General features: G+C 38.7%; 49 protein-coding genes, 2 pseudogenes, 1 riboswitch and 2 other annotated features (1 of these 54 running past the window's edge). Of the genes and pseudogenes, 37 read left to right on the top strand and 14 right to left on the bottom strand.

Annotated features, from left to right (window positions below; translation table 11 throughout):
* Nucleotides 1-176: 176 nt before the first annotated feature.
* The 4 genes and pseudogenes from KFO35_RS06125 to KFO35_RS06140 form a co-directional block, all read left to right on the top strand.
* Nucleotides 177-2042, top strand: a complete 1866-nt coding sequence (locus KFO35_RS06125) for a beta-glucoside-specific PTS transporter subunit IIABC (RefSeq protein ID WP_070703795.1) — start codon at nucleotides 177-179, stop codon at nucleotides 2040-2042.
* A 13-nt stretch (nucleotides 2043-2055) separates the two neighbouring features.
* A complete protein-coding gene (locus tag KFO35_RS06130) occupies nucleotides 2056-3498 on the top strand; it encodes a glycoside hydrolase family 1 protein (protein ID WP_002338528.1) in 1443 nt (480 codons plus the stop codon).
* A gap of 107 nt (nucleotides 3499-3605) precedes the next feature.
* Nucleotides 3606-4307 (top strand): GntR family transcriptional regulator, encoded by a 702-nt coding sequence (locus tag KFO35_RS06135; RefSeq protein WP_070703768.1) that lies wholly within the window; start codon nucleotides 3606-3608, stop codon nucleotides 4305-4307.
* Between the two features lie 161 nt (nucleotides 4308-4468).
* Nucleotides 4469-4945: pseudogene (locus tag KFO35_RS06140) on the top strand (PTS fructose transporter subunit IIC); the annotation flags it as partial.
* A 397-nt stretch (nucleotides 4946-5342) separates the two neighbouring features.
* Here KFO35_RS06140 and KFO35_RS14390 read toward each other — a convergent pair.
* Nucleotides 5343-5552, bottom strand: a complete 210-nt coding sequence (locus KFO35_RS14390) for a hypothetical protein (RefSeq protein ID WP_083314189.1) — start codon at nucleotides 5550-5552, stop codon at nucleotides 5343-5345.
* 240 nt (nucleotides 5553-5792) lie between these two features.
* On the opposite strand from KFO35_RS14390, the gene KFO35_RS06145 reads away from it, so the two are divergent.
* From KFO35_RS06145 to KFO35_RS06155, 3 genes are read left to right on the top strand one after another with little or no spacing between them, the layout of a single operon-like run.
* Nucleotides 5793-6368: an LOG family protein gene (locus KFO35_RS06145; protein ID WP_002293608.1), complete on the top strand. Its 576-nt coding sequence runs from the start codon at nucleotides 5793-5795 to the stop codon at nucleotides 6366-6368.
* On the top strand, nucleotides 6368-6808 hold the full coding sequence (locus KFO35_RS06150; RefSeq protein ID WP_070703766.1) for a nucleoside 2-deoxyribosyltransferase: 441 nt from the start codon (nucleotides 6368-6370) through the stop codon (nucleotides 6806-6808). Before KFO35_RS06145 ends, KFO35_RS06150 begins: the two co-directional genes overlap by 1 nt.
* Before the next feature lie 15 nt (nucleotides 6809-6823).
* On the top strand, nucleotides 6824-7525 hold the full coding sequence (locus tag KFO35_RS06155) for a deoxynucleoside kinase (protein ID WP_070872901.1): 702 nt from the start codon (nucleotides 6824-6826) through the stop codon (nucleotides 7523-7525).
* A gap of 487 nt (nucleotides 7526-8012) precedes the next feature.
* Here the strand turns inward: KFO35_RS06155 and KFO35_RS06160 are convergent, their stop codons facing one another.
* The gene (locus tag KFO35_RS06160) at nucleotides 8013-8438 is read right to left on the bottom strand and encodes a hypothetical protein (protein WP_024634946.1); all 426 of its coding nucleotides are present in this window, start codon (nucleotides 8436-8438) and stop codon (nucleotides 8013-8015) included.
* 229 nt (nucleotides 8439-8667) lie between these two features.
* On the opposite strand from KFO35_RS06160, the gene KFO35_RS06165 reads away from it, so the two are divergent.
* The 7 genes and pseudogenes from KFO35_RS06165 to KFO35_RS06195 all read left to right on the top strand — a co-directional run bounded on the left by KFO35_RS06165 (nucleotide 8668) and on the right by KFO35_RS06195 (nucleotide 18962).
* Entirely contained in the window at nucleotides 8668-9993 is a 1326-nt protein-coding gene (locus KFO35_RS06165; RefSeq protein WP_070703762.1) for a PTS sugar transporter subunit IIC, read from the top strand.
* A 1-nt stretch (nucleotide 9994) separates the two neighbouring features.
* Nucleotides 9995-12295 (top strand): glycoside hydrolase family 3 C-terminal domain-containing protein, encoded by a 2301-nt coding sequence (locus KFO35_RS06170; RefSeq protein ID WP_070872899.1) that lies wholly within the window; start codon nucleotides 9995-9997, stop codon nucleotides 12293-12295.
* A 6-nt stretch (nucleotides 12296-12301) separates the two neighbouring features.
* Nucleotides 12302-13273 carry a LacI family DNA-binding transcriptional regulator gene (locus KFO35_RS06175; protein ID WP_070872897.1) on the top strand — a complete coding sequence of 324 codons (972 nt, stop codon included), beginning with the start codon at nucleotides 12302-12304 and terminating at the stop codon, nucleotides 13271-13273.
* A gap of 20 nt (nucleotides 13274-13293) precedes the next feature.
* A complete protein-coding gene (gene gmuD, locus KFO35_RS06180; protein ID WP_070703756.1) occupies nucleotides 13294-14691 on the top strand; it encodes a 6-phospho-beta-glucosidase GmuD in 1398 nt (465 codons plus the stop codon).
* A 155-nt stretch (nucleotides 14692-14846) separates the two neighbouring features.
* Nucleotides 14847-15470, top strand: a complete 624-nt coding sequence (locus tag KFO35_RS06185; protein ID WP_002346113.1) for a hypothetical protein — start codon at nucleotides 14847-14849, stop codon at nucleotides 15468-15470.
* A 314-nt stretch (nucleotides 15471-15784) separates the two neighbouring features.
* The gene (locus tag KFO35_RS06190) at nucleotides 15785-17878 is read left to right on the top strand and encodes an LTA synthase family protein (protein WP_024634950.1); all 2094 of its coding nucleotides are present in this window, start codon (nucleotides 15785-15787) and stop codon (nucleotides 17876-17878) included.
* A 218-nt stretch (nucleotides 17879-18096) separates the two neighbouring features.
* Nucleotides 18097-18962 (top strand): annotated as a pseudogene (locus KFO35_RS06195) (Rgg/GadR/MutR family transcriptional regulator).
* Nucleotides 18963-18983: 21 nt separating this feature from the next.
* Here the strand turns inward: KFO35_RS06195 and ndk are convergent.
* A complete protein-coding gene (ndk, locus tag KFO35_RS06200; RefSeq protein WP_024634952.1) occupies nucleotides 18984-19421 on the bottom strand; it encodes a nucleoside-diphosphate kinase in 438 nt (145 codons plus the stop codon).
* A 171-nt stretch (nucleotides 19422-19592) separates the two neighbouring features.
* Nucleotides 19593-19767: riboswitch (M-box (ykoK) riboswitch) on the top strand.
* Nucleotides 19768-20108: 341 nt separating this feature from the next.
* Between ndk and mgtA the strand changes: the two genes are divergently transcribed.
* The 7 genes from mgtA (at nucleotide 20109) to nhaC (ending at nucleotide 29854) form a co-directional block, all read left to right on the top strand.
* Entirely contained in the window at nucleotides 20109-22757 is a 2649-nt protein-coding gene (gene mgtA, locus KFO35_RS06205) for a magnesium-translocating P-type ATPase (RefSeq protein WP_070703754.1), read from the top strand.
* 87 nt (nucleotides 22758-22844) lie between these two features.
* Nucleotides 22845-23516, top strand: coding sequence for an HAD family hydrolase (locus KFO35_RS06210; RefSeq protein ID WP_070872895.1), 672 nt, complete (start codon nucleotides 22845-22847; stop codon nucleotides 23514-23516).
* A gap of 76 nt (nucleotides 23517-23592) precedes the next feature.
* Nucleotides 23593-23826 (top strand) — a binding site (T-box leader).
* A gap of 42 nt (nucleotides 23827-23868) precedes the next feature.
* Nucleotides 23869-24107, top strand: a binding site (T-box leader).
* 58 nt (nucleotides 24108-24165) lie between these two features.
* Nucleotides 24166-25239: a methionine ABC transporter ATP-binding protein gene (locus tag KFO35_RS06215; RefSeq protein WP_070703752.1), complete on the top strand. Its 1074-nt coding sequence runs from the start codon at nucleotides 24166-24168 to the stop codon at nucleotides 25237-25239.
* A gap of 1 nt (nucleotide 25240) precedes the next feature.
* On the top strand, nucleotides 25241-25921 hold the full coding sequence (locus KFO35_RS06220; protein WP_070703750.1) for a methionine ABC transporter permease: 681 nt from the start codon (nucleotides 25241-25243) through the stop codon (nucleotides 25919-25921).
* A 16-nt stretch (nucleotides 25922-25937) separates the two neighbouring features.
* Nucleotides 25938-26777, top strand: a complete 840-nt coding sequence (locus KFO35_RS06225) for a MetQ/NlpA family ABC transporter substrate-binding protein (RefSeq protein WP_070703748.1) — start codon at nucleotides 25938-25940, stop codon at nucleotides 26775-26777.
* 31 nt (nucleotides 26778-26808) lie between these two features.
* A complete protein-coding gene (locus tag KFO35_RS06230; protein ID WP_070703746.1) occupies nucleotides 26809-28032 on the top strand; it encodes a M20 family metallopeptidase in 1224 nt (407 codons plus the stop codon).
* Nucleotides 28033-28435: 403 nt separating this feature from the next.
* Nucleotides 28436-29854, top strand: a complete 1419-nt coding sequence (nhaC, locus tag KFO35_RS06235) for a Na+/H+ antiporter NhaC (RefSeq protein WP_070703744.1) — start codon at nucleotides 28436-28438, stop codon at nucleotides 29852-29854.
* A gap of 316 nt (nucleotides 29855-30170) precedes the next feature.
* Here the strand turns inward: nhaC and KFO35_RS06240 are convergent, their stop codons facing one another.
* Nucleotides 30171-30614 (bottom strand): DUF305 domain-containing protein, encoded by a 444-nt coding sequence (locus KFO35_RS06240; protein WP_070703742.1) that lies wholly within the window; start codon nucleotides 30612-30614, stop codon nucleotides 30171-30173.
* 376 nt (nucleotides 30615-30990) lie between these two features.
* Nucleotides 30991-32331 (bottom strand): amino acid permease, encoded by a 1341-nt coding sequence (locus tag KFO35_RS06245; RefSeq protein WP_070703740.1) that lies wholly within the window; start codon nucleotides 32329-32331, stop codon nucleotides 30991-30993.
* A gap of 268 nt (nucleotides 32332-32599) precedes the next feature.
* On the opposite strand from KFO35_RS06245, the gene KFO35_RS06250 reads away from it, so the two are divergent.
* Nucleotides 32600-33496, top strand: a complete 897-nt coding sequence (locus KFO35_RS06250) for a WaaS/CpsH family glycosyltransferase (protein WP_070703738.1) — start codon at nucleotides 32600-32602, stop codon at nucleotides 33494-33496.
* Nucleotides 33497-33638: 142 nt separating this feature from the next.
* Here KFO35_RS06250 and KFO35_RS06255 read toward each other — a convergent pair whose 3' ends face one another.
* Nucleotides 33639-34580 carry a 2-dehydropantoate 2-reductase gene (locus tag KFO35_RS06255; protein WP_065763711.1) on the bottom strand — a complete coding sequence of 314 codons (942 nt, stop codon included), beginning with the start codon at nucleotides 34578-34580 and terminating at the stop codon, nucleotides 33639-33641.
* Between the two features lie 125 nt (nucleotides 34581-34705).
* On the opposite strand from KFO35_RS06255, the gene KFO35_RS06260 reads away from it, so the two are divergent.
* The 7 genes from KFO35_RS06260 (at nucleotide 34706) to KFO35_RS06290 (ending at nucleotide 42859) form a co-directional block, all read left to right on the top strand.
* Complete coding sequence (locus KFO35_RS06260; protein WP_070703736.1) at nucleotides 34706-35827, top strand: glycerate kinase family protein; 1122 nt, start codon at nucleotides 34706-34708, stop codon at nucleotides 35825-35827.
* A gap of 258 nt (nucleotides 35828-36085) precedes the next feature.
* A complete protein-coding gene (gene eat(A), locus KFO35_RS06265; protein WP_070703734.1) occupies nucleotides 36086-37588 on the top strand; it encodes an ABC-F type ribosomal protection-like protein Eat(A) in 1503 nt (500 codons plus the stop codon).
* A gap of 66 nt (nucleotides 37589-37654) precedes the next feature.
* Nucleotides 37655-38182, top strand: coding sequence for a histidine phosphatase family protein (locus tag KFO35_RS06270; RefSeq protein WP_086285811.1), 528 nt, complete (start codon nucleotides 37655-37657; stop codon nucleotides 38180-38182).
* A gap of 211 nt (nucleotides 38183-38393) precedes the next feature.
* On the top strand, nucleotides 38394-39455 hold the full coding sequence (locus tag KFO35_RS06275) for a DUF871 domain-containing protein (RefSeq protein ID WP_024636213.1): 1062 nt from the start codon (nucleotides 38394-38396) through the stop codon (nucleotides 39453-39455).
* A 3-nt stretch (nucleotides 39456-39458) separates the two neighbouring features.
* Nucleotides 39459-40355: an N-acetylmuramic acid 6-phosphate etherase gene (gene murQ / locus KFO35_RS06280; RefSeq protein WP_002306098.1), complete on the top strand. Its 897-nt coding sequence runs from the start codon at nucleotides 39459-39461 to the stop codon at nucleotides 40353-40355.
* A 13-nt stretch (nucleotides 40356-40368) separates the two neighbouring features.
* On the top strand, nucleotides 40369-42351 hold the full coding sequence (locus tag KFO35_RS06285; RefSeq protein ID WP_086285812.1) for a glucose PTS transporter subunit IIA: 1983 nt from the start codon (nucleotides 40369-40371) through the stop codon (nucleotides 42349-42351).
* A 214-nt stretch (nucleotides 42352-42565) separates the two neighbouring features.
* Complete coding sequence (locus tag KFO35_RS06290) at nucleotides 42566-42859, top strand: hypothetical protein (RefSeq protein ID WP_070703728.1); 294 nt, start codon at nucleotides 42566-42568, stop codon at nucleotides 42857-42859.
* A gap of 304 nt (nucleotides 42860-43163) precedes the next feature.
* Here KFO35_RS06290 and nrdI read toward each other — a convergent pair whose 3' ends face one another.
* Nucleotides 43164-43610 carry a class Ib ribonucleoside-diphosphate reductase assembly flavoprotein NrdI gene (gene nrdI, locus KFO35_RS06295; RefSeq protein ID WP_070703726.1) on the bottom strand — a complete coding sequence of 149 codons (447 nt, stop codon included), beginning with the start codon at nucleotides 43608-43610 and terminating at the stop codon, nucleotides 43164-43166.
* Between the two features lie 209 nt (nucleotides 43611-43819).
* On the opposite strand from nrdI, the gene KFO35_RS06300 reads away from it, so the two are divergent.
* Nucleotides 43820-45244, top strand: a complete 1425-nt coding sequence (locus KFO35_RS06300) for a basic amino acid/polyamine antiporter (protein WP_002344501.1) — start codon at nucleotides 43820-43822, stop codon at nucleotides 45242-45244.
* 176 nt (nucleotides 45245-45420) lie between these two features.
* Here KFO35_RS06300 and KFO35_RS06305 read toward each other — a convergent pair whose 3' ends face one another.
* From KFO35_RS06305 to KFO35_RS06315, 3 genes are all read right to left on the bottom strand, one after another.
* On the bottom strand, nucleotides 45421-46194 hold the full coding sequence (locus KFO35_RS06305) for a DUF2705 family protein (protein WP_070703724.1): 774 nt from the start codon (nucleotides 46192-46194) through the stop codon (nucleotides 45421-45423).
* Nucleotides 46191-47096 carry an ABC transporter ATP-binding protein gene (locus KFO35_RS06310; RefSeq protein ID WP_070703722.1) on the bottom strand — a complete coding sequence of 302 codons (906 nt, stop codon included), beginning with the start codon at nucleotides 47094-47096 and terminating at the stop codon, nucleotides 46191-46193. The genes KFO35_RS06305 and KFO35_RS06310 overlap by 4 nt, the downstream gene beginning before the upstream one ends.
* 160 nt (nucleotides 47097-47256) lie before the next feature.
* Nucleotides 47257-47577, bottom strand: coding sequence for a DMT family transporter (locus KFO35_RS06315; RefSeq protein WP_002344499.1), 321 nt, complete (start codon nucleotides 47575-47577; stop codon nucleotides 47257-47259).
* 438 nt (nucleotides 47578-48015) lie between these two features.
* Here KFO35_RS06315 and KFO35_RS06320 point away from each other — a divergent pair, with 438 nt between their 5' ends.
* Nucleotides 48016-48702, top strand: coding sequence for a DUF969 domain-containing protein (locus tag KFO35_RS06320; RefSeq protein ID WP_002308360.1), 687 nt, complete (start codon nucleotides 48016-48018; stop codon nucleotides 48700-48702).
* 1 nt (nucleotide 48703) lies between these two features.
* The gene (locus tag KFO35_RS06325; protein WP_002308361.1) at nucleotides 48704-49648 is read left to right on the top strand and encodes a DUF979 domain-containing protein; all 945 of its coding nucleotides are present in this window, start codon (nucleotides 48704-48706) and stop codon (nucleotides 49646-49648) included.
* A gap of 178 nt (nucleotides 49649-49826) precedes the next feature.
* Here KFO35_RS06325 and KFO35_RS06330 read toward each other — a convergent pair whose 3' ends face one another.
* From KFO35_RS06330 to KFO35_RS06340, 3 genes are all read right to left on the bottom strand, one after another.
* Nucleotides 49827-50513 carry a putative bacteriocin export ABC transporter gene (locus KFO35_RS06330; protein WP_010732050.1) on the bottom strand — a complete coding sequence of 229 codons (687 nt, stop codon included), beginning with the start codon at nucleotides 50511-50513 and terminating at the stop codon, nucleotides 49827-49829.
* Nucleotides 50514-50520: 7 nt separating this feature from the next.
* A complete protein-coding gene (locus tag KFO35_RS06335) occupies nucleotides 50521-52566 on the bottom strand; it encodes a bacteriocin-associated protein (protein ID WP_070703718.1) in 2046 nt (681 codons plus the stop codon).
* Between the two features lie 88 nt (nucleotides 52567-52654).
* Nucleotides 52655-53047, bottom strand: a complete 393-nt coding sequence (locus KFO35_RS06340) for a hypothetical protein (RefSeq protein WP_070703716.1) — start codon at nucleotides 53045-53047, stop codon at nucleotides 52655-52657.
* A gap of 293 nt (nucleotides 53048-53340) precedes the next feature.
* Here KFO35_RS06340 and pcp point away from each other — a divergent pair, with 293 nt between their 5' ends.
* A complete protein-coding gene (gene pcp, locus KFO35_RS06345; RefSeq protein ID WP_002287081.1) occupies nucleotides 53341-53985 on the top strand; it encodes a pyroglutamyl-peptidase I in 645 nt (214 codons plus the stop codon).
* Between the two features lie 78 nt (nucleotides 53986-54063).
* Nucleotides 54064-55341, top strand: coding sequence for a hypothetical protein (locus tag KFO35_RS06350; protein WP_070703714.1), 1278 nt, complete (start codon nucleotides 54064-54066; stop codon nucleotides 55339-55341).
* Nucleotides 55342-55383: 42 nt separating this feature from the next.
* On the opposite strand, the gene pnuC is transcribed toward KFO35_RS06350, so the two are convergent.
* A complete protein-coding gene (gene pnuC / locus KFO35_RS06355; RefSeq protein ID WP_002287078.1) occupies nucleotides 55384-56133 on the bottom strand; it encodes a nicotinamide riboside transporter PnuC in 750 nt (249 codons plus the stop codon).
* 331 nt (nucleotides 56134-56464) lie between these two features.
* Here pnuC and gloA2 point away from each other — a divergent pair, with 331 nt between their 5' ends.
* From gloA2 to KFO35_RS06370, 3 genes are all read left to right on the top strand, one after another.
* Nucleotides 56465-56845 carry an SMU1112c/YaeR family gloxylase I-like metalloprotein gene (gene gloA2 / locus KFO35_RS06360; protein WP_002313429.1) on the top strand — a complete coding sequence of 127 codons (381 nt, stop codon included), beginning with the start codon at nucleotides 56465-56467 and terminating at the stop codon, nucleotides 56843-56845.
* A gap of 94 nt (nucleotides 56846-56939) precedes the next feature.
* Nucleotides 56940-57449, top strand: a complete 510-nt coding sequence (locus KFO35_RS06365) for a hypothetical protein (protein ID WP_002344491.1) — start codon at nucleotides 56940-56942, stop codon at nucleotides 57447-57449.
* A gap of 76 nt (nucleotides 57450-57525) precedes the next feature.
* On the top strand, nucleotides 57526-57671 hold the 5' portion of the coding sequence (locus KFO35_RS06370) for a hypothetical protein (RefSeq protein WP_002308376.1). 34 nt of this gene lie beyond the right edge of the window; 146 of the gene's 180 nt are visible here — the first part of the coding sequence; it begins with the start codon at nucleotides 57526-57528; its stop codon lies off the right edge, out of view.

Consider the following 57671-nt stretch of genomic DNA (forward strand, 5'->3'; position numbering starts at 1 on the left):
TGAAATAAGACTCTATTATTACAAGTTCATCCGTTGTAAGATGGGTATAGGTCATTTGTACTCACTCCTTATAATTCTTTGGTCGGAACTATTTTGAGTGTAGCACAAATGACTTTTTTAGTTGTCTAGCTTAATTTTACAATCGGCGAAATAAAAAAAGAAAGAAGGAAAAAACAATGGATAATCAAGCAGTTGGTCGTCGTGTATGGGAAGCGGTAGGAGGGCAAAAGAATGTCAAAAGTTTAGTACATTGTGCTACGCGTTTGCGGTTCAGATTAAAAGATGAATCCTTAGCAGATACGCAAAAGTTAAAAGAAGACCCAGACGTGATCCAAGTCGTCCAAAGTGGCGGTCAGTATCAAGTAGTGATTGGCAGTAATGTAGCAGATGTTTATCAATCGATCGTGGATGAGGAAGGTCTTGCAGTTTCGGAGGATGGAAAAGAAGAGTCCAAAAATATTTTGAATCGTCTAATTGATATCATTTCTAGCATATTTACACCTTTTCTAGGGGCGATGGCAGCCGCCGGGGTATTGAAAGGATTCTTGTCATTGGCAACGGTGATGGGCTGGCTGACAGCTGATAGCGGTACTTATCAAATATTGTTTGCTGCAGCAGATGGTGTCTTTACCTTCTTACCTGTCATGCTTGCTTTTACAGCAGCTAAAAAGTTCAAAGCCAACCAGTTTTTAGCAGTAGCAATTGCTATGGCACTTGTGTATCCAGCTATCACAGCAGTTGCTGGTGCGGGAGAAGCTATCAGTTTCTTTGGGATCCCAGTGATTCTTTCACCATCTGGTTATACTTCTTCTGTCATACCAATCATTCTAGCCGTATGGGTTCAAAGTAAATTAGAGCCATTCGTAAAAAAAGTGATTCCGCAATTTCTGCAAATGATTTTAGTTCCGCTTGTCGTTTTAGTAGTGATGGTTCCATTAACACTTCTTGCTTTAGGACCAATCGGGACGGTTGCCGGTAATGCTTTAGGCGGTCTCTTCAACTCGATTTATGGATTTAGTCCAATCGTAGCAGGTCTAATCATGGGAAGTTTATGGCAAGTATTCGTGATGTTCGGCATGCATTGGGGATTCGTACCGATCATGTTTTTGAATATCGAACAATATGGGTTTGATGTATTGATGCCAATGCTTCTTCCAGCCATCTTGGCACAAGGTGGGGCTGCTTTAGCTGTAGCATTGCGAACAAAAGATACGAAACTTCGAGCATTAGGGATTTCTTCTACAGTGACTTCGTTATTTGGAATCACTGAACCAACTGTGTATGGTGTGACATTACCTTTGAAGAAACCATTCATTGCCGCTTGTATTTCTGGAGGTATTGGTGGAGCTATTATCGGATTTTCCGGAGTAAAAGCTTTCTCCAGCAGTTTGGTCAGCTTATTGACGATTCCGACTTTCATTAGTACGGTGGATGGTGTAGAGTCAAATGCGACAGTAGCAGTAATAGCTACAGGAATTGCTTTTGTTCTTGCATTCGTAGGTACATTGATTTTAGGATTTGACGAACAAACACAAGACAATCAATTAGAAAACAAACATGCGAATGCAGGAGAACCGATTACTTCAGCACGGCATACCTTAAAAAGTCCTTTAACGGGTAAAGTACTGCCATTGAGTGAAGTACCAGACCAAGTTTTTTCTTCTGGCGTGATGGGAAAAGGTATCGCTATTGATCCAGAAGTAGGAGAACTAGTTGCACCTGCAGACGGAGAGATCACGACTATTTTTCCAACTGGACATGCTGTAGGGATCACAACGACTGACGGAGCGGAGATTTTGATTCATATCGGGATGGATACAGTAGAATTAAATGGGAATGGCTTTGAGATCTTAGTCAAACAAGGGGATCTCGTCAAAGCAGGAGATTTATTGATTCGTTTTGACATCGAAGCAATTAGAGCAGCTGGCTATAGCGTAATCACTCCAGTTGTCATTACGAATACTGATGCATTTGCCGATATACTTGAATTAGACCAAAAAGAGATTATTGCAAACGAAGATGTTCTGGCAATTGTAAAATAAGGAGGAAATCAGGATGCAATCACGTTTTTCAGAAAAATTTTTATGGGGTGGAGCAACTGCTGCCAATCAATTAGAAGGGGCTTATGATCGAGACGGAAAAGGGCTATCCGTTGCAGATGCTATGCCTGGAGGTAAGCAGCGCTTTGCGATTATCGGCAGTGAAGAATTTGACTGGACGATTGATCAAGAAAAATATATTTACCCGAATCATCGAGGAATCGATCATTACGATCGTTTCAAAGAAGATCTTGCCTTGTTTGCGGAAATGGGATTCAAATGTTATCGTTTTTCGATTGCCTGGACACGAATTTTTCCAAATGGAGACGAAGGTACTCCTAACGAAGCGGGATTAGAATTTTATGATCAGCTGATTGATGAGTGCTTAAAATATGATATTGAACCTGTGATCACGATTTCTCATTACGAAATGCCTCTTCATTTGGCAAAAGAATACGGTGGCTGGAAAAATCGAAAACTGATCGACTTCTATGAACGATTTGCTCAGACAGTATTAGAGAGATACAGCAGTAAAGTCAAATATTGGATGACTTTCAATGAAATCAATTCGGCCTTTCACTTTCCAGCTTTAAGTCAAGGATTAGTAAAAAGCAATGGAGCAGGAGAGTACCAAAATATTTTCCAAGCATGGCATAATCAATTCGTTGCAAGTAGCAAAGCCGTAAAAATCGGCCACGAATTGCGTTCGGATATCCAAATCGGCTGCATGATTATCTATGCAACAACTTACAGCATCGATGCCAATCCAGTCAATCAGGCAGCAACAATGATCCAAAACCAAGAATTCAATTTTTTCTGCACGGATGTCCAAGTACGTGGAGAATACCCTGCATACACAGCGCGTACCCATAAAAAATATGGAGTCGATCCGGAAAAATTAGAGCAAACGGAAAAAGACTTCCAGTTGCTAAAAGAATATCCAGTGGACTACATCGGATTTAGTTATTATATGTCTACGGCAATCAATGAGACTGATCCACAAGCAGCAACTTCAGAAGGGAACTTGCTGGGAGGAGTAAAAAATCCGTTTCTTGAGGCAAGTGAATGGGGCTGGCAGATCGATCCAGAAGGGCTGAGAATCGCATTGAATGAATTATACAATCGTTACCAGAAACCATTATTCATTGTTGAAAACGGTCTTGGAGCCATTGATCATATGGAAGAGGATGGCACGATTATTGATGATTATCGGATCGATTATTTACGTCGTCATATCGAAGCGATGGCTAATGCAGTAGCAGACGGTGTAGATTTGATGGGCTATACGCCTTGGGGATGTATCGATCTTGTCAGTGCATCAACAGGAGAAATGAGTAAACGTTACGGCTTTATCTATGTGGATCTAGACGATGAAGGAAATGGGACACTGAATCGATCAAAGAAAAAATCTTTTGATTGGTATAAAGAAGTAATTGCCTCAAATGGCGTAAACTTGTAATTAAAGCAGCTGAATGAAAAAGAACACACTTCTCACATGTGATTTGTGTTCTTTTTTTTTTTTTTATGTGCTATTCTTTTAGTAATAGTAAAGCAAAGGGTGACGTTATGAAAAGGACACGTGTACTATACTTGGAAGTCGCAGATAAAATTAAAGAAGATATTTTCTCAGGAAAATATCCAGTCGGTTCGATGTTGCCGACAGAAAGTGAATTAGAAGAACTGTTTCAAGTCAGCAAAATCACTGTCCGAAAGGCAATCGAACTGCTGGCATCAGATGAATATGTCGCAAAGAAAAGTGGTCGTGGGACGACGGTTCTAAGCAATCGTCCTTACAATCGATTATCCAAAGCGGCAAGCTTTACGCAAATCTTGGAGAACTTCCGATATGAAGTCCGGAAAGAAACGCTGGATTTGCAATTGGTCCATATAAAGAAGGAAGATCCTTTGTTTTCCTTTTTCGGTGAGCAAGCTGTTTGTTTTAAGCGCTTATATTATTTGAACAATCAGCCTTATATTTATTTTGTTCATTATCTTCCACAAGAAATGATGCAATTCAGCAGAGAAGAATTTGGCAAAGAATCTTTGTATCGTTTGCTGACGAAAAAAGGATATACTATTGACTCATTTTCTGATGATTTCTCGGCAGTATTTTTAACAGAAGAAGAACAAGGAATTCTGAAAACAGACGCACAGATCGGCATCAAACGGATACGGAAATCGTCTACGCAAATTGGGGAAATGATTGAATATTCGGAGGCGGTCTACCATACGGAGCTGCATCCTTACCATATTGATTATGAAACATAAATAAAAAAAGAGGTTGTGAAAAAGCTGCCCTGCATCAAGTAATAAGAACAGCCAAACAAAAATAGCTTCTCATATTTTTCGTTTGGTTAGGCTTATTACCGCAGATACACGGCTGTTTCTGGATTACCATTTATTCTGGATAAGGGGGTGTGGCACGATTTTCAGAAGGAATCTATGAACCAATCACTGTATTGATTTTAGCTTCGATGGTAACCCCATTCGGCTTGACGATCGCTTATTTCTTAGGGAAAATCATTCGTAAAAATATATTCAATCGTCAAGAAATCGATACATTGAAGACCGCTTTTCCTATGGGGATCTGTCAGATCACAGAGGGATGTTTCCCTATCGTATTGAACGACTTGGAACGCAATGTCATAGCAACGGGAGTCGGTGGGGCAGTAGGTGGCGGATTAAGCATGTTTTGGGGCGCAGATAGCCGTATTCCGGCATCGGGAATGTTTGCAGTCGCTACGATGACCAGACCATGGGCATTCATTGGTGCATTGTTAGCTGGTTCTTTTGTCACAGGAATAACCATTTTATTATTGAAAAAACCAGTAGATCCGAATGCAGAAATCATCCAAGAAGAAAAAGAGGAAGAAGACATATCTTGGGATGATTTGACAATTAGTTAGGAGAGGCAGAATGGATTACAAGAAAAAAGTACAATAGATGTACCTTGAGGCAGGAATGGTATGAAAGAATCAGAGTTAGAAAGAATCGAATATACAGATTTTGGTTTAGGAGCGATCGAAACTGTCCAGAGCATCGGCACCCTCCTTGAAATGACGATGAAGGAAAAATGAGAACCTTTCGTTGTCGAAAAGGTCTGGTACACCTTATGTCGAAGGAAAGGAAACAAAAAAACTTTCCTGTACTATTCCAAAAAGGAAAGAAAGTTATTATACAGTAAAAAAAGAAATTATTCTTCATGCTAGAGATCAGTACACGTTCGAGCCCAATATCAAACACTAGTTCCAGGCAGGCGCAACAGGTGCGGTTATCACTGAATTTTCTTCCAGCAGTGACGATTCAAGTGATATTTTTACAAATCCAGCTATTTATCGTTAACAAAAAGATTTTTAGGAGAAGCTGATGAACAAAAATGATCAAATTTTGATCGTTTAGTTCGTCGGCTTTTTCATTTAGAGAAACATCATTTATCAGTGAAACATAACACGAGAACAAAATGATTTTTTCGTTAATAAAAGAAACAAGTATTTGTTGTTTAAAATAATACACGTTATTGGCATATAGGACGAAATCCCAGTATCTTCTATAAGTAAGTCATTTCATATCGATGAAAACACGTTATTTATTTTTGTTTTATCTATAAAATAGCTGAAAAATGATTTTTTTCTAAATACTATATATAGTGGCGTCTATCCTGTATACCACTAAAAAACTACAAAATCTAGTCTTTTATTTTAAAAAAACACGTGTAGAATGAAGATAGACTTTTGAGTTAGGGAGTGTTTTTTTATGAAACTTACTGTTTTTTGCGGTTCCCGTTTTGGTAATAAAGAAAGTTACAAATTTATTGCGCAAACGTTAGGAAAATACATGGCACAAGAAGAAATCGAACTGGTTTACGGTGGTTCATACTCCGGGATTATGGGAGTGATTAGTAAAACAGTACTGGAAAATAACGGAAAAGTCACAGGTATCTATCCGAATGGGCTTTTTGAAACTGAATTGCCTGGAAAAGATGTTACTACATTCATTCCTACAGAAACGATCGATGAAAGAAAGGTATTATTATTTGAAAAGGGAGATGCTGTCCTCGTTTTCCCTGGAGGTCTAGGTACATTGGAGGAATTCTCACAACTTCTTTCTTGGATAGCAATCGGTCTGACGCCTGACAAGCCAATCGGAATATTGAATATTGGCGGTTATTACAGCGGCTTGCAACAATTATTAGAAACTTTTGCAAAAGAGGATTTTATGGATAAAAAATGGTTGGATCAAGTAATCTTTTCCAACAATCCATTGGAACTGGTCAATGAATTACGAGCAGTATCTATTAAAAATCAGTTATTATTGAAGGAGGCAAAATAATGAGTCAAATATATTTAGCAGGACCATTTTTTTCAGAGGAGCAAATCGATCGAGTAAGTCGTATCGAAAAAGCGTTGGAGGAAAACAAAACAGTCACAAGTTTCTACTCTCCACGTCATCACCAAGAAAGCAATTATGAACTATTCAGCGCTGGATGGGCGCAGGAAGTATACGAAAAAGATATGGAAGAACTGACAAATGCAGAATTTGTTGTTGCTATCCTTGACTTTGAGCATCAAATAATCGATCCAGGAACGGCTTACGAATTAGGTGTGGCAACTATGTTGAAAAAACCGATGATCATTGTACAAGAAGAGACGGTACCTACGAACTTGATGATTACACAAAGTCTTCACACGTATTTAAAATCAGACCAAGCTGTACGCGAATATGATTTTGAAAAATTGCCTGTTGAAACTTACGTAGGCGAGTACTTATAGAAGAGGAAGGGTTGTATGTCAGTGATTTTGATTTCAGGAACGATTGGTGCAGGTAAGAGCAGTTTGACGGCTATGCTTGCAAAAGAGATTGATTCTAAACCATTTTATGAAAATGTCGAAGATAACGAAGTATTGCCGCTTTTTTATTCAAATCCTGAGCAGTACGCATTTTTATTGCAAATCTTCTTTTTGAATAAGCGATTTTTAGCAATGAAAAATGCTTTAGTGAACGATGACAATGTGCTAGACCGCTCCATCTACGAAGATAGTCTGTTGTTCCATCTAAATGCTGATTTAGGTCGGGTAACGGATATCGAAGTACAGCAGTACGATAGCTTATTAGATACGATGCTAAACGAGTTAGATGATGTTGCTCCAAAAAAACGGCCTGATTTGATGGTCCATATCAAAGTTTCTTTGGACACGATGCTAGAACGTATCAAAAAACGCGGGCGTGACTATGAACAGCTAGAAAGCGATGAAACGTTATACACCTATTACGAAACATTGAACACCCGTTATAATCAATGGTATGAAGATTTCGATGTATGTCCTAAAATACAAGTGGATGGGGATACATTCGATTTTGTAGAAAATCCAGAAGATGCAAAAAAGGTGATTCGTCAGATCCAAGAAAAATTAGCTGAATTGGAAGGAAAGCCTGCTGGAAAATATTTTACAGATAATCAGCATGCGAAAGGTCAAGGATTAGGCTAAAAATAAAAAACCAAACGACGGGAAAGAAAAATTACTATGTGATGTAGAATAAGTCTTTCTATCGTTTGGTTATTTTATATTCAAAGATGTGAAATAAATAAAACGTTAATCTTTGATTTGTGAACTGAAATGACCCACTGTTTGTTTTACTGATGAAGCTTGATCAAAGGAAGAAGCTCAGTTTGAAGTTCATAAAAATCAGCCATAGTGAGTTTTGCTTGATTTTGCTTATCTTCTTTTGCTTTTTACATAATTTTTGACAGGATAAGATTCAAACGATTTAAAAGAATCTTTGACTAGTTTGTGGCAATTATCGCATATACTCAAACTTCCTTGATCATTAAATTCTGTATGGATATTTTTGTTGTTATTACATGTACAATAATCAGGACTATCGATCATCCATTTCGTCTCCTTTACAGTCATCTTGCTTCTTTACTATAGCAGAAAAGAAGGGGAGAAACAAAAGAAGATCCAACAGACGGCACTATAGACTGTAGATGTTGCCATCCTCATCCTTCAAACGGTAATTACCGATTTTGGTAAATGTGACTGTTGCTTCTTTTTTATTTTCTTTTCCTGAAATAATATATTCGTCATCTTTGGTAGTGATCTTGATATCTGTCAGCACTGTTTTTTCTTCAGATGATTCAGAAGAATCAGCTCCTTGTGTCTGATACGTGCGTGTCCATTCCATTTTTTTATCTGTAAATGTCAACTGTCCCGCGGATAAATCCATATCTTTACGTACTTTTAGCGTATATACACTGTTGGTGATATCTGCTTTTTCCGCTTTTAAGACAGAAGAATCGGTTGTTTCGTCCGAGGATTGGTCAGAGCCGCCAAACAAATCACAGCCAGTCAATGTCAAAAGTCCCGCAGACAAAATAAATAGTACGATTAATTTCTTCAAAATACTTCCCCCATTTGATAGGATAAAGAAATTATACCATTGGAGAGTAAAACTTCAAACGGATGGAAGAGAAAAAATTCACAAAATACCATTAAATGGAATAAATTTTCAAAAGTCATAAAAAATCCACCACCTTTAGAAAGCGTTTTAAAAGATGTGTTGCAATCTTTTAGAAAAGTGCTATATTAAAAATGAACCGGTTCAATTTTAGAATCTAGGAGATGAAATAATGAAAGTCGTAGACAGACTATCTGAAAAAATGCTACCAATCGTATCTAAGATGAGTAGCCAGCGACACTTGCTGGCCATTCGAGACAGTTTTATCGTTACTATGCCGTTAGTAATGGCTGCTTCTGTCATGGTTTTGCTGAATGCTCTGATTTTTTCAAATGCAACAGTCCAAAGAATACTTGATCTAAGTCCATTGGCTGAACTTGCTTCAATCGTGAATAATGGTACGATGAGTATTTTAGCTATTATCGTGTGTTACAATATCGGCTGGAATTCGGCAACCCACTATATCCAAACAGGCGTGATTGATGATCCATTATTTAGTCCTGTTCATGCAGGAATTCTAAGTACAGCCGTAATGTTTATTTTGATGCCTTTATCAAGTACAGTCACTTTGATGGACGGAAATACAGCAGAAGCTACAGGGGTTTTCTTACAAAGTCTGACTTCTTCGTCTGGCTTAGCAACGGCGATGATTGCTGCTCTTGTCAGTACAGAATTATTTATCAAATTAGCGAAAATGAAGAGTTTTAAAATTAGGATGCCAGAAGGAGTTCCACCGGCAGTAGCTACGTCATTTAATTCTTTAGTACCAGAAATAGTTGTCATTTTATTTTTTTCAGTTGTCGTTTTTACTTTAAACCATACGACTGGTTTGAATGTTCCGCAATTAATTGAATTAGCGATTCAGACACCATTGAAAGCTTTTGTTTTATCCGTCCCAGGCATCTTATTTTTACAGTTTTTCTCTGATTTCTTATGGGTGTTTGGTATGCATGGTTCGAGTATTTTGGCTCCTATACGGCAAGCACCTTTGTTACAGTCTATTCAGGAAAACATGGATGCTTTTTCAGTAGGAAAAGAAATTCCTAATATTATTACGGAGCCCTTTACCAATGCATTTGGATTGATCGGAGGTGGCGGGTGTATTTTACCGTTAGTTATTGCTATCTTGTGGGCTTCTAAACGTCAAGAACAGCGATCGATCGCTAAATTTGGTCTGACTACTTGTTTATTTAATATTACGGAACCAATTATGTTTGGATTACCAGTAGTCATGAATCCAATGTATATGGTTCCTTGCGCTATTATACCATTTATTAACTTGATTATTGCCTACGCAGCCACAAGTCTTGGAATCATCAGTAAAACAGTTGCTGCTGCACCTTGGATCACTCCGCCGGTTATACAATCTTTTATTGCTACAGGAGACGATATACGAGCAGCAGTCTTAACAGTAATACTTATCGTTCTAGATGTATTTTTATTCCTGCCATTTGTGTTAGCCGCTAATAAGGCAAAATTGGCAGAAGGAGGATATTAAGGTGTACGATTACCCGTATCAAAACCCAAAGTTGACCATCCGCCAAAGAGTAGAAGATTTACTTTCGCGGATGAATATTGCTGAAAAAGTAGGACAGGTAAACCAGCATTTGTATGGTTGGGAATGTTATGAAAAAAACGGAGACAAGAACGAATTAACAGAAAAGTTAAAAGAACATGTTAAATGGGGAGGCGGTCTGGGTGCCTTATACGGTCTGTTTCGCTCTGATCCGTGGTCTAAAACAGATTATAAGAATGGGATTCTTGCAAAAGAAAGCTGGAAGGTGGCTAACCTAGTCCAAGAATATGTACTAAAGCATTCGCGATGGAAAATTCCAGTTTTGCTTGTAGAAGAATGTCCACATGGTCATCAAGGTTTGGATGGGATTTCTTATCCAACGAATATCGGCCGTGGAAATACCTTCAATGTAGCGTTATTAGAACAAACTAGCCGATTGATGGCAAAAGAACTGGCTGCTAAAGGTGTTCATTTAGCGCTGGTGTCGACTTTGGATCTGGCAAAAGATCCTCGTTGGGGAAGGACAGAAGAGTGCTTTGGGGAAGATCCGATTCTCTCAGCTCGTTTTTCTGAAGCGGTCGTTCGAGGGTTCCAAGGAGAGATTATTTCAGAAAAAGTTTCTTTTCTTGATCAGACAGTAGAGGAAATCAATAAGAAGAAGGATCAGATCGGTGTTGTGTTAAAGCACTGTACCGCACAAGGAGAAGCTTTAGGCGGTCATAATTCAGGCACAGTGACGATTGGACGCAGAGAGTTCTCCGATATTTACGAGCCATTATTGAAGAGCACAAGAAATGCAGTAGGTGTCATGGCTGCTTATAATGATATCGACGGGGTACCTTGTCATATCAATCGAGCGCTTTTTGAGCAAACATTAAGAAAAGAGATCGGTTATCAAGGGATCGTTATGGCAGACGGTGTTGCTTTGGATCGTTTATCCGATGTTTTTACAGATAAAAAGACTGCTGCAGCATATGCATTAGCGGCAGGAATCGATCTCAGTTTGTGGGACGAGACCTATACCAAGATTGCAGAAGCCATTGATGATCAAGTCGTAGATGAAAAGCTACTAGATCAAGCAGTTCGCCGAGTTTTATCTGTCAAATTTTTATTAGGTTTGTTTGAACAACCATTTGCAAACGATCCAAAGGAGTATTGGGATCATCTCATGGAGGAATCAGAGCACTTAAATTTAGAGACAGCAAAAGAAAGTATCACTTTACTAAAAAATGACGGTATATTGCCGTTGGATCAACAAGTAAAAAACATTGCTGTTATAGGACCAAATGCTCACGATGTTTACCACTTGTTGGGAGACTACTCTGCACCACAAACAGAAGACCGTTTGAAAAAAACGATAGTACAAGAGATAAAAACAGAGTTTCCCCAATCAACGGTTTCTTATGCACAAGGATGTGAAGTAAGAAATCAGGAGGATCAGGAAGAAAAATTATTAGAAGCGGTGACCCTTGCTCAAAACTCAGATGTGATCATTGCAGTTCTAGGTGGATCAAGTGCGCGGAACTTTGATATGGAATTTCTTCGTAACGGGGCAGTTTCATCGAAAGGGATCAACATGGATTCTGGAGAAAATGTAGATGTTGCTTCTCTTTCTTTAGGTGGATACCAACAACAACTGATTGAACAATTGTATCAACTAGGCAAGCCAATCATCACGATACTTGTGCAAGGAAGACCCTACGATTTGATGAAAATCGAGTCATTTACGAATGCCATTGCAACAGCATGGTTTCCTGGACAGGAGGGTGGAAAAGCCATTGCGCAGATGATTTCTGGAAGAAATAACCCAAGCGGACGATTGAGTTTGTCTTATCCTAGAAATAGTCAGCAACTACCTGTTTATTACTATCAGCGTGCTGCTTCTAAACAAGAGAATTATTATGATTTAAGCGGCAGTCCATTTTATCCTTTTGGACATGGTCTAAGCTATACAACATTTGAATACAGTCAGATGGAAGTCAAAACGGATATTGACAAAGTAATAATATCAATTAAAGTTAAAAATACAGGAAGTGTTTCAGGTAAAACAAGTACTCTTGTCTATGTCCGATTAATTGACGGCGCTGTCATCCAAAGAACGAAATTATTGAAAGCTTTTCGTAAAGATGACTTGCAGTCTCAAGAGGAAAGACTGCTTGTTTTTGAACTCACTTCTGAAGACTTTAGTTATATGGACATTGATGACAAGCGGCATTATGCAAAGAAAGCGGTCATCACGGTCGAACAACAAGAAAAAGAAATCAAATGTAACTGGCAGGAGTGAAAATGTATGGCATCGATCCGTGACGTGGCTAAGATGGCTGGTGTTTCAGTGGGAACAGTTTCCCGCTATTTAAACGGTCAGCAGCTGAAGGAAAAGAATATGGAAAAAATAGCAGAAGCGATTTCAGCGTTGGACTATAAAGAAAACATCATTGCTAAAGGATTGAAGAATAATCGAAGTTTCTCTATTGGACTTTTGATAAACGGGATATCTAGCCGTTTTGGTTCGGAGGTTGTTTCAGGGATCGAAAGAGTAGCTGAAGAAAATGGGTATAGCTTATTATTAAGCGGGTTTGCCGATCAGCCAGAAAAAATCGATCAAAAAATCGAATACCTGATGAAGCATGCAATCGATGGGTTGATTGTCTTCTTATCAGAAGAAGAGTGGTCTGGATTTGAAATGCTCACAAAAATGAGTATCCCAGTTGTCGCATTGAATTGTCCGGATGGGCCAGCAGGTATTGATACAATAGTAGTGAATGATCGAGAAAGTGTAGCAAGAGTGATTGCTCATCATGGCGAACAAGGACATAAAACAATAGGATTTATTGCTGCCGCTCAAACAGATTACGTAGCAAGAGAACGTTTAGCTGGAGCCAAAGAAGCGGTACAAAAGGATCCGTCTATCCATTTAGAGATCTTTACAGGAGACTATTCTAGAAAAAGCGGCTATTACGGGGCAAAAGCATTATTAGAAAAAAGGGCAACTGCTATTTTTGTCAGCAATTACAATATGTCGATTGGTGCCATCGAATGTTTTAATCAAGAAGGTGTCAGAATCGGGAAGGATATTGCGTTCAGTCACTATGATTATTTAGATAAAAACGATCTGAGTATCCTTCCGAAAATCACGATCACGCCACCAACAGATAAAATCGGGGAACGAGCAGCAGAACAGCTGTTGAAACGAATCAAAAAAGAAGAAGAAGAAAATGAAAAAGTGATTGTGATGGAAAATATCATACATGGAATCAACTAAAAAAAAAAAGAGGTGCTTTGATGAAAAGATATCAATTTCCAGAAAATTTTTGGTGGGGCTCTGCAGCAAGTGGTCCACAAACAGAAGGAAGAATTTCAGGCGATGGAAAAGGAGAGAACATTTTTGATTATTGGTACAAAAACGAACCGCAAAAGTTCTTTGATCAAGTAGGACCTGAAAAAACCTCGCAAGTTTATACGAAGTATCAAGAGGATGTACAGTTGATGAAACAGACTGGGCATAATTCATTTCGAACCTCTATCCAATGGAGCCGTTTGATACCTGATGAATCTGGAACAATCAACGAAGAAGCCGTTCGTTTCTATCATCGCTATTTTGATGAGTTGATTGAAAACGGTATCGAACCCTTTGTTAATCTGTATCATTTCGATATGCCGATGTATCTGCAAGAAAAAGGCGGATGGTTGAACCGAGAAACGGTTGAAGCCTATGAAAAATACGCAAAAAGTTGTTTTCAATTGTTTGGCTCGAAAGTAAAAAAATGGTTTACCCATAATGAACCAATCGTTCCAGTCGAGGCAGGCTATTTGTATCGATGGCATTATCCGGAAGAATCAGATATGAAAAAAGCAATCCAAGTTGGTTATCATGAAGCGTTGGCTTCAGCATTAGCCATCAAAGCTTACCATGAAATGGACCAAAGCGGTGTTATCGGAATCATCTTGAATTTGACACCGAGTTATCCAAGAGACGAATCAAATCCCGAAGATATTAAAGCAGCACGAATAGCAGATGCGTTCTTCAATCGTTCATTCCTTGATCCAGCTGTAAAAGGCGAGTTTCCAAGTGAATTGATCGAAAGAATAAAAGAACTCGATCTAATGCCGGAGATCCATCCAGATGATTTGGCGATCATTAAAGAAAACACAGTAGATCTTTTGGGAATTAATTATTACCAGCCACGCCGAATAAAAGCAAAAGAAACACCAATCGATACTAAAAACGGTCCTATGCCTGAGGATTACTTCGACAATTATGAAATGCCTGGTCGTAAAATGAATCCTTATCGCGGATGGGAGATCTATGAAAAAGGAATCTATGATATTTTGATCAATGTACGAGATCATTATGGGAATATCGACTGTTTTATTTCTGAAAACGGCATGGGTGTAGAAAATGAAGCACGATTTATCAAGGAAGATGGTATGATCCACGATGATTATCGGATCGAATTTGTTCAATCTCATCTGAAATATGTCCATCAAGCCATTCAAGAAGGTGCCAATTGTTTAGGTTATCATATGTGGACATGCATGGATAACTGGTCGTGGACCAATGCCTATAAGAATCGTTACGGTTTTATTTCAGTAGATTTAGCACAAGATGGAAAAAGAACGATTAAGAAATCGGGTCATTGGTTCAAAGATGTATCAGACAGAAATGGATTTGAAGCTTAAAGAATAGCCAAGAGAGAATGTATGAAAATTCCCGTTCTTACCGCTTCAGGAAAAAGAAGTTCAATTATTTACGATCTTTTTCAACTTTTTTGTCTTTCTATTTCATTTTTTGTATATAATAGAATAGTCAAAATTAAATAGGAGTGGAGGAAGGCATGAGGAAAAAAAGACCGTTTCTTCTCTTTTGGTTATTCGGTTTTTTCTTACTGCTTATTTTATCCGCAGCATTTTCAGGAAAAATGACAGCAGATCTTGCTCAGAAAGAAACAGAAAAAATCGTAGCAAGCAAAGAATCAGTAGATAATTTCAAAAAAGAATTCTCAACTTATTGGTGGGAGGAATATAAATTAACTGCCAATTACGAAAAAGGTGAATTGGACATCTATTTGCCAAAAGGAAAAGAAGAAAATCAATTTATCAATATCGATGACGTACTTAGTGCGATTTCTCTCAGACAATATCAATTCAAAGACAAACATTTGGCCGTTTTGCTTTTGACTCATGATGGCGACAAGGTAGCTCGTTTGAAAAATGGAAAAGTGGTCACAGCTTATTCTGAAAAAGTGGACAAAAAAGTGGTGGCCGATCGACTAGCGGAATGGAAAAAAACCAATGAACAAGTCAAGAAAACAACTGCTTCTTCTCAAAAAAACGAGTCGACAGAACCAAGCCCTTCAGATTCTGGCAGTGGACAAACGATAACGGGAAATGAAGAAAATCAAGCCTCAATCATTACGAATGAGTCATCAGAAGGACAATATCAAACCTATGGACAATGAAAAACAGAGGTTGTGAAAAAGCTGTCCTGCATCAAGAAATAAGGAGCTGCGACAAGAATTTTGTCTCAGCCTCTTTTTTTTTGTACGAATACCGAGAAACTACTTTTGAATACCGTGGAGTGAAGCGGTCACCACAAGACTTTTATCTCTTCATTCGTTTAATCGCTTACATCACAGCGGTTTTATGCTGTGAAAAATGAACGGAATAATCTTTAGAAAGAATAAAAAAATCTTAAGATAACAATTTTTTTTAGGAAATTTTCATTTTTCAGGAGCAAAATAAGAAAAAATGTGAATAGAGAGAAGTGATATACGTGACACAACTTAAAAAATTGTGCCAAAATCGTTTAGCAATCGTTTTGACAGCTGTTTTCTTTTTTTGGCTGAAGACGATCATTGCTTACTATGCAGATTTTTCATTAGGTGTGGAAGGTACGATCCAGTACTTTATCTTGTGGATCAACCCGATTGCGACTACCTTATTGTTTTTTGGCCTTTCTTTGTATATTAAAAAGCCAAAGCCAGCGTTAGCCATTCTTTTGATCATTGATATTTTAAATACGCTTTTGTTGTACTTGAATATTATTTTTTATCGAGAATTCACAGATTTCATTACAGTCAAATCTGTATTAGGCTTTTCGAAAGTGTCGCAAGGGTTGTCAGGAAGCTCCTTTTCTTTGATGAAACCCCATGATGTCATCTACTGGTTGGATATCGCTGTGTTCATTGGGCTACTGGTTTGGTTGAAGGTCAAGAAAATACCTATCAAAAGCAACCCTGTCAGCAAACCGATGGCTATCGCGGTTACCTGTCTTTCAGGATTGATTTTTTCAGGAAATCTAGCGTTGAGCGAAGCCAACCGTCCACAATTACTGCAGCGGACATTTGACCGTTCCTATATTGTCAAATATCTAGGAATCGATGCGTACACTATTTATGACGGGATCAAAACAGGAATGACCAGCAGTGTTCGCGCGCATGCAAGCAGTAATGGAATTGATGAAGTTTTAGACTATACAAAGAAACATTATGCAGAGCCAAATCCTGAAACATTTGGGCTCGCTAAAGGAAAAAATGTGATTGTCCTTCATTTAGAAAGTTTTCAACAGTTTTTGATCAATATGAAGGTAGACGGACAAGAAGTCACGCCGTTTTTAAATAGTATTTTCCAGAATCAAGCAACGATCAGCTTTGACAATTTCTTTCATGAAGTAGGACAGGGAAAGACAAGTGATGCTGAAAACATGTTGGAAACTGGCACATTTGGTTTACCTCAAGGCTCATTATTCACAGAACTTGGGTCAGATAATGTCTTTCAAGCAGCACCAGCGATCCTTGGACAAACAGAAGGCTATACAAGTGCTGTTTTCCATGGGAATGTAGCTAGTTTCTGGAATAGAGATCATGTATATAAAAATTTAGGGTATGACAATTTCTTTGATCGATCTTATTTTGATGAATCCGACGAAACGTTAGGTTATGGGATATTAGATAAAGATTTATTCAGAGAATCTGCTCAATATCTTGAACATCTACAACAGCCGTTTTACACGAAATTTCTTTCCGTAACCAACCACACGCCTTATTATACGGATGACAAGAATTTCGACTTTCCATCTTTGAATACTGGCAATAGCACAGTAGATAATTATGTTCGAACGGCCCATTATCTGGATCAATCATTGGAACAATTTTTTACGTATTTGAAAAAATCTGGTATTTACCAAAATTCAATCTTTGTGATTTACGGAGATCATTTTGGGATCTCGAATACAGATAATAAAGATTTAGCAAGTGCTCTTGGTAAAGATCCAGATACATGGGATGAATTTGACAACGCACAGATGCAACGAGTGCCATTGATGATCCATATGCCTGGTTACACTAAAGGGACAGTCAATCATGAATACGGTGGAGAAATCGATGTTTTGCCGACATTACTACATCTATTGGGAATCGATGATAAAGATTATCTTCATTTTGGTACAGACTTATTATCTTCTCAGCACGATCAAGTAGTTGCTTTTCGAAATGGGAACTTCGTGACACCCAAATATACCGTCTTAGGAGGAAAAGCTTACAATAATCAGACAGGAGAAATCATCGATACGAAAGCAGCAGGAATCGACGAGGAAATCTCCAAAGATCAGGAAAAAGTCAAGACTGCGTTAAGTCTTTCAGATAAGCTGAATCAGGAAAATCTCTTGCGGTTTTATGTGCCAAACGGATTTGAGACGATTGATCCGAAAAAATATGATTATAAAAACGAAGCGGAACGTAATGAAGCAATCGAAAAGCAAAAAGGTGAACATTCGACCAGTGTCTTTTCAAAAAACGGCAATAAAACAACGACTAACCTATATCCAGTAACAGGAACCAATGCGGAGCAGCAAAAAAATAATCAATAAACAATCAAACCAACCTTCAGGGATTAGACAGCAGTCTCATGCTTGAAGGTTGGTATTTTTTATGAGAAAAACATTTTTTTATTTTTTTCGTGTATTTTTTATTTTTAACGTATCTATTTATTGAATGCGGAAAATTTAAATTGAAATAATCATTCCTCTTATTGGCAAGCATTCTGGAAAAGCCAAGGGTTAATTTCAATTAAAAAAGGAGAACTATTATGTATGATGGAGAATTGATCAAGAAGCTTCGAGTCAACAAAAAGCTGACGCAGTCCCAATTAGCGGAAGGAATCTGTTCTAAAACTTCGCTAGTCGGGATCGAGACGAATTCAGTGAAAAAAGTATCGTTTGGAACATTGAAATCATTTTTAGAGCGAATGAACATGACACTTGCCGAATATGAATGGATACGAAATCAGCTTGATGAGCCAAAAAAATTAAAGAAAAAAAGACGAATGCTAGATCGGATTCAAGAAGACAGCTTTGATCCTTACAAAGAAATTGCTAATAACCGCAGGCACTATAAGAAAACAGAAGATCTGTACTATTTGGTTTTGAATCTGCACATGTCCAAAAAAACAGAAGTATCTGAGACGGAATTCGAATTTTTGCGTTATGAATGTCGTATCATTGAAGAATATTTGATCAAGTACCAGAGTATGGTCAATTTGAAGTATCTATTCTAGCTGATTTTCCTTGGATATTCAGTGATCGGTTTATTGAGAATAATTATTTGAAAATCAAAAAAAGAATGCGACGGATCGCGCAACTGAATAATCACGAGCAGTATCTTTTTACTTTTTTGACGAATCTGACTTTGTTTTATATAGAAAATGGTCGCTTAAAAAAGGCACGTAGCGTGAATGAAGATATGAAACGGAGTTTAGCGCATAAAGAAAGAAGTACAGTGATTTATGAAACATTGATGGCGGACTATTACCAACGACTGATTTCCGCTGCTTTAGGGGAAGAAAAATCGGAAGACTACCAAGAGTTTTTCACAGTGATCGAATATACATTAGGGAAGAATCAAAGGAATTCTTTAGAGAAAAAACTGCTGGCCATTGCTAAATCCAGCAGTTAGACCAACAGTTTAGGATTTGTATCACTTCGCCGCTTTTTCAGCCGGTTTGTTTGTATCGAATGGTGGGAAAAAGCGGGCGATCTCTTTTGTTGCAGCATCACGGGAATCAGAAGCATGGATGATGTTTTCAGTCCCCGGCAGTGCATAATCTCCTCGGATCGTACCTGGAACGGCATCAGCCGCTTTTGTTGCTCCGACCATCTTACGGACGATATCGATCACTTCCTCGCCGACCAGCACAAGATAAACGACCGGACCAGAAGTCATGTAATCGATCAGTTCATCAAAAAAACTGCGTTCAGTCAAGTGCTGATAATGCTCTTTTGCTAGTTCAGGTGTCATCGTTGCAAATTTCATTTCAGCAATGGCCAGTCCCTTTGCTTCAAAACGTTGGATGATGCTTCCGACCAAATGGCGTCTTACGCCGTCTGGCTTGATAATAACAAGTGTTCGTTCCATAACAGCACCTCGTTTCCTACTATAATTCTATTATAGCGGGAGGTGGAAAATGAGACAAATAAAACTGCGTGAGACGGAAATATAACGCGTGTATTTTAAAAAAGTATGAAAAACATGGAAAATTGATTTGACATCCTCTTTTTTAGTTGTTATATTAACGAAGGAAAACCGAATAGGATTTGTTAGGTGAGGCTCCTATACAAACATAGGCTACTGCCCAAAAACGTCGAGAGACGCCAATGGGTAGAACAGGAATTGTCGAGATAAGGCTTTTCATAAGGTAGCTAAAAGCAGATATCTGCTTTTTACGTTGTACAGTGTCAAAACTCAACGATGAGATCTGAGAAGCTTTTTTGATTTGCTTTTTCAAACCTTTCGCTGAGTATTTGGCGAGAGGTTTTTTTGTTGCCGCAAATCCCATCGGTGAAAAAACAAAAAGGGAGGTGAGCGAGTTGGGAAAATAACAATTCGAAAAATGATTGGAAGTCATGAATTAAAATTACTTAGTAAAGGAGATGAGAACAAATGGATGACAGTCATTCGAAAAACAAGGATTTAGAGGAAAGGCCAGGGCTATTATCTATCTGTTCTCAGCCCCTTTCAGCATTTTCTCTATCGATCCGATAAATAGCAAAAGACCAGAAACAGCGAAAACAGCTGTCTTTTGGACACAAAGGAGAGATTGAGATGGAAAAAAAGAAAGATACACAAAAAATCTATGCAGCTTTTGCTGGAAAAACGAAGCAAGAATTATTTGAATTGTTCCATGCATCAGCAAATGGATTGTCAGAAGAACAAATCGAGCGTTCAAGAGAAACTTATGGTGAAAATGCGATTTCATATGGCAAAAAAACACCATTCATTATAGAAATATTGAAAGCATACATCACACCCTTTACATTAGTGTTGATTGCATTAGGAATTATTTCATTCATTACGGAATACGTATTAGCCGCCCCAGGAGATAAAGATCTCTTCGGTGTAGCCATTATCTTCACTATGGTTATTGTCAGTGGGACGATGACGTTGATCCAGTCTGTGCGTTCTAATCAAGCAGCTGAAAAACTGAAATCACTTGTGAAAGTAACGGCAGCTGTCAAACGAAATGGCGAGTATACTGAGATTCCTATGGAAGAAATTGTCTGCGGAGATCTTGTGCGGCTTTCAGCAGGAGATATGATACCAGCGGATATGCGTTTATTGTCCGCAAAGGATCTATTCATTTCCCAAGCAGCACTGACAGGGGAAAGCTATCCAGTAGAAAAGCATGCGAAAGTATGTGAAGACGATCAGCAAAGCGAAACAAGTTATGAAAATCTTGTCTTTATGGGAAGCAATGTCATCAGTGGAAGCGCGGAAGGAATCATTGTTTCTGTCGGAAATGACACACTATTTGGGCATGTAGCAGAAACGCTATCTGAAAAACCCATCCAATCAAGTTTTGAATTAGGCATCCACAAAACATCCATGCTGCTGATCAAATTTATGTCATTGATGGCTCCAGCAGTTATCGTTATCAATGGGCTTACAAAAGGAGATTGGTTAGAAGCTTTTCTTTTTGGATTATCTGTAGCAGTTGGTTTAACGCCTGAAATGCTTCCAATGATCGTTACGACGAATTTGGTCAAAGGAGCAAGTGTGATGGCCAAAAAAGGAACAGTCATCAAAAATTTAAATGCTATCCAGAATTTTGGTGCGATCGATGTGTTATGTACGGATAAAACGGGAACATTGACACAAGACAAAATCATTCTTGAATATCATATGGATTGTGAAGGAAATGAAGATGATCGTGTTTTGCGCCATGCTTATCTAAACAGCTACTATCAAACAGGGCTGAAAAATTTGTTAGATGTGGCTATCATTGATGAAGCAGCAGAAACTTTAGATACAGATACGATCAATTATCAAAAAGTAGATGAAATTCCTTTTGATTTTGAACGTCGCCGTATGAGTGTTGTGGTCGCTGATCCAGCTGGCAAAACACAGATGATCACAAAAGGCGCGATTGAAGAAATGTTGAACATTTCTAAATTTATTGATCTTGGTGGTATTGTCGCACCATTAACAAAAGAACGAAAAGAAGCGGTGCTTGCAAAAGTACAATCACTTAATGAAGACGGCTTGCGAGTGATTGGTGTCGCACAAAAGACCAATCCAAGCGTTGTTGGAGAATTTTCAGTCAAAGATGAGTCAGACATGGTTCTGATTGGTTATCTTGCTTTCCTTGATCCACCAAAAGAAACAACAAAACAAGCGTTGAAAGCTTTAAAAGAACATGGTGTAGCTGTAAAAGTTCTGACTGGGGACAATGAATTAGTCACACGGTCTGTGTGCCGTCAAGTAGACCTAGAAATCAATGAATTGATTACTGGTGAGAAAATCTCGGAAATGAATGATCATGAATTAGCGCAAGTAGCTGAAGACCATGAAGTATTCGTAAAATTGAATCCTCAGCAAAAAGCACGATTGACGACAGCTTTACGTAAAAATGGTCATACTGTCGGATTTTTAGGAGATGGTATCAATGATGCTCCAGCAATGAAAGTGGCTGATATCGGTATTTCCGTGGATACAGCTGTGGATATCGCAAAAGAATCAGCAGACGTGATCCTTTTAGAAAAAGATTTGACGATTTTGGAAAGAGGCCTTCTTTCTGGACGAGAAACTTTTGGAAACATCATGAAATATATCAAGGCTACAGCAAGTTCTAATTTTGGCAATATGTTTTCCGTACTGATTGCCAGTACGTTCTTACCATTTTTACCAATGTTGCCTTTGCAACTTCTATTTTTGAATCTGATCTATGACGTTTCTTGCATTTCCTTACCATGGGATCGGATGGATAAAGAATATTTGGATGAGCCAAAGAAATGGAATGCATCTAGTATTGGAAAATTCATGGTTTATTTTGGTCCAACAAGTTCGATTTTTGATATCACTACTTACTTGTTGATGTATTTTGTTATTTGTCCTGCTGTAGTTGGTGGAAGTTTCCATACATTGGATAGCTCACAACAAGTGATTTTTATCGCATTATTCCATGCAGGATGGTTCGTCGAATCCCTGTGGACACAAACATTAGTGCTCCATGCATTGCGTACACCGAAAATACCATTTATCCAAAGCAATGCAACATTTGCCATGCTGGTTATCACTACATTAGGAATCATTGTCGGTTCAGTCCTTCCATTCACAGGATTTGGTGCTGAGTTAGGCTTGATGCCGCTCCCTGGCAATTACTGGTTATGGCTGCTTGTAACAGTCGTCGCTTATCTGGCGCTTGTGACAGCTGTGAAGAAAATCTATATCCGTCGATTCCAAGAACTCTTATAAGTGATGCGGCTGGGCTCTATGCTTCTGTTCATTTTGGATCAATCATGCTAAACTAGGTGTATTGTTTTGGAAAGGATTAATGTATAGATGAAAGGTGCAATATTTGATTTAGATGGTTTGTTAGTGGATACGGAAAGAACGTATCGGGATGGTTGGCTTTGGGGATTCCAGCAATTTGATATTCATATCCCGAAAGAAATCGTTGACGCTTGGGGCGGAAAAAACTGGAAACAAAGTTTTGATATTTTAGTGCAGGTAGCAGGCAGTCCTGAAAAAGTGCAGGAAGTCCGAGCAAAGCGTGAAGAATATTTTTATCAACAGCTGACAAGTGGAGCTATCCAATTGAAACCCTACGCAAAAGAAATATTGACAGACTTAAAAGAACGTCATATGAAACTAGGGATTGCTACAACAACTGTTACGAAAAGAGCAACAGATATCTTGGATCACTTTCAATTAGCCGATTACTTTGATACGTTTACGTTCGGAGATGAAGTATCGGAGAACAAGCCTTCACCGGTCCCTTATCTGACAGCTTTGGAACGAACAGGATTAGAAGCTCCTTCAGCTTTTGCAGTGGAAGATTCTTTAGTAGGAGCGACAGCCGCTTCACGTGCTGGACTAGGCGTTGTTTTGATACCCGATTCCAGTTTTGTTCGAAATTATAGCGTCGAAGAGAAGGAAAAATTGAACCTTCTTGCGGAAGGGAAAGATCTTCGAACTGTTATTGAAATGTTAGATAAAAAAACAGAAAAATAAATATAGAAAAAATAATTTGAATTTCATGCTTGACTTTTCAGTTTTCCTCCTGTAGATTATTCCCAACAACAAAATATTGATTTCGTTGAGAAGGAAAGTAAGTTTGGAAACTTTGCAGAGAGGCTCTGGCTGGTGTGAAGAGTCAAGTAAGAAAAGCTGAAAATGGCCTTGGAGAATAATTTGTCGATAAGTAGGCAAATTCGGAAATGTTCGACCGTTAAAACGAACGCCAATCTCTCTTTTTGAGATGTTGGGCTTGAGGGAAGAAAACTTCCGAAAAAAGGTGGTACCACGATACGTCGTCCTTTTACTGACATAGTTTATGTTAGTAAAAGGATTTTTTTTTTGAATATTATTTGCATTGAAATGGTAAGTACGATAGAAGAACCTTTGACAGAGAGCTTCGGTAGCTGAGAAGAAGCAAGGAACGACTATTGGAAAATGGCCATCGAGCAATTCATCCCGAGCATAGATGTAAGGCGGTGACGGCTGCGACCGATATCTTGCTAGAGTATGATGGTACTTGAAGAGGAGTTGTGTGTGAACACAGCTTGAACATGAGGTGGTAACACGCAAAAAGGCGTCCTCAAGAAAATGACTATTTTCATTTTCTTGAGGATGCTTTTTTTATAGACAAGGAGGAATGTTAATGATTGAATTGCGAGATGTTTCTGTATGTTTCAAACAAAAAGAAAAAGAGATACAGGCAGTAGATTCTGTAGATTTAACGATTGAAAAAGGGGATGTTTATGGGATCGTCGGTTACTCAGGTGCAGGAAAGAGTACGTTAGTCCGCGTGATGAATTTGTTGCAGAAACCAACAGCAGGAGAAGTCATCGTCAACCAGACGAATTTAAGCCAGCTCTCTCCAAAAGAATTGCGAAAAGAAAGAAAGGCCATCGGTATGATCTTTCAGCATTTCAATCTAATGGAAAGTCGAACGATTTTTGACAACGTAGATTTTTCTCTAAAGTATTCTGGAAAATCAAAACAGGAACGTCGTCAAAAAGTGAATGAACTACTGGAACTTGTCGGTCTGGAAGAAAAAGCATCTGCGTATCCTAAACAACTGTCGGGGGGACAAAAACAACGAGTGGCAATCGCACGAGCTCTGGCAAATGAACCTAAAGTGTTGTTATGCGATGAAGCAACTAGTGCACTTGATCCGAAAACGACCCTTCAGATCCTTGCGCTGTTAAAAAAACTAAATCGTCAACTAGGTCTAACGATCGTCCTGATTACTCACGAGATGCAAGTTGTCAAAGAAATCTGCAACAAGGTGGCGGTTATGGAAGCTGGGAAAATCATTGAAAAAGGCAGCAGCATCCAGATTTTCAGTCATCCTGAAGAAGAATTGACTAAAGATTTTATTCGGACAGCGACACACCTTGACCAAGCATTGGAAACAATCAGTGCCCATGCTGCTTTTGCCGATCAGATTGCAAATAAATGGTTGGTGGAATTAAGTTATATCGGCAACCAGACGAACGAACCTCTAATCGCTCATCTTTACAGCAAGTACCAAGTAACAGCGAATATCTTATACGGTAATGTAGAGCTATTACAAGAAACACCCTTAGGAAGTTTGATCGTTACTTTAGCTGGAGAAACCAAACAGCGGCAAAAAGCATTGGATTATTTGATCAAATCTGGTGTAAAAGTAACTATTTTACAAAAAAACGAATTAGATAACCGTATCAAAGTCATAGAAGGAGGAAGCTAAAATGACTGAATTTTTTAAAACATATTTGCCGAATGTCTATTTGATTCCGGATGAATTCATCGAAGCGACAAAGCAAACACTATATATGTCTTTTTGGACGGCATTCATTGGTGGGATTATCGGAATCATCCTAGGTGTGACGTTAGTAGTGACGCGTCCAAATGGATTACTAGCTAACAGGCTGCTGTTCGAAATACTTGATAAGTTGATCAATATCATTCGTTCCATCCCTTTTATTATCTTGCTTTCCCTTTTAGCTTTGACTACTCGTTTCTTAGTTGGAACGACGATCGGTGCCAAAGCAGCTTTAGTCCCTTTGATTTTTGGTGTTGTCCCGTTTTTTGCCCGTCAAATCGAGAATGCACTGCTAGAAGTTGATCCTGGGGTGATCGAAGCAGCAGAAGCGATGGGCACGAGCCCAATCGGCATCATTTTACGTGTTTATTTGTTAGATGGGTTACCCGGTATCATTCGGGTCTCAGCGTTGACGATTATCAATGTGATCGGACTGACTACCATGGCCGGAGCAGTAGGTGCCGGCGGATTAGGGAATCTTGCTATATCGAGAGGATATAATCGATTCCAAACAGATGTAACGATTGTCGCTACATTATTGATTCTGGTCTTAGTTTTTTTGAGTCAATTTATCAGTAATCAACTGATTAAAAAAATCACACATTGAAAGTGGAGGAGAAAAAATGAAAAAAATTATTCGTTTTGCAGTCATTACATTTGTAGCAATTATTTGGTTGGTAGGGTGCAGCCAAGGAAAAGTAGCTACAACTGACAAAAAAGAAACGACCGTAAAACTAGGGATCATTGGGGAAGATACAGATGTATGGGACGATGTGAAAGAGCGTTTGAAAAAGGAAAACATCCATTTGGAATATGTGAAATTTACAGATTACAATCAGCCAAATGCGGCTTTAGCAGATGGATCGATCGATTTGAACTCCTTCCAACATCAATTCTTTTTAGACAATTACAATGAAGAACACGGAACTGATTTAGTATCGATTGGGAATACGGTTAATGCACCGTTGGGAATTTATTCCAATACGTTAAAAGATGTGGCTGATATCAAAGATGGAGCGAAAGTTGCCATCCCTAATGATGTCACGAATGGCGGCAGAGCTCTTCTGTTATTGCAAACTGCTGGATTGATCAAAGTGGACAAGGCAAAAGGCCAAGCGCCTACCGTTTCTGATATTACCGAGAATAAAAAAAATCTAGACATTTCTGAGTTAGATGCTTCCCAAACAGCACGTGCTTTGTCGGATGTAGACATTTCAGTCATCAATAGCGGTGTAGCTGTAGATGCTGGATTTAATCCCGCTTCTGATGCAATCTTCTTAGAACCAGTCGATGACCATGCACGTCCTTATGTCAATATCATCGTTGCAAGAAAAGAAGATGAAGACAATAAAACGTATCAAAAAATAGTAGATGCCTATCAAACAGAAGAAACAGCCAAAGTAATCGAAAAAACATCAAAAGGTTCAAGCGTACCTGCGTGGGAAACATTCGGGAGAAAATAAGAAAAAACGACTAGCATAGGAGGAAATTTTTATGACAACCACACTCTCAACAAATCAATTGAAAGATCTGATCCAATACCGTTTACCAGAATATCAAGCACTTGCACTAGCTATTCACGACCATCCTGAAGTAAGTAATTATGAATTTTATTCCTCAGCAGCTTTAATCAAACAATTGGAAAAAGAAGGGTTCTGGGTAGAAAAAGAAGTAGCTGGGCACCGAACAGGCTTTGATGCACGTTATATTTCCAATAAACCAGGTCCGACAATTGCCTTTTTGGCAGAATTTGATGCTTTACCAGGTATTGGTCATGCATGCGGACATAATTTATTTGGTACTTACTCCGTATTAGCAGCCAGCATAGTGAAACAATTCATTGATGAGATTGGCGGAGAAATCCGTGTGTATGGTACTCCAGGGGAAGAAGGAGGCGAAAATGGATCAGCTAAGGGCAGCTTCGTTCGGGAAGGTTTTTTTGAGGATGTCGATGCAGCATTATGTGTCCATCCAGCTTTTCGTTATGGGAAAACGACAGAATCTTTAGCAAATGATCCAGTTGATATCAAATTTTACGGTGTCGCTTCTCATGCAGCAGCAGCACCTGAAAAAGGAGTAAATGCTTTGGAAGCCTTGATCCAAGTGTTTAACGGAATCAACGCTCTACGCTTGCAATTGCCAAAAGATGTCAATATCCATGGAATCATTACAGATGGAGGCGTGGCGGCCAACGTCATACCAGACTACGCTGCTGGACGTTTCTATTTACGTGCAGGAAATCGACAAACATTAGACAGAGTATATGAAAAAGTGGAAAATATCGTACGAGGTGCTGCATTAAGCACGGGTACGACTTTTGAGTTTGGATTGTTCCAAAATGCAGTCGATGATGTCATCGTCACGCCTTCTTTCGATGACTTATTCTTCCAACATGCAAAAGAAGCAGGTGTTCCTGATGAAGAAATAGAAACGGAACAAAGAACAAGTCTAGGTTCTTCTGATGTAGGAAATGTCAGCCAAGTCATTCCAACGATACAGCCTACTGTAGCAATCTCTGAGACATACATTGCCGGACATACAGAAGAATTCAAAGCTGCTGCTAAAAGTGAAAAAGGACTTGCTTCTATTGCGATTGCAGCGGAATTACTTGCCAATACAGCTCTAGATTTATTGAGAGAACCCAAGCTATTAGAAAAAATCAAACAAGAACATCAAGAAACAGTAGCAAGAAAAAAACAAGAGGGCGCTACTTTCTAGTAAAAAGATAAAGTTGTGCGTGAAAGTGATAAAAATAATTTTCAGAAAAATGAAAAAATATTTTCTTTTTCATTGACAAATGATCTTATGGAAGGTAAACTTCATACAAGTCAACTTTTCACGCAGTAGCGGTTAGGTGTTTTGTTCAGAAAGTCGGTGGTCGCTGCGAATCGATCAAGCCTAATTGACGAATTACATGGAAAGTCCATACATTTGAATAATCGTTTGAAAGTGAAAAACAGATCTGTTTTTAATTAAGGTGGTACCGCGGAGTCATTCGTCCTTAGTTGAAAGCAGGTCTTTTTATTTTTATAAAGGAGGAATCGCGGATGAATTGTGGCGGAGTAATCCGATATCTTAACTTTTTTAGAACATAAGAACAACTAAAAAAGGAGAGATTATCATGGAAAAAAAAGGAACACCAAGTTTTTTAGAAGCAACACTTGTATTAATGGTCATTGTTTTAGGCATTGCGATTGGCGTTGTCGGATTAAAGGTTTCGCCTAATATCACGATTTTGGCAGCTATCGGAATGGTCATGTTGTACGCAGTGATAAAAAAATTCCCGACAGATTGGCTGCACGAAGGGATCATCAATGGCATCAAATCGGGGATCATTCCAATCTTTATTTTTATTTTAGTCGGTTCATTGATTGCTGTATGGATACAAGCAGGAATTATTCCAACCCTCATGGTCATTGGATTTAAATTGATCAGTGTCCAGTGGTTCGTCCCTTCTGTATTTGTTGTTTGTGCAATCGTAGGTAGCGCTGTAGGGAGTGCCTTTACGGTTATGTCAACGATTGGGATTGCATTTTTCGGTATTGGGACAACACTAGGACTAAATCCAGCCCTTGTAGTTGGAGCCATTGTTTCAGGTGCCGTTTTTGGAGACAAGATGTCTCCATTATCCGAATCAACAAATTTAGCAGCAGCTATTGTTGATGCCGATTTGTTCAAACACATCAAGCATATGATGTGGTCGACTGTTCCGGCATTTGTTGTTTCTTTCTTTTTATTCATGATTTTAGGACACACAAGTAAAGCCGCAAGTCTTTCATCTATTCGTGAAGTGACCGATATTCTAGAAGCAAACTTTACTATTTCGATCTGGTCACTGATTCCTCTATTTTTAATGCTCTTGTGTGCATGGAAAAAGGTGCCGGCAATTTTGACGATTTTGTTGAATATCGCTGTAGCAGTAGGAATGATCTTTATTCAAAACCCACAAACTTCCTTAACAAAGTTGGCAGGGGTCATCGAATCTGGATTTGTTTCAAATACTAGAAACCAACAAATCGATTCACTGCTTAGCCGTGGAGGAATCGAAAGTATGATGCCAACTGTGTCATTGATTATTCTAACATTGTCATTAGGTGGTTTGTTGATCGAATTTGGGTTGATCTCAACCGTTATGGAACGAGTATCAAGAAAGATGACGAACACCCCAAAATTGATTTTTACAACATTGATGACAAGCATCGGAGTAAATATCTTTATTGGAGAACAATTTCTATCTGTTATCCTGCCTGGTAATGCATTTAAAGAAACTTACGAAAAAGCAGGCTTTGATCCAACTGTATTAGGGAGAACACTAGAAGATGGTGGAACAGTGATCAATTACTTAGTGCCTTGGGGAATCGCCGGAAGTTTCGTAGCAAGTACATTTGGCATTCCTACACTCACTTACTTGCCATTCGTGTTTTTCAGTTTGCTTTCACCTGTGTTTTCGATGGTCAGTGCCTTTACAGGTTGGGGGATCTCAAAGAAATTTGTGAAACCGCAAGAAGCAGTAAGCAAGACAGCGCAATTAGAACAATAAAAACGGAAAAAGGGAGTGTGACAAAAGTCTTGTCACACTCCCTTTTACGAATAAACGGTGTTCAAAAGCCAGTTTCTCGGTATTAAGCCAAATTTATGCAAAAATGTGGAAAGCCATTTTCACAAAATTTTTCTTCATACTCGAAACTAAGCGGCTTTTTCACAACCTCTCGATAAACGGTGTTCAAAAGCTTGCATCTGCGGTAATAAGCCTAATCAAACGAAAAATATGAGAAGCTATTTTTGTTTGGCTGTTCTTATTACTTGATGCAGGGCAGCTTTTTCACAACCTCTTTTTCTGTTTGGATAGATAATGGTCATTCCATTTCTTTGATCATTTTTTTCATTTTATCGATCTCTTCTTCTTGTGCCTGAATGATTTCTTCCGCTAATTTTTTTACTTCAGGATCTTTTAAATCAGCTCGTTTACTTGTCAAGATAGCAATAGAGTGATGAGGGATCATTGCCTTCATCCACGCCGTATCGTTGACAGTTGTTTGGCTTCGTACCATAAATAAGGAACCAGCAAAAACAAGAAGACTTGCCGCTAAAATCATAGCATTTATCTTTTTGTTTTTATACATTTTCCACATGAACAACAACATGATGACTGCCATGACTGCACCCATCATCAGCGCCATGAATACACGTGTGCGACTGAAGAAGATATGGTCGAGCGCATAAACATTCAAATACATCATACCAAACATGACTACCGTCGAAACACCAATCATCAACAAAAACTTCCAATACTTTTTCATTTAAAACAAACTCCTTTTTCTTCATTCCTTTCTTCTATCATGTCATGAACGTGGAGAACAATCAATTAATCTGCACAGATGGTTTTTGAACACCGTTTATCAAGAGGTCGTGAGCCTGCCGTTTAACACTGAGTCACAAGGAACAATTTCAAAAAATAGTTTCTCATGTTTGTTGAATATTGAGACTTGTGACCGAGGAGTTGACAGGAGAACACCGTTTAGTGGAAAGGTCGTGAAAAAGCTGTTCTTATTACCGCAGATGTAAGTTTTTGAACACCGTTTATTCGGAAAAAGGAACTGCAACAATTTTTGTCGCAGCTCCTTTTTCAATAGCTCCAGCTATTCAATATAAATAGAATAAAATTCTCTATTGGTTTCATTCATTCATCAAGACGAAAGCATCGTTCTTTTTTTGATAACTGAAATAAATGAACAGGTAAAGCAGACCGGTCAATACAGTTACCCCAATGGAGTTCGTGAATAGGATACCAAGGAAAATCAACCCTAAGACTGCTAATGCAAAAAAGCTGATTCCTTTGTCCCATAACGTTCCTTTCCTTAGTGCCAGTATAAAGGACGCAGCACTGATAATGATCCAGATCAATAATACTGTATAGGAAAGAGAACCTGCCAGATAGCCAAATAATTTGTCACCGACAAAATAAGAAAGAGCCACACCTAGATAAAGAACACTGGTACAAAACAGCACAGCACGTTGCGGTACTTGATGCTTGTTTAAAACAGCTAGTTTTCTAGAGGAACCTTTTCGATCTTTCAAGCGGAAGAACAAAATCCTCGAAGAAGCATACACACCTGAATTGATAGACGAGAACAGAGCAAGAACAATCACGAAATTGACGATATCTGCTGCAAATGGAATATTCATTTTTTCAAATACCATCACAAAAGGACTAACGTTCGTACCTGCTAATGTATTCCAAGGAAAAATAATCAAAAGCAAAAATAAAGGAATAATGTAAAAGGAAATGATTCTTCCCATAACGCCTTTGATTGCTTTAGGAATCGCACGTTTAGGATCATCTGCTTCGCTTACTGTGATAGCAATCAGCTCAGAACCGCCGTAAGAATAGATAACTACAAGCAAAGAACTGATGATTCCCTTCATACCATGAGGAGTAAAACCACCATGATCAGTCAATTGTTGAAGGGTAGGGAAAACACCAGAACCCAACATTTGCTGACCAACAAGATAAGCAGCAAAAATGATCAATAGGATAATGACACTGATTTTAGCAAAGGCCAGCCAATATTCTGTCTCTGCGAATAATCGTACCGAATAAAGATTGATGATAGTAGTTAAAACAGCCAACATAAAAACAAATACCCAAGCTGGGACGTGGGGGAACCACAACTGTAAAAAGGAAGCAGCTGCAACAGCTTCAGCAATGATATTGATAATCCACATGGACCAGTAGACCCAATCGGTAAAATCGGCAGAATGAGCACCTAGATATGGACGAATCAATCCAGATAATCCGTGGTGCGTATCGCCACCACTTAAAACAATTTTTCCCAGACCTTTCATCACGATATATAAAATCATTCCGCCAATCAAAAAAGCGATCAATACAGAAGGGCCGGCGATTCCAATCGCTTCGCCACTTCCTTTAAATAGACCTGCACCAATCGCTCCACCCAAAGCTAGCATGGTGATATGTCGGGAGCTAAGTTGTTTTTTCAATTTTTTATCTTCCATAAATAACCTCTTTCTTTTAAATTCACAATCAAAATGTATAGTAAGAATAAATAGCAATAATAACAATGACTAATGATAACAAATTTTCAGACAATTACAACTATTCAGAAAACTTTTAGGCATATTTTAATGGAAGAATGATTTATTTCATCGTATTTTCATAGAAATATTAAATTTTTATAAAAATAATAGGAAGCGTTTTACTGGCTTTTTACTATTTAAACAGGCTATCATAGGAAAAAGTGACAGAGAAAGTGAGGCGGAACAGATGAACAAAAACGACGTATTGCTAGTTGCGAAAAATAAATCACTTTATTTTTTTCCTTCCATCCGCTCTTTAGATGTTTGGTCCGGAAAAGATTTACTACAGTCGGAATTCATTAAATCGGCTCGACAACAGTTGGCAAATTATCAGCTGATCGTTTTTTTAGATTATGGATTTGATATGGAGATGGCTCGACGCGTGCGTCCATTTACCAATGCAAAAATCGTGTTATTTTTTTGGAACCACTTCAAAGCAGAACACGAGGCGATGCTGAAACAGGCACAAGATGAACCGTCAATCGATGAGATTTATCATTTTGATTTTTTGGAAGCAAAAGAACTTGGACTAAAACATAATAGTTCCTTTTATTCGAAACATATGGATTTTTCTTCTAGCGAACCAAAGACGGATCTTTTTTTTGGTGCAACAAATAACGGCAGAAAAGAACGGGCAGAAAAATATAAGCAGGAATTTACAAAAAGAGGTGTTACGACCAATTACTTTATTCTTCCGCTTCGAGGAAATGAACAACCTGGATACCTTACTTATGAAGAGTATCTGAAAAAAACTGGGGAATCGAGCGGGATTCTAGAACTGTTGCGGGAAGGGCAGCAAGGAGTGACTTTGCGAACGTTTGAATCTATGTATTTTCAAAAGAAGCTAGTGACAGATAATCAAGCCATAGCTCATTATCAGTTTTATCATCCTGAAAATATTTTTTTGCTTCAAGAACGTGATTTAGATGAATTACCGGAATTTCTGCATACGCCATTTCAGCCAATCCCATCAGAACTGTTGGAATTTTTTGATGCAGAAAATTGGGCAAAACGTTTTTTCACTACTGACTCCGCTATTTATGAACAATATGAATACGATCTTTCCTCTGTTAAAAATAAATAAAAGTGCCAAACAATCATAGATGAAAATAAACAAGCGCAATTCTTATGGCAACATGAGAATTGTGTTTTTCTTTTTGATCTTTCGTGGGGGTAAAAAAATGAGAACCAGCTGCTGATCCAGCTGATTCTCATCAGAGAGCCTTTTATTCTGCGCCAAGGATTCCTTCTTTTGCATGGACTAATTGGGTCAAAAAGGCACAATAGGGTGTAGCAATATCATATTTTTGTCCTTTTCGCCAAACGGCACCATTGATGTAGTCGATTTCAGTCAAACGATGGTTTTTGATCAGGTCTTGGTACATAGATGGGTAATGCAACCCGATGTTGTCAGGATCATAAGTAGAAGCAATATGCTGGTACACTTCTTCTTGATCTAATGTGATTCCTTCTATTGCTGCGATAGAAGCAAACTCAGATACGATCGTTCGAACCATGCCCTCTGCCGCTTTTTGCGCACCTAGTTCAGCAATATTACAATCCAAGATCGTGCATAATCCATTTAATGTTCCGTTTACACAAGCTTTTCGCCAAATGGAATAACGAACATTATGACTATAGATTGGATTCAATCTTGCTTCTTGAAAGACTTCTACAACTTTTTTTGTAAATGCTTCGCCTTCTGGTTCCAAGTTCTCTAGTTCGATTTCTCCATCACCTAATAATGTGACTTTTCCGGGACCAGCTAGACCAGCTGTCCACATCGTGATCCCAAATAAGATATTTTTCTTTGGTACATATTTTTCCAGTACATCTTCATGACCTAATCCATTCAGTAAACACAAAACATAAGTATTCTCAGTAATAATGGATTGGATCGAACGAAACATATCATCTAATTGATTCGCTTTTGTCAAGGCTACGATCAAATCCACGTGTTCGTTGCTTTCGATGATTTCTTCTGGTGAATAGATTGGCAGTTTTGCAACTACTTCTTTGCCATTAAAGTCAGCAATCAATCCATTTGTACGAATGGCTTCAATGTGAGCAGGCCAGCGATCGATCAAGACGACCTCATTTCCGCTTTGATGCAACATCAATCCGATTCGGCTGCCCATTGCTCCGGCTCCAGCTATTGCGATTTTCATGTTTTTTCTCTCCTTTATTCAATGAGTTCCCTTTTAGTATATAGAAAAACAGAAGAAAATAGCATTGTTTTGTTTGAAAAAAGTGAAAAAAAGTGTCTTACTTAAGAAGAAAGTGAGGGATATAGATGGATATTTTAGCGGCAATCGATTCATTTAAAGGAAGTGCTTCTTCATTTGAATTAAATCAGGCAGTTCTAAATGGCTGGGAAGACCGTAAAGGAAGAAAAATCAATGTGCCGATTGCAGATGGCGGAGAAAATACTGCAGAAGCAATCTATTACGCGCTCGGGGGAACCTGGCGTACGATTGATGGGATGGATCTCTTATTTCGTCAGCGAAAAATCACTTATTTATTGACGAACTGGCAAGGAAAAAATACCGCAGTCATTGAATCTGCACAAGTATTAGGATTAGATTTACTTGATAAACCAACGGATCAAACCATCCGACTTGCTTCTAGTTATGCCTTGGGAGAGCTTATCAAAGATGCACTGCTTCAAGAAGTGGAACAAATCATTGTCACTTTAGGAGGAAGCGGATGTAGCGATGGTGGTCTAGGATTACTCCAATCCTTGGGTGCTTCTTTAGAAGGGTACACAGAAGGAAATCCTTTGTTATCTACTAGAAAACTTCATTTGGATCGAAGGAACGTTCTTGTTTCTAAAGCAAAAGTGATCATCGCTGCAGATGTGACCAACCCATATACAGGTCAACAAGGAGCTGCTTGGCAATTTGGAAGACAAAAAGGAGGAACGGATACGACGTTAGCTTTCTTGGATAAACAAGCAGAAAAGATTGCTCAGCAGATAAAAGATGTTTGGGAGGTGGATTTAGATGACATCCCAGGAAGCGGAGCAGCAGGCGGTATTGGCGGAGCCCTTTTTTTGTTAGGAGCGAAGATGGTCTCTGGTTTTGAGTTGGTCAGCCAAATCACTGGATTAGAAAAACAGATCGAACAAGCAGATGTCATCATTACAGGAGAAGGGCGGATTGATCAGCAAACAATCCACGGAAAAGTTCCATATGGCGTAGCAGTGCTTGCAAAAAAATATCGAAAACCAATAATCGCTATTTGCGGAAGTAGGGACCAAGAGTTGGAAGGACTCTCTGATTTTCTCCCTATTGTCTTAAGCATTCAATTAGGACCAATCGATTTAGAGGAAGCAATGGAACACAGGCAAACATTAGAAAAAACAAAAATCTTAGGACAGACACTCAGCAGATTTTTCACCATCCTCCCGAAGTAGTTGACAAAATCAATTTCTTTATGCTATCGTAATTTCAAATATAGGACAAAGTGAGGGATCCGTGCATTGAAAAATTAAGTCGATTGATGAAAGCTGCATTCAGACTGTACCTTGTGGAGACAAGGGAGCAGTGTGCAGATTTTCAGGATTGGCTTGGTTCTTTCGATGTATGGGTCTTTTTGTGTGCACCAAACCCTTGCATCCTCTTTAGCCAGTTCTGAAAATAGGACTGGTCTTTTTTTACGAGGTGATGGAATAATGTCTAAAATCGAAATAAAAAATCTGACATTCGGCTATGACAGCCAAGGCACATTATTATTTGAACAAGCCAATCTAAACTTTGACACCCAATGGAAACTAGGACTTATCGGACGAAACGGTCGAGGAAAGACAACTTTACTGAATATCCTGCAAAACAAACTCCCTTACCAAGGGCAAGTGATCCATCAGCAAGCGTTTGTCTATTTCCCGCAGCAAACAAAAGATAAAGAGCGTTTGACCTATTATGTGTTAAATGAGATTACGGATTTTGAGATATGGGAAATTGAAAGAGAGCTCCAACTGATGCAAACAGATCCTGAAATCTTATGGAGAGAATTCAGCACACTATCAGGAGGAGAGAAGACAAAAGTCCTACTGGCACTCTTATTTGTGGATGACACTCATTTCCCGTTAATCGATGAACCAACGAATCATTTGGATATCTCTGGCAGAAAACAAGTAGCGGCTTATTTGAAAAAGAAAAAACAAGGATTCATCGTGGTGAGTCATGATCGGGGATTTATCGATGAAGTAGTGGACCATGTTTTAGTAATCGAAAAGAGCCAACTGGAACTTTATCAAGGGAATTTCTCTATCTATGAAGAACAGAAAAAACTTCGTGATGAATTTGAAATAGCTAAAAATGAAAAATTGAAAAAAGAAGTCAGCAGGCTAAAGAAAACAGCGGCAGAAAAAGCAGAATGGTCTCGTTCCCGTGAAGGAGACAAAACAAAGAAAAAAGTCGGATTCATCGATACGGAATCTAGGCGAGTGAATAAAGGAGCAGTAGGCGCTGATGCTGCACGGACGATGAAACGATCTAAAGCAATCGTGAATCGGATGGAAACCCAGATCAGTGAGAAAGAAAAATTATTAAAAGATATCGAGTATATCGATGCTTTGACGATGAATAGTCAAGTGTCTCATCATAAACGGCTGTTAAGCGTAGAAAATCTTCAATTAGGGTATGAAAATCTGTTATTCGAGCCAGTTCACTTTACGATCGAACCTCATCAGCGGGTGGCAATTTCAGGTCCTAACGGCGCGGGAAAGTCATCCATTATCCATTATCTTCTGGGAACATTCAGCGGCAAGGTTGTAGGAGAAAAATCCCAGCCCAAACATTTGACCATTAGTTACGTACGCCAAAATTATGAAGACAATCGAGGGACGTTGGCGGAATTCGCGGAGAAAAACCGAGTAGACTACCAAGCATTTTTGAATAATCTCCGAAAGCTTGGGATGGAAAGAGATGTTTTTCATAACAAAATCGAACAGATGAGTATGGGGCAACGGAAAAAAGTGGAATTGGCTAAATCTTTATCACAACCAGCTGAGCTATATATATGGGATGAACCATTGAATTATTTGGATGTCTTCAATCAAGAACAATTAGAACAACTGATTTTGAACGTGAAACCTGCTATGTTACTAGTGGAACATGATCAAACCTTTCTAGATAAAGTATCTACTGAGATTATTTCTCTTGAGAAAATCTAAACCTTGTAATCTCAAAGACAACAAGGTATGGTTAAGGAGAACTTTGTCAACGAAGGAGAGAATCACATGCTTTATGTAACGAGACACGGAGAAACAACTTGGAACGCACAAGGATTAGTTTGCGGGCGGGCAGATGTGCCGCTGACTGAAAAAGGACAGATGCAGGCACAGGCACTAGCAGAAAAGGTAGTAGATTTGCCTGTTCCAATTACGAAAATCATCCATTCCCCTCTTCAACGAGCAAGAGATACAGCACAAGCAGTAGCTGAACGTCTCAATTTGCCGATGACCGCTGATGAGCGATTGGTAGAAATGGATTTTGGGGATTATGACGGACTGCCAAGCAAAGATGAAAACTTTCAAAAAGCGCGTTTAGCGTTTGCTGTACGTTTCCCAAATGGAGAGTCGGTCTTAGATGTGTACGCACGAATCGTTCCTTTATTGAAAGAATGCATGGAAGACGAAGAAAATGTCTACTTGTTAGTCTGTCATAATGCCTTGATAAGAGTGATCAATGCTTATTTTCATCCAATGCCTAATGAAGGGTTCTTTACATTCATGGTAGACAATACAGAATTAATTTCTTATGAGTAATTAGACTTTTGTGTTATTTAAATAAAATGTTTCAAGGCACTGCTTTTTCTTAGCAGTGCCTTTTTTGTGGCTGTGTCAATTCTTTTGGCAATATAAATCCAATTTTTAGAAATAAAATTTAATTATTTTAACAAAAGTATTGAAATTTTGTTTCTTTAGATATATACTCTAGTCATAGAAATGAATACGGATACAGAAAAAGAGGGATAATATGTTTGGCTTTTCAATATTTATGAATGATCCTTTGTCAGAAGAGAAGAAACAGTATATCCGCCAAATGGCATCCAATGGCTTTGTCGGTATTTTCACTTCCATGCATATACCAGAAGATGATGTTTCGGCTTATCAAAATCGATTGATCGAACTAGGAAGCGAAGCGAAAAAGAATAAACTAGAGTTGATGGTCGATATTTCAGGAGAAGCATTGAAACGAGCTGGCTTTTCATTAGAAGATCTAACACCCTTGAAAGCAATTGGTGTAACAGGGTTAAGAATGGATTATCATATTTCTAATCAGCAGATCGCCGACTGGTCACATCAATTGAAAATCAGTTTGAATGCCAGCACGATCACGCCTAAAGATATCGATGAGTTGAAAGAAGCAGCGGCTGATTTCTCACAGATCGAAGCTTGGCATAATTATTATCCACGTCCTGAAACAGGGCTGGACAAAGAATGGTATCAGGAAAAAAATCAATGGCTCAAAACTCAAGGATTCCTTGTCCAAGGCTTTGTACCAGGAGATACAGAGTTGAGAGGTCCACTGTATCAAGGATTACCGACTTTGGAAGAACATCGAGGGATCCATCCTCTAGCAGGCGCTCTTGATCTATTAGCAAGTAACACGGATATTGTTTATATCGGAGATGCAGGTCTGTCAGAACACGTTCAGGAGCAATTTGCTTCTTTCCAAAAAGAACAGACAGTCTTGCTGCATACGGAATCTGTAGATGAAGATTTTTACGAATATATATTAGGAAAACATACGAATCGGCAAGATGATGCAAGAGATGTCATACGAAGCGCAGATGCTCGTTTTCGAGAGATTCCGCCAATCCCTGTAAGAAATACAGCTAAGCGTATGAAAGGATCTATTACTTTAGATAACGAAAAGTATTTGCGCTATATGGGCGAGATCCAATTAACTAAATATGATTTGCCAGCGGATGAAAAAGTGAATGTAGTAGCCAAAGTCATCAAAGAAGAACTACCGCTGATCAACCAAATCAAAGCTGGTATGAACTATCAATTTATAAGAAAAGAAGGAAGATAAAAAATGAGCAAAATCAATTTAGAGAACCTAACAACGGAACGCAGAAACCAAGAAACTTTTGGATTAGATGAAATGAGTATTTCTCAAGCAGTCCAACTAATGAACAAAGAAGATCAGAAAGTGGCCGCTGCTGTTGAAAAAGAACTGACAAGTATCGAGCCAGTGATCGCCAACACGATTGAATCCTTTAAAAAAGGTGGTCGCTTGATTTATATGGGAGCTGGAACGAGTGGTAGACTTGGTGTATTAGATGCTGCTGAATGTGTACCGACATTCGGTGTAGAACCGGAAATGGTCATAGGTCTAATTGCTGGTGGAGAAGAAGCAATGACTGTAGCCGTCGAAGGAGCCGAAGATTCTTATGAATTAGGGCAAGAAGATCTAATCAAGCTGAATTTAACAAAAAATGATATAGTTATTGGTATCGCAGCTAGCGGTCGTACACCATATGTGATTGGTGGATTAGATTACGCAAAATCGATTGGTGCTGTTACAGGAACGATTTCTTGCAATAAACAAGCAGAAATCAGCAAGCATGCGGATTTCCCAATTGAAGTCGATGCAGGACCAGAATTTTTGACAGGCTCTACTCGATTGAAGTCAGGAACAGCACAAAAACTGATTTTGAATATGATTTCTACTATCAGTATGATCGGTATCGGTAAAGTATTCAATAACTTGATGGTCGACGTCAAACCAACAAATGAAAAACTAATCGAACGCTCAAAACGAATCATCATGCAAGCGACAGAAGCTGACTACGAAACAGCTGAAAAGTACTTTGAAGAAGCAGATCAAAATGTCAAACTGGCTATCGTCATGATTTTGACAAATAGTGATAAAGAGGCAGCTCAAGCAAAATTAGCTGAAGCAAACGGTTTTGTAAAAGGAACCTTATGAGGGGGAAAAGACCATGGCAAAAAACGAATTGACTTTGGAAGAACTGGCAAAACAAATTTATCAAGGAGCAGGCGGTATGGGCAATGTTGAAAGCATTGTCCACTGCATGACTCGTGTACGTATGAAGGTCATCAATGATGATCTTGTAAATATCTCGGAATTAAAAGCGATTCCAGGAGTACTTGGCGTAGTAGAGGATGAACAGCTCCAAGTCATCATCGGACCTGGGAAAGTGAACAAAGTAGCGCAGGAAATGGTTGACTTAGCAGGCGTGAAATTAGGAGAAAAACTTCCTTCTGCTAGTGCATCTACAGCAAGTTCTTCTGCATCTGGAAAAGACCGTGTAAACGAACGGGCACAAGAAATGAAAGCGGCACAAAAATCGAAACAAAAACCCTCTAAGATCAAATCGGTATTAAAAGACATCTCTAATATCTTTGTACCAATGATCCCTGCATTTGTCGGTACTGGGATCGTGGCAGGGATTGCCGCAGTTTTAGCAAACTTAGTCACAGCTGGAACACTAGACGCAGGAACATGGCAACAATATATCGATGTGATGAACATCTTGAAAAACGGGATGTTTAGCTATCTAGTTATCTATACAGGTATCAATGCTGCACAAGTTTTTGGTGCAACGCCAACGCTTGGTGGAGTTATGGGGGCCGTTGTGATGCTGACAGGGATGAATCCGGAAGCACCACTGAAAAACTTGTTTACCGATGAAGCTCTTGCCGCTGGACAAGGCGGGATCTTAGGTGTTATCTTCGCAGTTTGGTTATTGTCAATCGTTGAGAAAAAACTGCATAAAGTAGTACCTGATGCGGTAGATATCATCGTTACGCCAACTCTTTCACTGATTGCCATCGGTCTGATCGAAATTTTCTTCATTATGCCTTTAGCAGGGTTCATTTCTGACGGCATGGTCGGTGGGATCAACTGGGTACTTGGTGTTGGAGGAGCATTTGCCGGCTTCGTTCTAGGTACATTATTCTTGCCAATGGTCATGTTCGGACTACATCAGATTTTGACGCCAATCCATGTACAAATGATTGATGAAACTGGTCGTACCTTATTGCTTCCAATTCTTGCGATGGCCGGAGCAGGACAAGTGGGTGCAGCATTGGCATTATGGATCCGCTGCAAAAAAGACAAAGAATTAACAGAAATGATCAAAGGGGCTTTACCAGTCGGAATCTTAGGAATCGGCGAACCATTGATTTACGGAGTAACATTACCTCTAGGACGTCCATTTATTACTGCTTGTATCGGTGGAGGTATCGGTGGGGCAGTGATCGGAATGATCGGAAATGTCGGAGCAATCGCTATTGGACCTTCAGGAGCCGCTTTGATCCCATTGATCTCTGACGGTAAATGGTTAGGCTATATCCTTGGTTTATTGGCCGCTTACGCTGGTGGATTCGTTGCTACATTCTTCTTCGGTATTCCTAAAGACCGTTTAGAAAAAGAAGAACTAGCGACCGAAACAGCCACAGTAAATGAAGTGCCTGAAAAAGCAGTACCTCAAGCTTCAGCTGAAAGTGTGACTATCCTCTCATCAGTCGCTGACGGAACAGTTGTTTCTTTAGATAAAGCAAGTGATCCAGTTTTTGCACAAAAAATGATGGGTGAAGGTTACTTTGTAGAACCAGAAAACGGACATATCTATTCTCCGGTTACTGGAGTAATAAGTTCTGTTTTCCCAACAAAACACGCTATCGGCATTACGACACCAAATGGCTTAGAAATCTTGCTTCACATGGGCATCAACACAGTTGACTTAGGCGGTACGCCATTCGATGTGAAAGTAACAGAAGGACAGCAAGTGACACCTGATACGCTTGTAGCAGAAGCTGACCTAGAAGCAATCAAAGCAGCAGACAAAGAAACCTCCATGATCGTCTTGGTAACCAATATGGATCGTGTAAAAAACTTTGTCTTGGAAAAAACAGGTAAAGCGAAAGCAAAAGCACCTGTGATGGATGTCAAAGCTTAATAAGATACTTCTGGAAAAAACGTTTATTCGGAAAAAGGGATTGTGACACTTTTTTGTCGCAGCCCTTTTTTTATTTGTTCCAGTTTTTTTATTTTTTAGAAAATGTAGTTCAAGTTAACGCTTCCTTTTAGGGTAAAATTATAGATGTGTCAAAATAAAAATAATTAGGAGATAGCTGTATGAAAAAAATTTTTTCCTATGTCTAGTCACTATCATGCCAGTTATATTGTCCCCAGTAACCATTTTTAGCCAAACAGTCACAGTCAATGCATCAGAAATATCAAGTAATGAAAAAGAAGGAATCAGTACTCTATCAATAACAAGTCCAGTTTTTGACACTGATTATGATAATATTCCAGCTGATATGTTGAATGAGACAGTTCAACCAAGAATTTTAGGTAAAGTTACCGTATTTGTAGCTGGTATAGTAGTAGGCTATATTGTTGATGGAATAATTATTTATAGGACTGGGCAACACCAGTATCACAACATATTGCAAATGCGATGAATGCTGCTAGAATATGGTATAATAATAAATTTACTTCTAACTTATCGACGGTATGCTATGCTAATGGTGGAATATTTTGAGGTAATGGAAGACCTTTTTCAGCACAAATTTAGACGGAGATAATTAATGATGAAAAACAAATGGCAATTAGTAATTGTTTTTATTATGGGTGTATGTATAGGGCTTTTATTGAGATCGTTTCTATAAAAATAAAGAATAATAAAAAATATACAAGTAGTAGCTAAAAATTTTAATAAGCTGAACACTAAAAAATGTATCGAGGTGTCCAGCTTATTCTTTTGTGTTATTTATTTTTTTCTGCCAAAATTTGATAAACGCGTGTCACATCAGATGGTGTTCCCCGTAATTCATAATCTGCCAAGAAAGGAAAGCCGAATCTTTGTGCGTATTGTTTGGCTGTCAGACAATATTGATTGTTGAAGTTTTTATTACCGCTACCGACTACACCAAGGCAAAGTTTGTGATTGTCTTCGTATTCCAGATATTCGCGCATCATTTCGGTCAAGATTTCTGTGTCACCGTTGTCTAACCCATTCCCACCGTCTAAATAAGTAGGAACGAAAGTAAAAAATGGTTCTGTTTCTTTCGTAAAATCACTATTTTCATGGATTTCTTTTAAAGTAACTTCAGGATTGACAGGATCTTCTGCATGCATTTTTTCAGCATATTCTGCTAGATGTTTGGCAAAAGCACGCGTATTTCCTGAAATCGATATATATAAAATGTTCATGGATCATCCCCCAATTCTTTCCCTTTAGTATAGCATCTTTTTAAGTTTTTTGGTGGTGTAATTTGGAAAGGGACTAGGCGCTTTGCTTGTATAATGAGAAAAAAGTCGGTAGAATTATATTTCTATTAAAGTTTTTATTAATTAAGTAAAAATAAAAAAGGTTTGTTATACTTTTTTATAAAAGCGGTTTTACTTTGGAGGATGCTTACATGGATACAGAGCAACAGAAAAAAGGAATTGGTTTGATTCCACTTGCTGCCTTAGTGATTGGTTCAGCGATTGGAGGTGGCGTATTTGGTATTATGACGGACATCTCCGGATCGGCTGGCGGCCCAGCTATTTTCAGCTGGGTACTCGTAGGAACAGCAATGTTGATGCTCTCCTTATCGATCAATAATATCAATAAAAAACGTCCAGATTTAAAAGGCGGGATCTTTAGTTACGCAGAAGAAGGTTTTGGCCGTTTCGCTGGTTTTATCAGCGGTTGGGGTTACTGGCTCACATGCTGGTTAGGAAACGTGGCGTTCGCAACATTGTTAATGAGTGCATTAGGTTATTTCTTCCCCGTATTCGAAGGTGGTCAAAATGTGGCATCGATCGTGATGAGTACGATCTTCTTATGGGGATATGCATGGCTAGTGAATCGGGGAGTTGAAAATGCTAGCTTTGTCAATGCTATCGTCACGTTTTGTAAATTAGTGCCATTATTTTTATTTATTGTAGTAGCTATCAGCACCTTTTCGATCCAACAATTCATTAATAACTTTTCTAGCGATATCATATTGAATGCGAATGGGCAGCCGATCCCGTTTTCTAGTCAAGTATTGAGCTGCATCATGGTGATGCTCTGGGTATTCGTTGGTATTGAAGGAGCTTCTGTCGTAGGCTCACGAGCAAAAAAACAATCGGATGTTGGGAAAGCAACGATTCTAGGGATATTCGGTTTGATCATTATTTACGTCTTGGTTTCCATGCTTCCATATGGCACAATGACGATGAATCAGCTGCAAACGATCAAAGCGCAACCTGCTATGGGATATGTATTTGAAATGATGGTTGGTAAATGGGGGGCGGTCGTGATCAACGGTGGTTTGATCATTTCTTTAGTTGGGGTTTGGCTCTCATGGACGATCTTGCCGATTGAAACAATGGGGAATATGGCTGAGGACGGACTTTTGCCTAAAGCATGGGGAAAACTCAACAAAAATGGTGCACCAACTTATGCTATCGTATTGACGACGTTATGTACGAATGTCTTTTTACTTTCATTATTATTCACTGACAGTGCGTATAACTTTGCTTATACACTTGGTACAGCAGCGATTTTCTTCACGTGGCTTTTCTTAGGACTGTACCAAATGAAGCTTTCTTATCAGCGAAAAGAATGGGTCCAATTTTTAGTAGGGCTTTTAGCAAGTGCTTTTCAAGTATGGGCCATGCTAGTCGTAGCCTTTAATGAAGTGATGCTTGTTCTTGTTCTTTTCTTACCAGGCATTTATTTTTACCTCAAAGCACGTAAAGAGCAAAACGAACCTGTACAACATATCCACTTAGATAAGATTTTACTTATCGGTGTGACGATGGTCGGAGTAATCGCAATGGTTTTATTTGCCACTGGGATGCTTCACGTATAGAAGTATAAAGAGAGGCTGTGAAGCCTGTCGTTTATTCAAAAAAGAAGCGGTGACAACATTCGTGTCACTGCTTCTTTTTCCGAATAAAGGGTGTTCAAGAAGTAGCTTCTTCTAAAAATAAGCCGAAATTTCTTGAAACTGACCACTTCTGTCACAACCTTTTTTTTAATGAACCATCATACATTTTTTCGCTTGAATACGAGGTATCCCAATGCTAAGAACAAAGCAATGTAAGCTAAATTGCCAAACAGCATTTGATTAGTAGAAAGATGAGTCAATTGCTTCATGATCTCTTCGTTGCCAATTTGGTTTTGCAGATTCAGCATACTGATTGGATTCCATTTGATCCACTCCCATTTTTGAATGAGTGCGATGAGGATACCAGATATGATTGATGAAGCAAAATAAAAGACGATTCCTGCTGAGATGGAGGCACCGGAACTATTGATAAAACAAGCAATCATCAACACTAAACTTAAAATCAGCCATAAACCGATATAACTACCCAAAGTATAAGTGCACAAGCTTTGGATTAGTGTCTGACCAGTAGAAATCTTCTCCGTAAAGGAAATCGAAGGGAAAAGGATCAGTTTCATCAACACGGTGATAATAATAGCTAAAAGGTATAAATAAATAGAATAAATAACTAATGTGATCCATTTGCTTACTAATATTTCTCCTCGAGAATACTTTCGATAAAGGAGATTTTTCAATGTACCATATTGTGATTCCATTGAAATGATCGTACTTGCAGCAGCAATCATGATAAAGACGATCCAAGATGTGGCACTGAAAAGCTGAGCAGTCATTTCAACTGGATCAATGATCGTCGTGTATTTTTTGGCTAGAAGTGCTGTTCCTATGAGCAAAGCGACTAATAGAACAGATAAAACAGCAGACGACTTTTTCTTGATCAATTTAAATAATTCTTGTTTTACAAGCAATGTCATTTTTCTTCTTCCCCCTTTACTGAATCCAGAATTTCCAATAGGGAAGATTCCAAATCATTCGTCAGATGCTGGACATCTGTCACATGGATATTTTCTGCAGACAATAACTGGATCACAGTTCCTAATAATTCTTCGTTTTCTTTTAGAAGCTTGATTTTATCAGGATCTTCCAAGGGATATCCAGCGTCTGTCAAGATCGTTCGAGCAGCTTGATCATTTGTTGTAGAGATAACGATGAAATCTTGCGCTGTTTGGTTCAATTCAGTCATTGTACATTGTTTGATGATCTTTCCTTGATTGATCAGGATCAGCTCATCGACCATTTTTTCAAGCTCGCTGAGTAAGTGACTGGAGATCAAGAAAGAGGTGCCCTGAGTAGCCAAGTCGGTAATAATTTTTCGCACATCTCTTGTTGCTTGTGGATCCAAACCGTTCATCGGCTCATCTAAAATAACGATAGACGGATGATTCAGTAAGGCAAGAGCAATTCCCAATTTTTGTTTCATTCCCAACGAGTAGGATTTCGCTTTTTTGTGAATGTACTTTTCCATCTTGAGCTGATTCACGATAGTGTCGATAGCAGATACATCGTTTGTTTCAGAGAATAACTTCAGATGAGCATAACCTGTTAAGAATGGATAGATACCCGGATATTCGATCAATGCTCCTACTTGTTCTAATCCTTTATGACTAGAGGGAGAAATCTCATTTTCACCAATACGGATCGTTCCTTCCGAGTAATGGATCAGTCCTAAAATAGCTTTCATAATCGTTGTTTTTCCAGCGCCATTAGGACCTACTAATCCAACGATTTTGCCAGGAGATAAGCTAAAACTGACATCGCTGAGGGCTTGTTTGTGACCAAAGTTCTTGGATAATTCTTGGACCGAAAGACTTTTCAAAAATATTCACTCCTTTTCTATAGATAGTACAAGCATACACCTGATGAGTAGAGAAGTCGCTAGGTCATTAGTCTTATTTTCTTGTTTTTTCATCGAAAGAGGAATATCAAATAAAAAGCCCCGTTTTTTCTGATCAGTCCTTGTCTGCTTGTCTAAGTATCTAGTGACCGCTAGTAATCTTGATGCCAAGGATGCTGATGAGCAGCAACCCGACAAAGAACCAAGTGGAAAGATTCAGCTTATCATGAAACAAGACCACACCAATAATGACCGAACCAACTGCGCCAATCCCTGTCCAAATAGGATAAGAGAGACTCATCGGCAAACTTTTGATTGCCTTTGACAAAAAGTAAAAACTAGCAATCATGCCAATCACTGTGTAGAAAGAATAATTGACTTTGGAAAAACCATCACTCCATTTCATCATCGTTGACCAGAATACTTCCAAAAGCCCTGCTATGATTAATTCCATCCATGCCATACTTACATTCCTCCTTAACTATAAAAAAATACACAAAAAGAGGAAAATCATCCCTTCAAAGACCTAATGGAATGATCATCCTCTTTATCCTACCCGGTGGCAGTTCGTATATCTTTTTCTGTAGTATAGCACACTTATCCAGATATCGGCAATCTGATTCTTCTTAGTAAGGTGTATCAAGCATTGACGGATACAGCATAGAACTAATCTGTTATTTATAAATCATTTAAAAAAAACGGTAGCTGTTCCTTATTTTTATTTATTATCAAGCATTAGATTGAAAAAAGCTTTATCTTACAATAAGTAAGGTAAATTATATAATAAAAAAATAACGAAAAATATTTAAAAATAGTGTCTATTTCGTGAGAAAACAGCTATATTTTTTATGTGTTTTGCATTATAATTAAAAAAATATTGTCATTTTATGGAGGAAAATACATGGAAAATTATCTTAGCCTTTTAGGCGTATTGATCGTTATTCTCGGGTTCGCATTTAAATTAGACTCGATATTGATCGTAATGGTTGCTTTAGTTGTGACAGCTTTGACTGGCGGTCTTGGCATTCAAGGAATGTTAGAACTTTTAGGCACAAGTTTTGTGAACAATCGTGGGATGGCGATTTTCATCATCATTATGTTGGCGACAGGAACACTTGAAAGAAATGGTCTGAAAGAATCAGCGGCTTCCTTGATCAAGCGATTCAAGAAAGTATCTGCTGGCATGATCGTAGATATTTATGGGATCTTTCGAATGATCTTTGCAGCTTTTAACGTGAGTTTTGGTGGAGTTGCTGGATTTGTTCGTCCGATCATTCTACCTATGGCATTGGGGACCATCGAATCAAAAGGGTTAGAAGTCCATCCGAAGCATGAAGAAGAACTAAAAGGGATGGCTTCAGCTATGGAAAATGTCTGCTGGTTCTTTGGACAAGTACTGTTCATCGGAGGAGCAGGGGCATTGCTAGTCCAATCCACATTGAAAGATCTAGGATATGACGTAACATTGGGACAGCTTGCTTTAGTGGAAGTTCCAGTGGCCATCACAGCCTTAGTCGTTGCAAGTGTCTACTTCTATCTTAAAGAAAAGAAGCTAGCGAAGAAATATTATTCAGGAAAGGGGCAATAAGATGGACTTTTTTACAAATCCTGATATTTTGTTAGGCGATAAATTATTGGAGATTCTTTATATCGTGATGGGACTTGTGTTGATTTACACTGGAGTAAGAAACTTAACAGATCAAACCAATCCTCATCGTTACGGCTCAGCCTTTTTCTGGACGGTTTTAGGGGTAGTTATTGCAGGAGGAAGATGGCTTCCGGCAATCGTGAACGGCGGCTTGATCTTTGCGATGACCATACCGGCGATTGCTAAGAGAGTCAGCAAAGGAGAAAGTCGGCTTCCATCAAAAGCATATATGGAAAAAATGTCAGACAAACTAGGAATGAAAATATTTATTCCAGCTTTGAGTATCGGTGTCTTTGCGATTTTGTTTGCTTTATTCACCAATTTAGGTGCTTTAGTCGGCGTGGGTGTCGGTGTTTTTGCGGCCATGCTGATCTTGATGTTCTTTTCTCGAGATAATCGCCCAAGCACATTTTTAGATGACGCAGCAGATATGCTGGGCACAGTAGGGCCGTTAAGTATGTTGCCAATGCTTTTAGCTTCTCTTGGTGCGGTATTTACAAGTGCCGGAGTTGGGACAGTGATTTCCAATGCCGTAGGTACGATCGTTCCAGAAGGAAATGTGAACATCGGTATCATCATTTACGCTCTTGGCATGGTGATATTTACGGTAATCATGGGGAATGCATTTGCGGCTATCACCGTGATGACGGTTGGTATTGGTGCACCATTCGTATTTAGCCATGGAGCGAATCCAGCATTAATAGGAATGGTCGCGTTGACTTGCGGTTTTTGCGGAACCTTGCTGACACCAATGGCTGCTAACTTCAATATCGTGCCAGTGGCGATGTTAGAAATGAAAGATAAATACGGTGTGATCAAAAATCAACTTTTCATTGCTTTGTTCATGCTTGTTTTCCAAATTGCTTACATGATTTTATTTAAATAAAAAAAGAGGTTGGGACAGAAGTGGTCAGCTTCAAGAAATAAGAAGGAATTGACGAAAATGGCTTCTCAAATTTTTTTGGCATTTCGGCTTATTTTTCGAAGAAGCTACTTCTGGAACACCATTTATTCAGAAAAGGAGGTGTGACACTAGTCACATCCCCTTTTTGTTTCTCTAATACTCAGGTCAGGGCGCTGATTTCACAACCTCTTTTTTTAGTTTCCTGCCAAGAATCAATTGAAAAAGAGCGTGGACTTTTTTCGATGATATAAGGATCATGGGTCACAACGATGACTGTTTTCCCCGCGCGATGCTGTTGGAATAGCAGATCCAAGATATGGTTACGGTTCTCGTTATCTAAAGAGCCAGTGGGTTCATCTGCTAGGATCAGTTCTTTGTCTTCTAGTAGGAGTTTGGCAAAAGCTAGGCGTTGCTTTTCTCCGCCAGAAAGACGATAAACTTTTGTTTTCAATGGATAGTCTAAGGAAACCTTGGCAAGAGCTTCTTGCTGCAGCTTGATTTTTTCTCTTCGTCTGGTCTTTCGATAGATGAAGGGGATGTTTAAATTGTCCATGATCGTTTCATCTTCAATCAATCCATGATTTTGGAAAAGATAGGAGATTTTATTTCTCCGTAGTAAAAGAGCTGCTTTGCTGTTGATTTTCGGCGCATTTTTTCCAAAGAGCGAGACCGTTCCTTCATCGAATGAATCAATGAGTCCCAAAAGATTCAATAGGGTGGATTTTCCTGCACCGCTTTTTCCGTGGATCGTCCAAAATTCTCCTTGATCGATCGACAAGGAGACAGCATCCAGGACAAGTTTTTGTTTGTAGGTTTTCGTTACATGATCTAATTGGATGAGAGACATCAGACTATCATTCTCCTTTTAATATAGTTGCTTTTTCTTTTCTTTCCAAACGGTGCAAGGTGAAGAAAATCATTCCTATCTCTAAGATAGAAAAAAGAATCAGACTTTGGAGCCAAGCAAAAGGCGCATCCATGAAAGTCGTATATAAAACCAATGCACCATATTGTATGAAAAACGGCAAGAAAATCATACGATAAGTTTTGATCATGGAAATACCATTCAATCGCCAAATCGTATATTTCTGCTTTTTGATCTTCAAAGAGATCAGCACGAGATAAGCAATCATCGTGATCAAAAGATAAAGAGCGAAGAGAATTTCCAGGCTACGTTGTTTGATTCCGCCAAGACCTCTTTGTAAATCTACTTTTTTGATTTCTGAAAGCGGAGTGAGGACTGGGTAGTTGTCCAATAAATAATTTTCTTCCAGTACCTTTTTGATCGGTTCGAATGTTTTCTCGACCGATTGAGTGATAGGAACTTTGACTGGGTCGAAATATCCACCACCAGTAATGATTTGCCGGAGGTTCCCCGCGCTGTTATTTCTTGTTTGGACTTCGATGACATTCGGATAGTGAATGATTTCTTCATCTGGATGGAATGTATGGATTTCTTGTTTGGACCGGATGAGATAAAAATCAGCTTGTGATTCATCCAGAAAGTAGCCATGCAAATAATGTTCTTTGATTTCTTGGAACTGGTTCTCCAATCTTTCCGGTACTAGAAAGACACGTTGTGTTTCCTCGGGAGAGATCGCTATTTTTTGTCCAGTTACGCTGATGATCGGGTATTTTTGCAAATAATTGACATTTACACAAATTTTGCGGTTGATTTCTTTTTCTTCCATAAAGTAACTGACTGTACCAATCAGTAGCATCCCGTTTTCTTCTAGATATTGATACAAGCGGTCTTGTTGGGCGCTTAATACATTGTTTTCGATACTGATGACTTCATGGTTGTTTTTCCCTGAATAGGTATTATAAAATACTGCATACTCAGAAAATTCATCCGGATACGTAGAAGGAAGAAGCGACAGATTGACCAGCTCTACAAGTGTAAGGACGCTTGCCAAGCACCAGACGAAGGCGATGGTCTTGAAGAAATAAAGTGAAAAAATAAAAGTTCTGGCATACGATTTCCTATTTAGATTCTCCACAAAAGAAGTGGTGCATAAGAAATAAACGACACCTAGCAAACTAATGATAGATACGGTAAAAAAAGCGAATTGGTGGAACATGTTCAAAAGGAAGATCGATGGATCAAAAATTAGCTGGACCAAACAACACGATCCGAACAGGAAAAGTAGATGTTTTATCAGTACTTTATACAAGATCGTCGCGCAAGAGAGTCCGTTCAATCGTAGGATCGACAACTTCCTTGCATTGTCGAATAGCCATAGAGCGGTGAATAACAGAAAGAAGATCAGACTGATAACAATCAGGTTTCTCACAGGGCGATGATCAAGCAATATGATGGTTTCTGGATAATCTGTATATTGAAAATCCTGCACCGTGAATGAAGGTTGATAGAGTTCATTATACTTAGTCGTCAAGCTTTCGATGAACGCGGATACCTGCTCTGTATTTTGACTCTCTACAAATTTCGTCGCTTCTTTAAAGGAAGGCAGCTCTATCAATGGATGATTGTTGAATGAAGCATAATTGATCGTATAGTGTTGGGTTGAGAGGTGTTTGGCTGAAGGATGATTCAGCAGCGTTCTCAAATCAGGCTCATTGGAAAAATAGTCGATCACGACTAAATCAACACTTGGGTCAGGCTTTCCGTTCGTGATTTTGGGTGTGAAATTTGTTTCACGAAAAAGTACGTTCAACTGTTCTTCTTCTGCCGTTTCGAGCAAAATGGACAGGTTTCTCGAAAAATTTTGTCGATCGTCTTGGATCGTTCGAGGTAGATCGAACGATTGGTATTGTTCAGGAAGTGAATAGCTATCGGCGATGATCCTTTCTTGTGTCGTTTCTCGGATATAAAAGAAAATCATAAATGAAAGGATAGAAAAAAAGACAAATAAATTCAACCGAATAAGTTTATTGTTCATGAAATGTGATCCTTTACTGTTAAAATAGGTAGCAACTTTTTAATGACGTCTGATGAAAACATCGGTGTGGTTACTTAGAAGTGGCTAATCACCAGCCGTAATACGCTAAGCCAGTGTATTTGCTGTTACCTGTTGCAGTAGCATAGGCATAGCGATTTGCCGGAGCGAAAACAGTACTTGACTTAGTTCCTACCACTGCTCGTGCATAGTAATCATAATGATTAAAATTTGACCAAGCTTGTTTGGTTCCCCATGCTACTCTCGGCCAACTATGCGTCCCGTATGTCCAATGTCCGCGGTGGATATGGACAGATCCTCTGCTTTCTAAAGGGGCATCCATTATGAGAGAGGGATCTGTCGTGCCAATCACTTTCCCGCTATCATCCAAAATGACCCCGCCTGATCGAGGCATTTGTTCGGTTATCCGTATTTCGTTTTTTGAGTCTGTGACTGTGTCAGCATGTACTTCTGCTTGCACCATGCTAGTGACGGTACTTCCTAAAAGAAGTCCTATTTTGCAAACTAATGTTATTTTTTCATTTCTTACTTCCTTTATTCGATAAATGGTATAGGTGTTATTTCATCAGACAATCTTTATTTTATAGTAAAATAATCCGCTTTCAAAGTAGTGGAACGCTATTTCTTTTATAAGAATATATTAAGTTTGCTCTGTTATGTTATTTAAACTCTTCTTTCCTTTATTTACGCTGTTCAAGGAAAATGGTAAGATAAAAGATAACCATATGTTAAATCAATCGGACGGAGGAACAACAGATGAAAGTACTAGTGACAGGTTTTGATCCATTTGGTGGGGACAAAGTGAATCCAGCCTATGAAGCAGTAAAGAAAATGCCAGATGAAATCAGCGGTGCTGAAATCATCAAAGTGGAAGTACCGACCGTATTCGAAAAAAGCAGTCAAGTAGTCAAAGAAGCCATCCAACAGCACCAACCAGATGTCGTGATCTGTGTCGGACAAGCAGGCGGACGGTCAGCAGTCTCGTTCGAACGTGTCGCAATCAATCTAGCAGAAGCAAGAATTCCTGATAATGAAGGAAATCAGCCATTCGATACGGCTTTAGAAGAAAACGGTCCAGCCGCTTACTTTACTTCATTGCCAATCAAAGCAATGACAAAAAATGTACAAGATCATGGTCTACCAGCGTACATCTCTTATACAGCAGGAACATTTGTCTGCAACGATATCATGTATCGTTTGCTTCATTTGATCGAAACGCAATTCCCTGCAATTCGCGGTGGGTTCATCCACGTACCATTCTCACCAGATCAAGTGATCGATCGTCCAGTGGGTACACCTTCTATGTCTCTGGAAGACATTGCTTCTTCTTTGACTTATGCAGTTGAAGCAGCAGTAGAAAATAAAGAAGATATTTCCGGGAATGCCGGAACAACTCACTAATTTAGCAAGAAACACTGGCTGGTTGCTATCGTTATGTTAGTAGCCAGCTTTTTGTAATTAGAAAGGAAAGAAATAGCCGTGGAAGAATGGCAATCCATCTTTGAAGAATGGTTTCCAAAAGAAATCAACAAAAGCTATCCTATTAAGATCTCTAAACAATACACAAGCAGTCAACGTTGGGAGATCTATGCAAAATTAACAAAAAAACAGCGGGAACTAGTCGATAAGCACCGCCGATATCTAATCAGCTCTCGTTTTATGGAAGAACATTATTTGGCCGCAACAGATTGGGTGTTTTCTGACTTCAAGATCAATCCGTTTTTTCGAACAAAACGAAGCCAGCAAAAATTGTATTGCGAATGTGGGAGAGAATTAAAAGTGCAATATATCGTCAAATCGCCAAAAACCGGCAAGACCCTAAAGCTAGGTATCAACCACTTTGCCGATCACCTGCATGTTTCTCCGACAGTAGCAGCTTCGATCCATCATGGAATGACAAAAGTCGATCTGGCCTTAGATGAATTATTATGGCTTAAGCAAAAGAATATCGATTTTCCTGAAGAACTATGGCAAAAATACTGTTTTGTCCTGTACCAAAATCGACGGATGAAACAGCCGTATTTACCGGATATAAAATTAGCACAACGTCTCGCAGAATTTCGCCAAGCGGAAATGCCGATTTACATAGCGGATTATCAAGCATTGGAAAATGAAATCAAGAAAATCAGTGAACACATCAACGGGCAGCCAAAAAAGCGACAGATAAAGAAAGAACTGTTTGACGACTTTGCAGAAGAATTAGTAAAGGATGTAGAAGAATTCTTGAACAACTATCGCACATTTTTACGTAAAGATTGGCAATCCATCGTTTACGAAGAAGTGCCAGCACATCCTAATGCTTATTTTGAAACGTTTATTTCCGCATTGAGAAAGACAAAACGTCAGCGAACACCAGAAGTCATTGCTCAGATGGAATATTTTGCGAAAAAACAACGGTTCATCCAACCAAAAATCTATCTATTTATTTGGAAGCAATATTGTCGCTATGGTTTTACGGAAGGATTCTTCGACAGCATTCCTCGGATAGTCAGAAATGGTTTTTTAAAAGTATTGCGTAAAGAACGAGAAGCCGTACAATCTGCTGATAAGAAAGAGTACACAGTCTCAAAAGAAAAATGGCAGCTAGTGGTGAAGGAGATCCATTCTGGGAATGTACAAGAGACGATCGACAAATGGAAAGGAAAACATTATCGTTTTACTGAAGCGCAAAAACAAGCGTTAGAATATTATCAGAAGTTAGAAGAATCACTGCGTTTCAATGATGAGGCAAGAAAGTATCTGAAGGAATTACTATAAAAAATAGGCTTTCTCTCTAAAAATAGAGAGAAAGCCTATTTTTTATGCGTGTTGTTGTGCGTTGTAGTATTCTTCTTCCATTTTTTGCATACGTTCACGTTCTTTTTGATTATACCAAGGAGAAACGGTAAATGCAAGGACATCATTCAGCAAGTAAACAGAGCTGTTCACGAACATCGCCAAACTTGCAGATCCATGCGTAAATGAAATATACCAAAGGACCATTTGTGCAAGCCCTGAAGCTAACCACCAGTAATATTGGTTATTATAACGCAAGAAACTGATGATGCCAGCAGTCAAGCTAATGGAAAAAGCAATGGCATCTACCCATGGGCGAGGATCATCTGTATAACGACCAATCAGGAATCCTGAAACAAGATAGACAAGGAAAGTACTGATGATTGCGATAAACCAGCTTTTTCCAGTGAATTTTCGGATTTTTGAAGCCATATTATGATTCCATTCTTTACTTAACAATACGGGGATATCCAATGTAATCATATAAGCAATCTGTTCACCGATACTTAAATAGTTCTTTGCTGAAAATCCAACGATAATAAAACAAATCGCAGACAAAATACCTAAAATACCGTTGACTGATTTTGCCGCATTGATGGATAAAATACACAATACACCAAGCGTGGTACCGATAAATGTGATAACGGACAGCCAAGTGATGGGACTATTGACAAGAGTCATGACCTGACAGCCAAGACTGAAAAAGAAAAGATAATAATTTTGTTGCGGCCAGCCTTTTAGCTGATGAGCTAAAAACTGAAAATATGACTTCATGTATGAGGACTCCTTAAGACACTAAATGTAGTGTGTTCTGTATTTACTAACACAATCTATTGTATGCTTTTCTTGGAAAAAAACTAGTCTTTCAATTATAAATAATTTGTGTTATGATAATTTTCTGTTTGTTTTCTTGAAAATATAATTTCTTACTTTCATTTATTATATTGGGAACAGGAAGAGTGTCTTGGAGGACCTACTTTCTGTTTTTTTTTTGCCTTTTTTCTTATAAAAAGAAAAAACAGCTATTTTTTTCAAGCTGACACATTTACAATAGAGCTGGAGAATAAGGTAGATACGAATTTAAACGAAGAATAGGAGCGCTCATATGAACCTTACAACGATCCATCATGTAGCCATCATTGTTTCAGATTATCAGAAATCACGTGATTTTTATGTTAATAAATTAGGATTTGAAGTAATCAGAGAAAACTACCGCAAAGAACGAGATGACTATAAATTAGATCTGAAACTAGGAAGTGCCGAATTGGAGATTTTTGGAATTGCCAATGCACCACAACGACCAAACTATCCAGAAGCTTGTGGCTTGCGTCATCTTGCTTTCAAAGTAGACGATATCGAAGAAACGATTGCAGAATTGCATTCCCTAGGGATCGAATCTGAACCGGTAAGAGAAGATACGTTTACAGGTAAAAAAATGACGTTTTTCTTTGATCCAGACGGGTTGCCGTTAGAACTACACGAATAAAGATAACAAAATTGTCACTTTTTTTTCGTTTCATTCGATTTTTCGTTCGTTCATTTCTTGATATTCTTTAAAAAAAGAAACAGGAGAATGAAGAATGAAAAAAATGATGTTTGGTGCTGCTGCCCTCATCGTAATATTGTTTACCGGTATGACAGGATTGCTCAGCGCCGCTTTTCACTTGGATGATATTAGTGATCAAGAATATCGGATCTCATTGAACGAAGCAGCAGCAATCGCTAAAAAAGAAACAAAAAAACATAATATATCTTCTATCCATTTTGCAGTGGAAAAAGAATTGGATAATCCTACGAATGCAACATATGAATACCAGTTTTTTTGTGAAGGACAAGTCATAGCAGTCAATCCGTCCACTGGGAAAGCAACTGTAAGGAATCATACAGAAAAAACAGCAGAACCTCTATTTGACATAGAAAAAACGGAAGAGTTCAAGCAACCGCAAGCAGCGATGAAGGAAGCAGTCAGCTGCTACGGGAAAAAAGCAAAAGTGAAAGAGTGGGCAATTGTAGTTAAAGATGAACGTCCGTATTATCAAGTCCAATTAATTGATGGAAAACAGACTCAACAGGTATGGATATCTGCATAGAAAAAGGCTATCGCTTCTCTTTTTTTCAATATAAGAGTAAGCTAAGAGGGTAAAGATGAAAGGAAGTTGAGATAACATGGAAAAAATGAAATGCCCTAATTGCGGAAAAAAATTTGCATACGAAGAAGTCAATAATGTAGTCGAACATAATGATAAAGAGATGCCAATCGTCTGCCCTTATTGCCGAACTGAAGCGGCAAGAATCGTTACTCATGGTTATTT

It is taken from the genome of Enterococcus lactis (assembly GCF_015751045.1).
In the GTDB taxonomy this organism is placed as follows: Bacteria; Bacillota; Bacilli; order Lactobacillales; family Enterococcaceae; genus Enterococcus_B; species Enterococcus_B lactis.

Excerpts from the sequence above, each read along its gene's own strand:
- KFO35_RS06125 (WP_070703795.1), top strand. The coding sequence starts at position 177 with ATGGATAATCAAGCAGTTGGTCGTCGTGTATGGGAAGCGGTAGGAGGG.
- KFO35_RS06130 (WP_002338528.1), top strand. The coding sequence starts at position 2,056 with ATGCAATCACGTTTTTCAGAAAAATTTTTATGGGGTGGAGCAACTGCT.
- KFO35_RS06135 (WP_070703768.1), top strand. The coding sequence starts at position 3,606 with ATGAAAAGGACACGTGTACTATACTTGGAAGTCGCAGATAAAATTAAA.
- KFO35_RS06145 (WP_002293608.1), top strand. The coding sequence starts at position 5,793 with ATGAAACTTACTGTTTTTTGCGGTTCCCGTTTTGGTAATAAAGAAAGT.
- KFO35_RS06150 (WP_070703766.1), top strand. The coding sequence starts at position 6,368 with ATGAGTCAAATATATTTAGCAGGACCATTTTTTTCAGAGGAGCAAATC.
- KFO35_RS06155 (WP_070872901.1), top strand. The coding sequence starts at position 6,824 with ATGTCAGTGATTTTGATTTCAGGAACGATTGGTGCAGGTAAGAGCAGT.
- KFO35_RS06165 (WP_070703762.1), top strand. The coding sequence starts at position 8,668 with ATGAAAGTCGTAGACAGACTATCTGAAAAAATGCTACCAATCGTATCT.
- KFO35_RS06175 (WP_070872897.1), top strand. The coding sequence starts at position 12,302 with ATGGCATCGATCCGTGACGTGGCTAAGATGGCTGGTGTTTCAGTGGGA.
- gmuD (WP_070703756.1), top strand. The coding sequence starts at position 13,294 with ATGAAAAGATATCAATTTCCAGAAAATTTTTGGTGGGGCTCTGCAGCA.
- KFO35_RS06185 (WP_002346113.1), top strand. The coding sequence starts at position 14,847 with ATGAGGAAAAAAAGACCGTTTCTTCTCTTTTGGTTATTCGGTTTTTTC.
- ndk (WP_024634952.1), bottom strand. The coding sequence starts at position 19,421 with ATGGAACGAACACTTGTTATTATCAAGCCAGACGGCGTAAGACGCCAT.
- mgtA (WP_070703754.1), top strand. The coding sequence starts at position 20,109 with ATGGAAAAAAAGAAAGATACACAAAAAATCTATGCAGCTTTTGCTGGA.
- KFO35_RS06210 (WP_070872895.1), top strand. The coding sequence starts at position 22,845 with ATGAAAGGTGCAATATTTGATTTAGATGGTTTGTTAGTGGATACGGAA.
- KFO35_RS06215 (WP_070703752.1), top strand. The coding sequence starts at position 24,166 with ATGATTGAATTGCGAGATGTTTCTGTATGTTTCAAACAAAAAGAAAAA.
- KFO35_RS06220 (WP_070703750.1), top strand. The coding sequence starts at position 25,241 with ATGACTGAATTTTTTAAAACATATTTGCCGAATGTCTATTTGATTCCG.
- KFO35_RS06225 (WP_070703748.1), top strand. The coding sequence starts at position 25,938 with ATGAAAAAAATTATTCGTTTTGCAGTCATTACATTTGTAGCAATTATT.
- KFO35_RS06230 (WP_070703746.1), top strand. The coding sequence starts at position 26,809 with ATGACAACCACACTCTCAACAAATCAATTGAAAGATCTGATCCAATAC.
- nhaC (WP_070703744.1), top strand. The coding sequence starts at position 28,436 with ATGGAAAAAAAAGGAACACCAAGTTTTTTAGAAGCAACACTTGTATTA.
- KFO35_RS06240 (WP_070703742.1), bottom strand. The coding sequence starts at position 30,614 with ATGAAAAAGTATTGGAAGTTTTTGTTGATGATTGGTGTTTCGACGGTA.
- KFO35_RS06245 (WP_070703740.1), bottom strand. The coding sequence starts at position 32,331 with ATGGAAGATAAAAAATTGAAAAAACAACTTAGCTCCCGACATATCACC.
- KFO35_RS06250 (WP_070703738.1), top strand. The coding sequence starts at position 32,600 with ATGAACAAAAACGACGTATTGCTAGTTGCGAAAAATAAATCACTTTAT.
- KFO35_RS06255 (WP_065763711.1), bottom strand. The coding sequence starts at position 34,580 with ATGAAAATCGCAATAGCTGGAGCCGGAGCAATGGGCAGCCGAATCGGA.
- KFO35_RS06260 (WP_070703736.1), top strand. The coding sequence starts at position 34,706 with ATGGATATTTTAGCGGCAATCGATTCATTTAAAGGAAGTGCTTCTTCA.
- KFO35_RS06270 (WP_086285811.1), top strand. The coding sequence starts at position 37,655 with ATGCTTTATGTAACGAGACACGGAGAAACAACTTGGAACGCACAAGGA.
- KFO35_RS06275 (WP_024636213.1), top strand. The coding sequence starts at position 38,394 with ATGTTTGGCTTTTCAATATTTATGAATGATCCTTTGTCAGAAGAGAAG.
- murQ (WP_002306098.1), top strand. The coding sequence starts at position 39,459 with ATGAGCAAAATCAATTTAGAGAACCTAACAACGGAACGCAGAAACCAA.
- KFO35_RS06285 (WP_086285812.1), top strand. The coding sequence starts at position 40,369 with ATGGCAAAAAACGAATTGACTTTGGAAGAACTGGCAAAACAAATTTAT.
- KFO35_RS06290 (WP_070703728.1), top strand. The coding sequence starts at position 42,566 with ATGCCAGTTATATTGTCCCCAGTAACCATTTTTAGCCAAACAGTCACA.
- nrdI (WP_070703726.1), bottom strand. The coding sequence starts at position 43,610 with ATGAACATTTTATATATATCGATTTCAGGAAATACGCGTGCTTTTGCC.
- KFO35_RS06300 (WP_002344501.1), top strand. The coding sequence starts at position 43,820 with ATGGATACAGAGCAACAGAAAAAAGGAATTGGTTTGATTCCACTTGCT.
- KFO35_RS06305 (WP_070703724.1), bottom strand. The coding sequence starts at position 46,194 with ATGACATTGCTTGTAAAACAAGAATTATTTAAATTGATCAAGAAAAAG.
- KFO35_RS06315 (WP_002344499.1), bottom strand. The coding sequence starts at position 47,577 with ATGGCATGGATGGAATTAATCATAGCAGGGCTTTTGGAAGTATTCTGG.
- KFO35_RS06320 (WP_002308360.1), top strand. The coding sequence starts at position 48,016 with ATGGAAAATTATCTTAGCCTTTTAGGCGTATTGATCGTTATTCTCGGG.
- KFO35_RS06325 (WP_002308361.1), top strand. The coding sequence starts at position 48,704 with ATGGACTTTTTTACAAATCCTGATATTTTGTTAGGCGATAAATTATTG.
- KFO35_RS06330 (WP_010732050.1), bottom strand. The coding sequence starts at position 50,513 with ATGTCTCTCATCCAATTAGATCATGTAACGAAAACCTACAAACAAAAA.
- KFO35_RS06335 (WP_070703718.1), bottom strand. The coding sequence starts at position 52,566 with ATGAACAATAAACTTATTCGGTTGAATTTATTTGTCTTTTTTTCTATC.
- KFO35_RS06340 (WP_070703716.1), bottom strand. The coding sequence starts at position 53,047 with ATGGTGCAAGCAGAAGTACATGCTGACACAGTCACAGACTCAAAAAAC.
- pcp (WP_002287081.1), top strand. The coding sequence starts at position 53,341 with ATGAAAGTACTAGTGACAGGTTTTGATCCATTTGGTGGGGACAAAGTG.
- pnuC (WP_002287078.1), bottom strand. The coding sequence starts at position 56,133 with ATGAAGTCATATTTTCAGTTTTTAGCTCATCAGCTAAAAGGCTGGCCG.
- gloA2 (WP_002313429.1), top strand. The coding sequence starts at position 56,465 with ATGAACCTTACAACGATCCATCATGTAGCCATCATTGTTTCAGATTAT.
- KFO35_RS06365 (WP_002344491.1), top strand. The coding sequence starts at position 56,940 with ATGAAAAAAATGATGTTTGGTGCTGCTGCCCTCATCGTAATATTGTTT.